Annotated in this window: 52 protein-coding genes and 1 pseudogene (1 of these 53 only partly in view); 38 read left to right on the top strand and 15 right to left on the bottom strand. The window is 72.9% G+C overall.

Annotated features, from left to right (window positions below; genetic code table 11):
* The 3 genes from AC07GB_RS30650 to AC07GB_RS30640 all read right to left on the bottom strand — a co-directional run.
* On the bottom strand, window positions 1-52 hold the start of the coding sequence (locus AC07GB_RS30650; RefSeq protein WP_478851095.1) for a gamma-glutamyl-gamma-aminobutyrate hydrolase family protein. The gene continues 749 nt to the left of window position 1, outside the view; the window shows 52 of its 801 coding nt (coding positions 1-52); its start codon is at window positions 50-52; the stop codon falls past the left edge of the window.
* A 33-nt stretch (window positions 53-85) separates the two neighbouring features.
* Window positions 86-1,537, bottom strand: coding sequence for an ethanolamine permease (eat, locus tag AC07GB_RS30645; RefSeq protein ID WP_478851093.1), 1,452 nt, complete (start codon window positions 1,535-1,537; stop codon window positions 86-88).
* 271 nt (window positions 1,538-1,808) lie between these two features.
* Window positions 1,809-2,534 carry a FadR/GntR family transcriptional regulator gene (locus AC07GB_RS30640; protein ID WP_478851091.1) on the bottom strand — a complete coding sequence of 242 codons (726 nt, stop codon included), beginning with the start codon at window positions 2,532-2,534 and terminating at the stop codon, window positions 1,809-1,811.
* Window positions 2,535-2,612: 78 nt separating this feature from the next.
* Between AC07GB_RS30640 and AC07GB_RS30635 the strand changes: the two genes are divergently transcribed.
* From AC07GB_RS30635 to AC07GB_RS30610, 6 genes are all read left to right on the top strand, one after another.
* On the top strand, window positions 2,613-3,977 hold the full coding sequence (locus AC07GB_RS30635) for a glutamine synthetase family protein (RefSeq protein ID WP_478851089.1): 1,365 nt from the start codon (window positions 2,613-2,615) through the stop codon (window positions 3,975-3,977).
* Between the two features lie 8 nt (window positions 3,978-3,985).
* Window positions 3,986-5,356, top strand: a complete 1,371-nt coding sequence (locus AC07GB_RS30630) for an aldehyde dehydrogenase family protein (RefSeq protein ID WP_478851087.1) — start codon at window positions 3,986-3,988, stop codon at window positions 5,354-5,356.
* Window positions 5,353-6,135: a 3-oxoacyl-ACP reductase gene (locus AC07GB_RS30625; RefSeq protein WP_478851085.1), complete on the top strand. Its 783-nt coding sequence runs from the start codon at window positions 5,353-5,355 to the stop codon at window positions 6,133-6,135. The genes AC07GB_RS30630 and AC07GB_RS30625 overlap by 4 nt, the downstream gene beginning before the upstream one ends.
* A 77-nt stretch (window positions 6,136-6,212) precedes the next feature.
* Complete coding sequence (locus AC07GB_RS30620; RefSeq protein ID WP_478851083.1) at window positions 6,213-7,526, top strand: HAD family hydrolase; 1,314 nt, start codon at window positions 6,213-6,215, stop codon at window positions 7,524-7,526.
* 22 nt (window positions 7,527-7,548) lie between these two features.
* A complete protein-coding gene (locus AC07GB_RS30615; protein ID WP_478851081.1) occupies window positions 7,549-8,847 on the top strand; it encodes an HAD family hydrolase in 1,299 nt (432 codons plus the stop codon).
* Between the two features lie 54 nt (window positions 8,848-8,901).
* Window positions 8,902-9,852, top strand: coding sequence for a DUF2510 domain-containing protein (locus tag AC07GB_RS30610; protein WP_478851079.1), 951 nt, complete (start codon window positions 8,902-8,904; stop codon window positions 9,850-9,852).
* Window positions 9,853-9,866: 14 nt separating this feature from the next.
* Here AC07GB_RS30610 and AC07GB_RS30605 read toward each other — a convergent pair whose 3' ends face one another.
* A complete protein-coding gene (locus tag AC07GB_RS30605) occupies window positions 9,867-11,093 on the bottom strand; it encodes an amino acid deaminase/aldolase (RefSeq protein WP_478851077.1) in 1,227 nt (408 codons plus the stop codon).
* A gap of 151 nt (window positions 11,094-11,244) precedes the next feature.
* On the opposite strand from AC07GB_RS30605, the gene AC07GB_RS30600 reads away from it, so the two are divergent.
* From AC07GB_RS30600 to AC07GB_RS30590, 3 genes are all read left to right on the top strand, one after another.
* Window positions 11,245-12,783, top strand: a complete 1,539-nt coding sequence (locus tag AC07GB_RS30600) for a hypothetical protein (RefSeq protein ID WP_478851075.1) — start codon at window positions 11,245-11,247, stop codon at window positions 12,781-12,783.
* Window positions 12,783-13,997, top strand: a complete 1,215-nt coding sequence (mycP, locus tag AC07GB_RS30595) for a type VII secretion-associated serine protease mycosin (RefSeq protein ID WP_478851073.1) — start codon at window positions 12,783-12,785, stop codon at window positions 13,995-13,997. The genes AC07GB_RS30600 and mycP overlap by 1 nt, the downstream gene beginning before the upstream one ends.
* An 88-nt stretch (window positions 13,998-14,085) precedes the next feature.
* On the top strand, window positions 14,086-14,814 hold the full coding sequence (locus tag AC07GB_RS30590; protein WP_478851071.1) for an SseB family protein: 729 nt from the start codon (window positions 14,086-14,088) through the stop codon (window positions 14,812-14,814).
* 3 nt (window positions 14,815-14,817) lie between these two features.
* Here the strand turns inward: AC07GB_RS30590 and AC07GB_RS30585 are convergent, their stop codons facing one another.
* Window positions 14,818-15,207 (bottom strand): DUF1844 domain-containing protein, encoded by a 390-nt coding sequence (locus AC07GB_RS30585; RefSeq protein ID WP_478851069.1) that lies wholly within the window; start codon window positions 15,205-15,207, stop codon window positions 14,818-14,820.
* A gap of 357 nt (window positions 15,208-15,564) precedes the next feature.
* On the opposite strand from AC07GB_RS30585, the gene infC reads away from it, so the two are divergent.
* The 10 genes from infC to AC07GB_RS30535 all read left to right on the top strand — a co-directional run bounded on the left by infC (window position 15,565) and on the right by AC07GB_RS30535 (window position 26,831).
* Complete coding sequence (gene infC, locus AC07GB_RS30580; protein ID WP_478851198.1) at window positions 15,565-16,224, top strand: translation initiation factor IF-3; 660 nt, start codon at window positions 15,565-15,567, stop codon at window positions 16,222-16,224.
* Window positions 16,225-16,329: 105 nt separating this feature from the next.
* The gene (gene rpmI, locus AC07GB_RS30575; protein WP_030560333.1) at window positions 16,330-16,524 is read left to right on the top strand and encodes a 50S ribosomal protein L35; all 195 of its coding nucleotides are present in this window, start codon (window positions 16,330-16,332) and stop codon (window positions 16,522-16,524) included.
* Window positions 16,525-16,628: 104 nt separating this feature from the next.
* The gene (gene rplT, locus AC07GB_RS30570; protein WP_478602164.1) at window positions 16,629-17,012 is read left to right on the top strand and encodes a 50S ribosomal protein L20; all 384 of its coding nucleotides are present in this window, start codon (window positions 16,629-16,631) and stop codon (window positions 17,010-17,012) included.
* Window positions 17,013-17,227: 215 nt separating this feature from the next.
* Window positions 17,228-18,085, top strand: coding sequence for a TrmH family RNA methyltransferase (locus AC07GB_RS30565; RefSeq protein WP_478851067.1), 858 nt, complete (start codon window positions 17,228-17,230; stop codon window positions 18,083-18,085).
* 58 nt (window positions 18,086-18,143) lie between these two features.
* The gene (locus AC07GB_RS30560) at window positions 18,144-19,292 is read left to right on the top strand and encodes a sensor histidine kinase (RefSeq protein WP_478851065.1); all 1,149 of its coding nucleotides are present in this window, start codon (window positions 18,144-18,146) and stop codon (window positions 19,290-19,292) included.
* A 150-nt stretch (window positions 19,293-19,442) separates the two neighbouring features.
* Window positions 19,443-20,567, top strand: a complete 1,125-nt coding sequence (gene pheS, locus AC07GB_RS30555) for a phenylalanine--tRNA ligase subunit alpha (protein WP_478851063.1) — start codon at window positions 19,443-19,445, stop codon at window positions 20,565-20,567.
* Window positions 20,567-23,104 (top strand): phenylalanine--tRNA ligase subunit beta, encoded by a 2,538-nt coding sequence (gene pheT / locus AC07GB_RS30550; protein ID WP_478851061.1) that lies wholly within the window; start codon window positions 20,567-20,569, stop codon window positions 23,102-23,104. Before pheS ends, pheT begins: the two co-directional genes overlap by 1 nt.
* A 227-nt stretch (window positions 23,105-23,331) precedes the next feature.
* Window positions 23,332-24,495, top strand: a complete 1,164-nt coding sequence (locus AC07GB_RS30545) for a PP2C family protein-serine/threonine phosphatase (protein ID WP_478851059.1) — start codon at window positions 23,332-23,334, stop codon at window positions 24,493-24,495.
* A 271-nt stretch (window positions 24,496-24,766) separates the two neighbouring features.
* The gene (locus AC07GB_RS30540; RefSeq protein ID WP_478851057.1) at window positions 24,767-26,116 is read left to right on the top strand and encodes a transcriptional regulator; all 1,350 of its coding nucleotides are present in this window, start codon (window positions 24,767-24,769) and stop codon (window positions 26,114-26,116) included.
* Window positions 26,117-26,288: 172 nt separating this feature from the next.
* The gene (locus AC07GB_RS30535; protein ID WP_478851055.1) at window positions 26,289-26,831 is read left to right on the top strand and encodes an NUDIX hydrolase; all 543 of its coding nucleotides are present in this window, start codon (window positions 26,289-26,291) and stop codon (window positions 26,829-26,831) included.
* 22 nt (window positions 26,832-26,853) lie between these two features.
* Here AC07GB_RS30535 and AC07GB_RS30530 read toward each other — a convergent pair whose 3' ends face one another.
* Window positions 26,854-27,111, bottom strand: coding sequence for a hypothetical protein (locus tag AC07GB_RS30530; protein ID WP_478851053.1), 258 nt, complete (start codon window positions 27,109-27,111; stop codon window positions 26,854-26,856).
* Between the two features lie 284 nt (window positions 27,112-27,395).
* Window positions 27,396-28,256 carry a 3-hydroxybutyryl-CoA dehydrogenase gene (locus AC07GB_RS30525; RefSeq protein WP_478851051.1) on the bottom strand — a complete coding sequence of 287 codons (861 nt, stop codon included), beginning with the start codon at window positions 28,254-28,256 and terminating at the stop codon, window positions 27,396-27,398.
* 184 nt (window positions 28,257-28,440) lie between these two features.
* On the opposite strand from AC07GB_RS30525, the gene AC07GB_RS30520 reads away from it, so the two are divergent.
* The gene (locus AC07GB_RS30520) at window positions 28,441-29,664 is read left to right on the top strand and encodes a glycoside hydrolase family 10-like protein (RefSeq protein ID WP_478851049.1); all 1,224 of its coding nucleotides are present in this window, start codon (window positions 28,441-28,443) and stop codon (window positions 29,662-29,664) included.
* Window positions 29,665-29,690: 26 nt separating this feature from the next.
* On the opposite strand, the gene AC07GB_RS30515 is transcribed toward AC07GB_RS30520, so the two are convergent.
* Together AC07GB_RS30515 and AC07GB_RS30510 are read right to left on the bottom strand one after the other, a co-directional pair.
* The gene (locus AC07GB_RS30515; RefSeq protein ID WP_478851047.1) at window positions 29,691-29,885 is read right to left on the bottom strand and encodes a DUF1918 domain-containing protein; all 195 of its coding nucleotides are present in this window, start codon (window positions 29,883-29,885) and stop codon (window positions 29,691-29,693) included.
* Between the two features lie 80 nt (window positions 29,886-29,965).
* Window positions 29,966-30,916, bottom strand: coding sequence for a DMT family transporter (locus tag AC07GB_RS30510; protein ID WP_478851045.1), 951 nt, complete (start codon window positions 30,914-30,916; stop codon window positions 29,966-29,968).
* Between AC07GB_RS30510 and AC07GB_RS30505 the strand changes: the two genes are divergently transcribed.
* Together AC07GB_RS30505 and AC07GB_RS30500 are read left to right on the top strand one after the other, a co-directional pair.
* Complete coding sequence (locus tag AC07GB_RS30505) at window positions 30,915-32,354, top strand: aminotransferase-like domain-containing protein (protein ID WP_478851043.1); 1,440 nt, start codon at window positions 30,915-30,917, stop codon at window positions 32,352-32,354. The genes AC07GB_RS30510 and AC07GB_RS30505 overlap by 2 nt on opposite strands.
* On the top strand, window positions 32,351-32,797 hold the full coding sequence (locus tag AC07GB_RS30500) for a GNAT family N-acetyltransferase (RefSeq protein ID WP_478851041.1): 447 nt from the start codon (window positions 32,351-32,353) through the stop codon (window positions 32,795-32,797). The genes AC07GB_RS30505 and AC07GB_RS30500 overlap by 4 nt, the downstream gene beginning before the upstream one ends.
* On the opposite strand, the gene AC07GB_RS30495 is transcribed toward AC07GB_RS30500, so the two are convergent.
* Together AC07GB_RS30495 and AC07GB_RS30490 are read right to left on the bottom strand one after the other, a co-directional pair.
* Window positions 32,748-33,242 (bottom strand): DUF6314 family protein, encoded by a 495-nt coding sequence (locus AC07GB_RS30495; RefSeq protein ID WP_478851039.1) that lies wholly within the window; start codon window positions 33,240-33,242, stop codon window positions 32,748-32,750. The genes AC07GB_RS30500 and AC07GB_RS30495 overlap by 50 nt on opposite strands.
* A gap of 129 nt (window positions 33,243-33,371) precedes the next feature.
* Window positions 33,372-34,361, bottom strand: coding sequence for an aldo/keto reductase (locus AC07GB_RS30490; protein ID WP_478851037.1), 990 nt, complete (start codon window positions 34,359-34,361; stop codon window positions 33,372-33,374).
* Window positions 34,362-34,614: 253 nt separating this feature from the next.
* Between AC07GB_RS30490 and AC07GB_RS30485 the strand changes: the two genes are divergently transcribed.
* Entirely contained in the window at window positions 34,615-36,195 is a 1,581-nt protein-coding gene (locus tag AC07GB_RS30485) for an alpha/beta hydrolase (RefSeq protein ID WP_478851035.1), read from the top strand.
* On the opposite strand, the gene AC07GB_RS30480 is transcribed toward AC07GB_RS30485, so the two are convergent.
* Window positions 36,170-37,135: an oxidoreductase gene (locus AC07GB_RS30480; RefSeq protein WP_478851033.1), complete on the bottom strand. Its 966-nt coding sequence runs from the start codon at window positions 37,133-37,135 to the stop codon at window positions 36,170-36,172. The genes AC07GB_RS30485 and AC07GB_RS30480 overlap by 26 nt on opposite strands.
* A 60-nt stretch (window positions 37,136-37,195) precedes the next feature.
* Between AC07GB_RS30480 and AC07GB_RS30475 the strand changes: the two genes are divergently transcribed.
* From AC07GB_RS30475 to AC07GB_RS30445, 7 genes are all read left to right on the top strand, one after another.
* Entirely contained in the window at window positions 37,196-37,615 is a 420-nt protein-coding gene (locus AC07GB_RS30475; RefSeq protein WP_478851031.1) for a MerR family transcriptional regulator, read from the top strand.
* 144 nt (window positions 37,616-37,759) lie between these two features.
* Entirely contained in the window at window positions 37,760-39,979 is a 2,220-nt protein-coding gene (locus tag AC07GB_RS30470) for an NADP-dependent isocitrate dehydrogenase (RefSeq protein ID WP_478851029.1), read from the top strand.
* Window positions 39,980-40,165: 186 nt separating this feature from the next.
* Window positions 40,166-41,194, top strand: a complete 1,029-nt coding sequence (gene argC, locus AC07GB_RS30465; protein WP_478851027.1) for an N-acetyl-gamma-glutamyl-phosphate reductase — start codon at window positions 40,166-40,168, stop codon at window positions 41,192-41,194.
* Window positions 41,195-41,282: 88 nt separating this feature from the next.
* A complete protein-coding gene (gene argJ, locus AC07GB_RS30460) occupies window positions 41,283-42,434 on the top strand; it encodes a bifunctional glutamate N-acetyltransferase/amino-acid acetyltransferase ArgJ (protein WP_478851025.1) in 1,152 nt (383 codons plus the stop codon).
* Between the two features lie 66 nt (window positions 42,435-42,500).
* Window positions 42,501-43,418, top strand: coding sequence for an acetylglutamate kinase (gene argB / locus AC07GB_RS30455; protein WP_478851023.1), 918 nt, complete (start codon window positions 42,501-42,503; stop codon window positions 43,416-43,418).
* Entirely contained in the window at window positions 43,415-44,647 is a 1,233-nt protein-coding gene (locus AC07GB_RS30450) for an acetylornithine transaminase (protein ID WP_478851021.1), read from the top strand. Before argB ends, AC07GB_RS30450 begins: the two co-directional genes overlap by 4 nt.
* Window positions 44,648-44,654: 7 nt before the next feature.
* Entirely contained in the window at window positions 44,655-45,200 is a 546-nt protein-coding gene (locus AC07GB_RS30445) for an arginine repressor (RefSeq protein ID WP_030680925.1), read from the top strand.
* A gap of 66 nt (window positions 45,201-45,266) precedes the next feature.
* Here the strand turns inward: AC07GB_RS30445 and AC07GB_RS30440 are convergent, their stop codons facing one another.
* Entirely contained in the window at window positions 45,267-46,256 is a 990-nt protein-coding gene (locus AC07GB_RS30440; RefSeq protein WP_478851019.1) for a bile acid:sodium symporter family protein, read from the bottom strand.
* Between the two features lie 226 nt (window positions 46,257-46,482).
* Between AC07GB_RS30440 and AC07GB_RS30435 the strand changes: the two genes are divergently transcribed.
* The 5 genes from AC07GB_RS30435 (at window position 46,483) to AC07GB_RS30415 (ending at window position 52,465) form a co-directional block, all read left to right on the top strand.
* A complete protein-coding gene (locus AC07GB_RS30435) occupies window positions 46,483-47,676 on the top strand; it encodes an argininosuccinate synthase (protein ID WP_172385328.1) in 1,194 nt (397 codons plus the stop codon).
* Between the two features lie 93 nt (window positions 47,677-47,769).
* Window positions 47,770-49,200: an argininosuccinate lyase gene (gene argH, locus AC07GB_RS30430; RefSeq protein WP_478851017.1), complete on the top strand. Its 1,431-nt coding sequence runs from the start codon at window positions 47,770-47,772 to the stop codon at window positions 49,198-49,200.
* A gap of 119 nt (window positions 49,201-49,319) precedes the next feature.
* Window positions 49,320-50,291, top strand: a complete 972-nt coding sequence (locus AC07GB_RS30425; protein WP_478851196.1) for an aldo/keto reductase — start codon at window positions 49,320-49,322, stop codon at window positions 50,289-50,291.
* An 81-nt stretch (window positions 50,292-50,372) separates the two neighbouring features.
* Window positions 50,373-50,924 (top strand): TetR/AcrR family transcriptional regulator, encoded by a 552-nt coding sequence (locus AC07GB_RS30420; RefSeq protein WP_478851015.1) that lies wholly within the window; start codon window positions 50,373-50,375, stop codon window positions 50,922-50,924.
* Window positions 50,921-52,465, top strand: coding sequence for an MFS transporter (locus AC07GB_RS30415; protein ID WP_478851013.1), 1,545 nt, complete (start codon window positions 50,921-50,923; stop codon window positions 52,463-52,465). Before AC07GB_RS30420 ends, AC07GB_RS30415 begins: the two co-directional genes overlap by 4 nt.
* Window positions 52,466-52,537: 72 nt before the next feature.
* Here the strand turns inward: AC07GB_RS30415 and AC07GB_RS30410 are convergent, their stop codons facing one another.
* The gene (locus tag AC07GB_RS30410) at window positions 52,538-53,227 is read right to left on the bottom strand and encodes a lysophospholipid acyltransferase family protein (RefSeq protein WP_399622764.1); all 690 of its coding nucleotides are present in this window, start codon (window positions 53,225-53,227) and stop codon (window positions 52,538-52,540) included.
* Window positions 53,228-53,632: 405 nt separating this feature from the next.
* On the opposite strand from AC07GB_RS30410, the gene AC07GB_RS30405 reads away from it, so the two are divergent.
* The 3 genes from AC07GB_RS30405 (at window position 53,633) to AC07GB_RS30395 (ending at window position 55,981) form a co-directional block, all read left to right on the top strand.
* Window positions 53,633-54,829: a glycerophosphodiester phosphodiesterase gene (locus AC07GB_RS30405; RefSeq protein WP_478851011.1), complete on the top strand. Its 1,197-nt coding sequence runs from the start codon at window positions 53,633-53,635 to the stop codon at window positions 54,827-54,829.
* Window positions 54,830-54,903: 74 nt separating this feature from the next.
* Window positions 54,904-55,428 (top strand): RNA polymerase sigma factor, encoded by a 525-nt coding sequence (locus tag AC07GB_RS30400; protein WP_478851009.1) that lies wholly within the window; start codon window positions 54,904-54,906, stop codon window positions 55,426-55,428.
* Between the two features lie 40 nt (window positions 55,429-55,468).
* The gene (locus AC07GB_RS30395) at window positions 55,469-55,981 is read left to right on the top strand and encodes a GNAT family N-acetyltransferase (protein WP_478851007.1); all 513 of its coding nucleotides are present in this window, start codon (window positions 55,469-55,471) and stop codon (window positions 55,979-55,981) included.
* Here AC07GB_RS30395 and AC07GB_RS30390 read toward each other — a convergent pair.
* A pseudogene (locus AC07GB_RS30390) lies at window positions 55,978-56,103 on the bottom strand (IS481 family transposase); the annotation flags it as partial. The gene AC07GB_RS30395 and the pseudogene AC07GB_RS30390 sit on opposite strands and share 4 nt — an antisense overlap.

Below are 56,103 nucleotides of genomic sequence, written 5' to 3'. Positions count from 1 at the left end.
CCTCCAGATAGGTGCTGACGCCGATCAGCGGCCGCTTGACGTTCCCGTTCACTTCGAACTCCCTCTGCTGTCGTACTAGTTCCGTCTAGTTCCGTTCCAGTTCGGCCTCCGCGGCGGCCAGTGCCGCGAACTCCTCCTCCGGTGCCCGCGCCACCAGATGCTTGCGGCTGTACAGGCCGAAGTACGCGATCGCCACCCCGTACACGCCGAGGGCGATGAACGCCGCCGTGACGTCCACCAGGAACGTGGCCACCAGCGCGGCGCAGGCGAGGACGAGCGCCACCGACGAGGTCAGGACGCCGCCGGGCGTGCGGTAGGGCCGCTCGAGGCCCGGCTCGCGGCGGCGCAGCACGATGTGGGAGAGCGACATCAGGGCGTAGGAGATGGTCGCGCCGAAGACCGCCACGTTCAGCATGCGCGCCCCGTCGCCGCTGGCTGCCGCGAGTGAGAAGCCGATCGCGCCCGGCACGAGCAGGCCCAGGTAGGGCGCCTTGCGGCTGCTCGTCAGGGACAGGAAGCGCGGCAGGTAGCCCGCTCGGGACAGGGCGAAGAGCTGGCGCGAACCGGCGTAGATCAGGGAGAAGAAGGAGGCGACCAGGCCCGCGAGGCCCGCGTAGTTGATGACGCGGCTCAGGCCCGTGCGCTCGCCGTCCGGCTGGAGGGCGTCCACCAGGGGGTTGCCGGTCGACTGGATGGCGGCGGAGCCGCGCGCGCCCGCCGAGGCGAGGAACGTCAGGACCGCGAGGGCGACCAGGATGAGCATCGACCAGCGGATCGCCCGCGGCAGCGTGCGTGCCGGGTCCTTCGTCTCCTCGGCCGCGAGCGGCACGCCCTCCACGCCCAGGAAGAACCACATGCCGAACGGGAACGCCGCCCAGATGCCCAGAATCCCCAGCGGCAGCCACGAGTTGGCACCGAACGCGTCGTGATCCACGGGGATGTCGTTGAGCTTCGAGCCGTCGAAGTCCGTGAACGCGCCGACGGCGAACACGAGCAGCGCCACCACCGCGACGCCGGTCACGACGAAGCTGAACCGCAGGGCCTCGCCGACGCCCCACAGATGGATGCCGATGAAGATCACGAAGCAGGCGAGGTAGACCGGCCAGCCCGACTCCAGGCCGAAGAGGCCGAGCGACTCCACGTAGTCGCCGATGAAGATGGAGATCGCGGCGGGCGCGAGGATGTACTCGATGAGGATCGCCGTGCCGGTCAGGAAGCCGCCCCAGGGGCCGAGGGCGCGGCGCGCGAAGCCGTAGCCGCCGCCCGCCGTCGGCAGGACGGACGACAGCTCCGCGAGCGAGAGGACCATGCAGGTGTACATCACGCCCATGAGGGCCATCGCGATGGCCAGGCCGCCGAAGCCGCCCTCCTTCAGCCCGGAGTTCCAGCCCGAGTAGTCGCCGGAGACGACGTACGCGACGCCGAGGCCGGTCAGCAGCACCCATCCGGCGTTGCCGCGGCGCAGGGCGCGCCGCTCCAGATAGTCGTCGCCTTCGGCGGCGCGCGCCTTCGTCGGCTCCGTGGACTCCAGGCTCATGCGGGGCTCCCCCTGCGGCGCTCAATGGATTGAGGACATACCTTTGCGGTGTGGAGGCATACCCTCGCGGTGCGGGCGGACAGAAATCAAGACCTGTGCGTAACGTGCTGGTTAACCGTGCGGCCCGCGAGGGGGCGCTCGCCCGGTCCGCGGAGGGGGTGCTCGCCCGGTCCGCGGAGGGGGCGCTCGTCCGGCCCGCGGAGGGGGAGCCCGCGCGCCTGCGAAGGGAGCGCCCGCGCGCCCGCGGAGGGGGTGTCCGCGCGCCCGCGGCTCAGGTCAGGAAGCCCCGCAGCAGCGCCGCCGTACCCGCGCAGTGCTCGCGCATCATCTCCCGCGCCCCGTCCGCGTCCCCGTCGAGCACGGCCTCCACGAGGGCGGTGTGCTGGCGCTGCGAGTGCTCCAGGTTGCGGACCAGCAGGGGGATGCAGTCCAGCAGGTCGTTGACGGTCGCGCGGACCGCCGCGTACTGCGCGGTGAGCGTGGGGGAGCCGGACAGCTCGGCGAGCGTGAGGTGCAGCAGGGTGTCCAGGCGGCGGTAGTCGGCGAGGGGCGCGTCATGGGTGCGCGCGAGGGCCTCGCGCAGCCGGTCGGCCTGCTCGGCGGTGAGGCCGTGCGCCGCGCACAGGCCCGCCGCGCCCACTTCGAGGACCTCGCGGAAGCGCAGCGCGTCCTCCACGTCCGCGCCGGCGACCCGGCGGCGCAGCTCGGCCTCGCCCGGCGCCTCCGCGCGCGGGCGCACGAAGGTGCCGCCGTAGCGCCCGCGCCGGGACTCCACCAGGCCCTGGTCCTGGAGCACCTTCAGGACCTCGCGCAGCGTGACCCGGCTGATGCCGAGCAGATCGGCCAACTCTCGCTCCGCCGGAAGCCGTTCGCCGCCGGGCACCAGGCCGAGGCGGACGACCTGGAGGATCTGCTCCAGAGCCTCCTCGAAGCCGTTGCCCGCACGGACCGGTCGCAGCACCTGATTGAGGCGATCCTCGCCCCGCGCGTGGGACATCTGCCCGTACCCCCTTCCCAAGCAATGGTTCTTGCCCATACCTTATGGCCACTCGGCTGACCCAAGGAGGCTTTTCCCGTGGCAGACCGCACACCCCCGCTCGGCGTCGAGGAGCTGCGTGCCCTCGTGGCGAGCGGTGAGATCGACACTGTCGTCCTGGCCTTCCCCGACATGCAAGGGCGGCTCCAGGGCAAGCGGTTCGCCGCCCCGTTCTTCCTCGACGAGGTCCTGGAGCACGGCACGGAGGGCTGCAACTACCTCCTGGCCGTGGACCCCGAGATGAACACCGTCGACGGCTACGCGATGTCCTCCTGGGAGCGCGGGTACGGCGACTTCGCCATGCGCCCCGACCTCTCCACCCTGCGCCGCGTCCCCTGGCACGAGGGCACCGCGCTGCTCATCGCCGACCTGGCCTGGGACGACGGCTCGCCGGTCGTCGCGGCCCCGCGCCAGATCCTGCGCCGCCAGCTGGAGCGGCTCGCCGAGCACGGCTACACCGCGCACGTCGGCACCGAGTTGGAGTTCATCGTCTTCAAGGACACCTACGAGCAGGCCTGGGACGCGGGCTACCAGGGCCTCACCCCCGCCAATCAGTACAACATCGACTACTCCGTCCTCGGCACCGGCCGCATCGAGCCGCTCCTGCGCCGCATCCGCAACGAGATGGCGGGCGCGGGCCTGACGGTGGAGTCCGCCAAGGGCGAGTGCAACCCGGGTCAGCACGAGATCGTGTTCCGCTACGACGAGGCCCTCGTCACCTGCGACCAGCACGCGCTGTACAAGACAGGCGCCAAGGAGATCGCCGCCCAGGAAGGCGTGTCGATCACCTTCATGGCGAAGTACAACGAGCGCGAGGGCAACTCCTGTCACATCCACCTCTCGCTCCAGGACGCCGACGGCGCCAACGCCATGGCGGGGGACGGCCCCGGAGGCATGTCGCCCGTCATGCGCCACTTCCTCGCGGGCCAGCTCGCGGCGCTGCGCGACTTCAGCCTCCTGTACGCGCCCCACATCAACTCGTACAAGCGCTTCCAGCCGGGCTCCTTCGCGCCGACCGCGGCCGCCTGGGGCTACGACAACCGCACCTGCTCCCTGCGGGTGGTCGGCCACGGCCGTTCGCTGCGCTTCGAGAACCGCCTTCCCGGCGGCGACGTCAACCCGCACCTGGCCGTCGCCGGTCTGGTCGCGGCCGGCCTGTACGGCATCGAACAGCAGCTGGAACTGCCCGAAGCGTGCACGGGCAACGCCTACACCGCCGACTACGCACACGTCCCGACGACCCTGCGCGAGGCCGCCGAGCTGTGGGAGAACAGCCCCGTCGCCAAGGCCGCGTTCGGCGACGAGGTCGTCGCGCACTACCGCAACATGGCGCGGGTCGAGCTGGACGCCTTCGACTCCGCGGTGACCGACTGGGAGCTGCGCCGCTCCTTCGAACGCATGTGAGGCACGTCTTGCTCGAAACACTCCAGGTACTGAACCCGGCGACGGAGGACGTCGTCGCGACCGTCCCCGCAGCCACCCCGGCGGACGTCGACGCCGCCGTCGCGCGCGCCGCCCGGGCGCAGGAGAAGTGGGCCGCCGTGGCCCCCGCCGACCGGGCCCGGCTCCTGCGCCGCTTCGCCACCGTCATCGACGGCCACATCGAGGAGCTGGCGCGGCTCGAGGTGCGCGAGGCCGGGCACGTCATCGGCAACGCCCGCTGGGAGGCGGGCAACGCCCGGGACCTGTTCGACTACGCGGCGGGCGGCGCCGAGCGCCTCAACGGCCGGCAGATCCCCGTCCCCGGCGGCCTCGACGTCACGATCCTCGAACCCCTCGGCGTCATCGGCGTCATCGCGCCCTGGAACTTCCCGATGCCCATCGCCGCCTGGGGCACCGCCCCGGCCCTCGCGGCGGGCAACGCGGTCGTCCTCAAGCCCGCCGAGACCACCCCGCTCACCGCCCTGCGCCTGGCCGAGCTTGCCCTGGCGGCGGGCCTGCCGGAGGGCCTGTTCCAGGTCCTGCCCGGCGAGGGCGCCGTCGCCGGGAACGCCCTCGTGGAGCACCCCGGCGTCGCCAAGATCGTGTTCACCGGGTCGACCGGCGTGGGCAAGCGGATCATGGCCAAGTGCGCGGACCGCGTGAAGCGCGTGACCCTCGAACTCGGCGGCAAGAGCCCGAACATCGTCTTCGCCGACGCCGACGTGGAGGCCGCCGCCCTCGCCGCGCCCGGCTCGTTCCTCGACAACTCCGGCCAGGACTGCTGCGCCCGCACCCGCGTCCTCGTGCAGCGCTCCGTCTACGACCGCTTCGTCGAGGTCCTGACACCCCTGATCGAGTCGTACGTCGTCGGCGACCCGGCCGACGAGAAGACCCAGATGGGCCCCCTCATCTCCCGCGCCCAGCTGGACCGGGTGCGCTCCTACGTGCCCGCGGGCACGGGCATCCGCGGCAGCGCCCCCGAAGGGCCCGGCTTCTGGTTCCCGCCCACCGTCCTCACCGACGCGGAGCCGACCTCGCCGGTCGCCGTCGAGGAGGTCTTCGGCCCGGTGGCCGTGGTGCTGCCCTTCGAGGACGAGGCCGAGGCGGTCCGCCTCGCCAACGCCACCGACTACGGCCTCTCGGGCTCGGTCTGGACCCGGGACGTGGGCCGGGCGCTGCGCGTCTCCCAGGCCGTGCGGGCAGGCAACCTGTCCGTCAACTCGCACTCCAGCGTGCGCTACTGGACCCCCTTCGGGGGTTACGGCCAGTCCGGACTCGGGCGGGAGCTGGGTCCGGACGCCCTGACCGCCTTCACGGAAACCAAGAACGTCTTCATCAGCACGGAGGGCCCGTCACTGTGACCGAAGAGAACATCTGCCGCCGCCTCGTCGGCCGCACCGCCGTCATCACCGGCGCGGGCAGCGGCATCGGCCTCGCCACCGCACGCCGCCTCGCCTCCGAGGGCGCGCACGTGGTGTGCGGCGACATCGACGACACCGCGGGCAAGAAGGCCGCCGAGGAGGTCGGCGGGACATACGTGAAGGTCGACGTCACCGACGCCGAGCAGGTCGAGACGCTGTTCAAGACGGCGTACGACACCTACGGCTCGGTCGACATCGCCTTCAACAACGCGGGCATCTCGCCGCCCGACGACGACTCCATCCTGGACACCGGCCTGGAGGCCTGGAAGCGCGTCCAAGAGGTCAACCTCACCTCCGTGTACCTGTGCTGCAAGGCCGCCATCCCCTACATGCGGCGCCAGGGCAAGGGCTCCATCATCAACACAGCCTCGTTCGTGGCCCGGATGGGCGCCGCGACCTCGCAGATCTCGTACACCGCGTCCAAGGGCGGCGTACTCGCGATGTCCCGCGAGCTGGGCGTGCAGTTCGCCCGCGAGGGCATCCGCGTGAACGCGCTGTGCCCGGGCCCGGTGAACACCCCGCTGCTCCAGGAGCTGTTCGCCAAGGACCCCGAGCGCGCCGCACGCCGCCTCGTGCACATCCCGGTGGGCCGCTTCGCCGAGGCCGAGGAGATCGCCGCCGCGGTCGCCTTCCTCGCCAGCGACGACTCCGCGTTCGTGAACGCCACGGACTTCCTCGTCGACGGCGGCATCTCCGGGGCGTACGTCACGCCCCAGTAGTTCACCCAGAGGCCACCCACCGATCAGCCGGGCGTCGTGAGGCGCCCGGCTGACCTGCGTAGACAGGCACCGTGTTCATGAAGACCAAGCATCGCTGGTACGCGGCCGCCGCCGCCCTCGCCGTCGCCGGGACCGGCCTCGCCACCACCGCCCAGGCCGCCCCGGCCCCCCGCGCCGCGCACGGCACCGCCGCCGCGACGTGCCCCGCCCTCACCGTCTCGAAGGGCTGGTACGGGGACAACAAGGACCGCCTCCAGCGCCTCCTCGACACCTACGGCCGCTGCGGCGACAGGTACGGCAAGTCCGACAAGCACGACAAGCCCCTCGCCGTCTTCGACTGGGACAACACGGTCATCAAGAACGACGTGGGCGACGCCACCATGTTCTGGATGCTGCGCCACGGCAAGATACGCACCCCCGAGCGCGGCGACTGGCGCACCACGAGCCGCTACCTCACCGCACCCGCCGCCAAGGCCCTCACCAAGGCCTGCCCGGCCACCGGCCGCACCCTTCCCACCGGGACGAACACCGCCTGCGCCGACGAGATCGCCTCCGTGTACGGCGAGGGCACCACGACCACCGGCAAGGAAGCCTTCGCCGGGTTCGACCACCGCCGCATGGAGCCGCAGTACGCCTGGCTCGCCCAGCTCCTGCGGGGCCTGAGCGCCGCCCGCGTCAAGGACTTCGCGGCCGCCGCCCGCGCCGAGAACCTCGCCGCGCCCGTCGGCGCCGCACAGCGCGTCGGCACCGGCCGGGTCACCGGCTGGGCCCGCTACTACGACCAGCAGCGCGATCTGATCCGCACCCTGAAGAAGGCCGGTTTCGACGTGTACGTCGTCTCCGCGTCGCCCGAGCCCGTCGCCGAGGTCTGGGCGAAGGGCGTCGGTCTCGACGCCCGGCACACCCTCGGCATCCGCAACGTCACCCGCGAAGGCCGCCTCACCGCCCGCCTCAAGGGCTGCGGCTCCGTCGCGGACGGCGCCGACTCGATGATCACGTACATCGACGGCAAGCGCTGCGCCATCAACGAGCGGATCCTCGGCGTGCGCGGCAAGGCCGCCGAGAAGGTACAGCCTGCGGCGAAGCGCCAGGTGTTCGCCGCGGGCGACTCCGACACCGACGTGTCCTTCCTGCGCGACGCCACCGGCCTCCGGCTCGTCCTGAACCGCAACAAGACCGAGCTGATGTGCCGCGCCTACGACAACGGCGACCGGCGCTGGCTGATCAACCCCATGTTCATCGAGCCCAAGGGTGAGCAGTCCGCGCCCTACCCGTGCGCCACCACCGGCTACACCGGCCGCGACGGCACGAAGGCCCCGGTGCGCCGCGCGGACGGATCGGTCATCGCGGACCAACGGGACAGTGTGTACGGGGGTTCAGCGCCCTCGTAGGACTGCTGTAGCGTCCACGCACATGCGTAACAGAAACGTTCTGGCGCTGACGCTGGCCTCGGCCGCCACCCTGGTGGCCGGGCCCGTCGCGCTTCCCGCTGCCGCCGCCACGGCCGCGCCCGCGTCGCACACCGGCGCCCACTGTCCCCAGCTGTCGAAGAAGCTCACCTGGTACGGCGACAACCGCGCCCGCCTCCAAAGGGTCATCGACGAGCGGGGCACCTGCTCCAACCCGCACCTCGGCCACGGCCAGAAGCGTCCCGTCGCCGCCTTCGACTGGGACAACACCGTCGTCAAGAACGACGTCACCGACGCCACCATCAGCTGGGCGCTGCGGCACGACAAGATCCTGCGCCCCAAGAGCTGGAAGTCCTCCAGCAAGTGGATGACGGCCGCGGGCCACCGCGCCCTCACCAAGGCCTGCGGCACCAAGGTGCCCGTCGGCAAGCCGCTGCCCACGTCCACCGACACCGACTGCGCCGACGAGATCCTCCAGATCCGCGAGGACGGCACCACGATGGGCGGCGCCGCCGCCTTCGCCGGGACCTGGCACCACCGCCGCACCGTCCCGCAGTACGCCTGGGTGCCGCAGCTCTTCGCCGGACACACCGTCAAGGAGGTGGAGACGTACGCGAAGAAGGCCCGCACGGAGGCCCTCGCCGCGCCCGTCGGCACCACCCGCACCATCGGCAGCCACACCGTGCCCGGCTACGCGCGCTACTACGACCAGCAGCGCGATCTGATCCGCACCCTGAAGAAGGCCGGTTTCGACGTCTACATCGTCTCCGCGGGCTCCGAGCCCGTGGCCGAGGTGTGGTCACGCGGGGTGGGCATCGACCGCAAGCACACCGTCGCGATCCGCTCCGTCCTGGACGGCAAGGGCCGCATCACCACCTGGAACCAGGGCTGCGGCGGCGTCGGCGTCAACAAGGGCGACGTCATCCCGTACATCGACGGCAAGCGCTGCTTCATCAACCAGGAGATCTACAAGATCAAGGGCAAGAAGGCCTGGGACAAGCAGCGCTGGAGCCGGCGCATCGCGGTGGGCGGCGGCGACGCCGACACCGACGTGACGTTCGTCGGTGACGCCACCGGCGCGCACCTCGTGCTGAACCGCAACAAGGGCGAGTTCATGTGCCGCGCGTACGACAACGCCGACGGCCGCTGGGTCGTGAACCCCATGTTCATCGAGCCGCTGCCGCAGAAGCCGGGCACCTACCCGTGCTCGACCGCCGCGTACAACGAGCCCGACGGACGCAAGGGCCCCGTCCTGCGCGAGGACGGCTCCGTGGTCCCCGACCAGCGGGACAGCGTCCACTGACGGCCTGACCCGGCTGGTTGTGCCGGCCGGCGCGGCACGTCCTAGAGTGCCGGGATGAGCATGTCGCCGCCGCCCGGCTGGTACCCGGACCCGTCCCACCCCGCCGTCGAGCGCTGGTGGGACGGGTCCGCGTGGACCGAGCACCGGCGCACGCCCGAGGCCACGGTCCCTCTTGCGCAGGCGGGGCCGGGGCTCGGCGCCACCGCCGTGCGGCCGCTGCCCGCGCGCACGGGCGGCCGTCGCGCCAAGGCCGTCGCGCTCGGCGCGGCCGGGGCGGTCCTCGTCGCGTCGATCGTCACCGGCTTCCTGGTCCTCCAGGACGACGACGGCGACCCCGCGGCCGGGCCCGCGCCCACCGCCCCGGCGCCGCACGAGCCGACCCCCACGACCGCGTCGCCCACCGCGTCCGCGTCGCCCACCGAGGCCCCCGAGGATGCCGACACCCTCACCGACGAACTCAACGGCATCACCCTGCCCGTGCCCGACGGCTGGGAGAAGGCCGAGCACACCGTCGGCGACGAGCTGACCCTCCAGACGCCGGACACCTACGAGTGCCCCGGAGACGCAGGCTTCTGCCGCCACGGCACGATCACCACGCGCACGGCGACCGGCACCGACGAGCGCTCGCCGGAGAAGCTCGCCCGGCGCGACATCGCGGACGCCGCCGAGGCCGCGTACGACCACGACGCGCTCGACCGCGAGCCGTTCGGCGGCATCACGCGCCACACCCAGGTCAAGAGCGGCGCCGTCGCGGTCGCGGGCCGCAGCGGGTACTTCGTGCGGTGGCGCGTCCACACCAAGAAGGGGCCCGGTGGCTACGTGCAGTCCCTGTCGTTCCCCTCCAGCACCGGCTCCGAGGCCATGGTCATCGTCCGCATCACCATCGACGCGGCGGACGGCGCGCCCCCGCTGTCCGACATCGACGAGGTCGTGGACGGCATCAGGCCCGTCGGGGACAGCGCCACCGGCGGGGGAGCGGGCAGCAGCGTGGGCCCCACGCCTTAGCGGCTAACGCGCCCTCACAAGAAGGTGTGGCCCTCGCCCCGGTACGTCGGCACCGTCTCCGTGACCCGGTCGCCCTCGACCAGGCGCAGCTCCGCGAACCGCTCGCACAGCTCACCGGCCTTGGCGTGCCGGAACCACACCTTGTCCCCGATCCGCAGGTCGTCCGCTGCGGGCCCGAGCAGCGGTGTCTGGACCTCGCCCGCGCCCTCCTGGGCGTCGTACCGCAGCCCCTGGGGCAGATACGGCGCAGGCGAACGGTCCGCGCCCGCGACCCCCGACGCCGGATAGCCGCCGCCGAGCACCGTCACCACGCCCGGCCCCGGCCTGCGGACGACCGGCTGCGCGAAGAGCGCCGCCGGACGTCCGCTGAACGACGTGTAGTTGTCGAACAGGCGCGGCACGTACAGGCCCGATCCCGCCGCCACCTCCGTGACCGCGTCCTCGGCCGCCGTGTGCTGCACGCTGCCGGTGCCGCCGCCGTTCACGAACTCCAGGTCCGGCACGGCGTCGCGCACCGCCCGGATCGTCTCCGCGCGCCGGGCGGCCAGTTCCTTGCGGGCGGCGGCCTGCATGAGCCGCACCGCCCGGGACTTGGCGGGGTGCCCCGCGACGGCGTCCCCGACCCCCGCGACGTGCCCCTCGTACGCCATGACGCCCACGAGCCGGAAGCCCGGCCGCCGCGCGATCGCCCGCGCGAGCGCGGCGACCTGGGCCGGCTCGTGCAGCGGGGAGCGCCGCGCGCCGATCCGCACCCGCCCGCCGAGCAGCCTCAGGGAGGTGTCCAACTCCAGGCACACGCGCACCTCTTCGCGCCCGTCGCCGCGCGCTTCCTCGATCAGCCGCAGCTGCGCCGGATCGTCGACCATCACCGTCACGGCCGCCGCCGGCTTCGGGTCGGCCGCCAGCTCGGCGAACGCGGCGCGGTCCGCCGAGGGGTACGCGAGCAGGACGTCGTCGAAGCCGGAGCGCGCCAGCCACAGGGACTCCGCGAGGGTGTACGACATGACCCCGGCGAAGCCGTCCCGCGCGAGCACCCGTTCAAGGAGTGCCCGGCACCGCACGGACTTGCTCGCCACCCGGAGGGGCTTCCCGCCCGCCCGGCGCGTCAAGTCGGCGGCGTTGGCGTCGAACGCCGTCAGGTCGACGATCGCGAGGGGCGCGTCGAGGTGCGCGGTGGCCCGGTCGTAACGGGCCCGGTCCGCGGCCCGGTCCCGGGTGAAGTCAGCGGCTCCGCCTGTCATGGGCGCAGCCTGCCAGACACCGCTACCCGAGGGTAGGGGGACGTTCCGGGCAGATCACCCGGTGGCCTGGACTGGGTTCCCGTGGGGCTCATGTCAACCCGTAAAGTGACGCGCACGCAGGGAGCGCGCGACGCGACGGAACGGGGGGTGCATGAGCACGGAGGCGCGACGGCCCCCCGTCCCCCCAGGTCCCGGCACCCCGCCCCGGGTGCCCGCCCAGCCCGACGGCACCCCGGCCGCTCCCGGTGAGCCCGTCACCCCGGACCCGGCGTCCGGCCCGCCTTCGCCCAGGACCACGGGGGAGCCGCCCCCGCCGCCCGCGAGCGCGCGCTTTCCCGACGTACGACCGCCCGTGGACCACGCCCGTCCCCGCGGCGGCCCCGACGCCCCCCTCCCGCCCGAACACGAGGCCGCGGTCGCGGACCTCCTGGCACCCTTCGACCGGCTCGCCCCGGGCCGCACCAGGCCGCCTGCCCGGGCTGCGCGATCAGGGGCTGCGGAGGCTTATACGGCCAGGGCGGGCGCTGATAAGGGCGCCAGCACGGATGCCGGCACCGACTCCAGGGCGGACGACGCGCGCGGCGGAAGCCCCGCCGAGCCGGGCCCGGCCGCTCCCGAGTCCGCGGAGCCCCCCGAGCGGGACGCCTCCCGGCCGGGCCCTGGCGAGCCCGCCCCCTCCGAGCCCGACGCCCAGGACGCCCCGCCGCCCGCGTCCGCCCGCCTCCCGGACGCGCCCCCCGTCCCGGTGAACCCGCCGCGCCCCGGCGTACCCCCGCGCCCGGCGGGCAGCCCGTCGCGGAGCCGGACCCGGGCCGCCCGCAAGGTCGTCGGTACCGTCGACCTGTCGCCGCGCCCCGACGCGCACCGGCCCTTCGTGTTCCTCGCCCGGCCCGCGCTGTACGACGACACCACCACCCGGCTCCGCCCCGTCGCGGACTGGCTCGGGCCCCGCGCGGCCGCCGCCGCGGCCTGCGCCGTCCTCGGCCTCGGGCTCATCGGCGGCGCCGCGACCGGGAGTTGGCTGACCGGCGAGTCCGACGCGGCGGGCGGCTCCCGCTCCACCTACGCCACCGCCGGGGCGCTCTGGCACAGCCTGCCCGTCGACGACCTGTTCCCGCCCGCCATCAAGGGCGAGGGCGCGGGCCCCGGCGGCGCCGACCGGGTCTGGAACCGCGTCGCCGTCGCCCCCGACAGCGGCTGCGCCAAGGCCTTCGACCCGCTGCTGCGCAAGGCGCTCGCCCCGGTCGGCTGCCGACGCCTGCTGCGCGCCACCTACACCGACGCCACGAAGAGCCATCTGACCACCGTGGGCCTGCTGTTCACCAAGGCCGACGCCCCCGCGATGCGCGCGCTGCGCACCCGCTTCGGCCAGGAGGGCCTGGACCGGCGCACCGACCTGATGCCCCGCGCGTACGCCGCCCCCGGCACCCCGGCGGCGGGCTTCGGCGACGTGCAGCGGGCCACCTGGACCCTGTCGGTCGTGCCCGACGCGCCCGTCGTCGCCTACGCCGTCTCCGGCTTCGCCGACCACCGTGCCGTCACCGAGCCCGAACCCGCCGCCGACGCCATGGCGGCGGGTGCCACCTCCGCCCCCGCCCAGGCGGGCCTCGGCCACGACGCCAAGGGCATCGCCGACCGCGTCGAGCGCAGCCTGCGCAAGACCGCCACCACGGCCCCGGAGAAGTCCTGATGAGCACGCCGAGCCCGCGCGGCCTTCCGGGCCGGGACCGGCCGACGCGGTGGCACGCGCCGGTCGCCGCGGCCCTAGCCGGAGCACTCGCGCTGCTCCCCGCCGCCCCCGCCCACGCCGACGACGGCATCCGTGCCCAGCAGTGGGCCCTCGACGCCATGGGCACCGGCCAGGCCTGGCGCACCACCAAGGGTGAGGGCGTCACCGTGGCCGTCCTCGACACCGGGGTCGACGGCTCCCACCCCGACCTCAAGGGCAGCGTCCTGCCCGGCAAGGACATGGTCGGCTTCGGCGCCCGGCGCGGCGACCGGACCTGGGCCCGGCACGGCACCGCCATGGCCGGGATCGTCGCCGGGCACGGCCACGGCGAGGGCCGCGGCGACGGCGTGCTCGGCATCGCCCCCGGGGCCAGGATCCTGCCGGTGCGCGTGATCCTGGAGGACGGCGACCCGGCCCGCGGGAAGGCACGCCAGACCCGCGGCAACGCCCTCGCCGAAGGCATCCGCTGGGCGGCCGACCACGGCGCCGACGTCATCAACCTCTCCCTCGGCGACGACTCCAAGTCGGCGCACCCCGAACCCGCCGAGGACGCCGCCGTCCAGTACGCCCTCAAAAAGGGCGCCGTCGTCGTCGCGTCGGCGGGCAACGGCGGCGAGCGCGGCGACCACGTCTCCTACCCCGCCGCCTACCCGGGCGTGATCGTCGCGACGGCCGTCGACGAGAACGGGGCGCGGGCCTCCTTCTCCACCCGCCGCTGGTACGCCACCGTCAGCGCCCCGGGCGACGACATCGTCATCGCCGACCCCGACCGCAAGTACTACGAGGGCTGGGGCACCAGTGCCGCGTCCGCCTTCGTCTCCGGCGCCGTCGCCCTGATCAGGTCCGCCCGCCCCGGCCTCTCCCCGGCGCAGGTCAAGCGGCTCCTCCAGGACACCGCCCAGGACGCCCCCGCGGGCGGGCGCGACGACTCCCGGGGCTTCGGTCTCATCGACCCCGTGGCCGCGCTCGGCCGCGCCCCCGGGCTGAAGCCGGACTCCCTGCGGGCCAGGGCCCACGGGGGGACGTACGCCAAGAAGTACTTCGGCCCGGGCCCCGACGAGGCACCGGACGACGCCACGTCATCGGGCTGGCTGGGCCCCGTGGCCGGGACCCTGGGCGCGGCCCTGCTCGCGGCGGGCGCGTACCTCTGGCGGGGCCGCCCGCGCCGCCGCTGAGCGGCACTTCCCGAGCCGCGCCCCGCGGTGCCGAGAAATGGGCGGGTGGGCGACTGCCGCCGCGAAGCGGCGGGCTAGTGTCGACGACGTGCAGACAAAGAACATCCCCGACCCCGGCTTCTCCGACGACGACGGCTCCGCGGCTCCCGAACTGCGCGCGGCCCTGGAGGCCTGGTCCCAGGACAGGACCGCCCACGGCCCGGTCCTGAAGGCCCTGGCCGGTGCCCGGCTCCTCGTGCCGGTCGTCGCCGTGCTCGGCGAGGTCGAGGAGGACGAGAACGGCCTGCGCCGGGAGAAGACGAGCGACATGGCCGTGCCCACGCTCAAGGCGGGCTCGCGCACCGCGCTGCCCGCCTTCACCTCCACCGAGGCACTCGCCCTGTGGGACCCGGCCGCCCGCCCCGTCGCCGTACCCCTGCACCAGGCGCTCCAGGCGGCCGCCCACGAGAAGGCCGACACGATCGTCCTCGACCTCGCGGGCCCCGTCCCCTACGAGCTGAACCGCGCCGCGCTCATCGCCCTCGCCGAGGGCCGCGACAGCGCCGACGCACTGACCGACCCGGCCGTGCGCGAGGCCGTCCGCGCCGCGGTCGCCGCCGAGCCCGCCGTGGTCCGCGCCCACCTCGGCCCCGGCACCGCCGACGGCACCCTCGCCCTGGTCCTCGCCCCGGGCGCCGCCCCCGCCGAGACCGCCCGGCGCGTGGCCGAGGCCCTCGCCGCCGACGAAACACTGAGGGCCCGCCTGGTGCGCGGACTCGACCTGGCACTGCTGCCGGCCGAGGCCACGCCACCGGGCGAGCCCCTCTACGTACGCTGACCGCTAGCCGAACACCGGCCCCGTGTACTTCTCGCCGGGGCCCTGCCCCGGCGCGTCCGGCACCACGGAGGCCTCGCGGAACGCCAGCTGGAGCGACTTCAGGCCGTCCCGCAGCGGGGCCGCGTGGAAGGAGCTGACCTCCGTCGCGCTCGCGTCGAGCAGCCCGGCCAGGGCCTGGATGAGCTTGCGGGCCTCGTCCAGGTCCTTGTGGGTCTCGCCCTCCTCGGCCAGGCCGAGGTTCACCGCCGCCGCGCTCATCAGGTGCACCGCGACCGTCGTGATCACCTCGACCGCGGGCACGTCCGCGATGTCGCGGGTCATGGCGTCGAAGTCGGGGCTCTCGGGGGAGGCGGCCGCAGGGGTCGGGGAGGGCGTGGGGCTCGTGTCACTCATGTCCCACACCCTAGAGCCGCCCGCGCGTCGTTAGCCCCACCCCCCAGGACCTGGTAACCTGGGGTGACGACCGGCCGGACGCCCGCGCTTCGACGCAGGAACCGGCCCACAAGTGGAGGCTCCGATCTCCCACCTTGCCGCTCCCCGAGCGGCGGGTCACCGGTCAGGCGGTCCGCTCCCCAGTGTGAGGCCCGCCCGATGCGCCCCGTGGTCACCGCGGAGGTGCTCCGGTATGTGTTTCGGAGCCCCTGCTGTGATCAGCCGGGGCATTTTTTGTGCCCCCGGCGGGTTGGTCGAGAAAACAGACGTTACGCGGCTGTCCGCCAGACCGTCGCGTGGTGCTACCGAGGAGGATCCATCAGCGCCGAGCCCCGCATCAACGACCGGATTCGCGTTCCCGAGGTGCGACTTGTCGGTCCCAGCGGCGAGCAGGTCGGGATTGTTCCGCTTGCCAAGGCCCTGGAGCTTGCGCAGGAGTACGACCTGGACCTGGTCGAGGTCGCGGCGAACGCCCGTCCGCCCGTGTGCAAGCTCATGGACTACGGGAAGTTCAAGTACGAGTCGGCCATGAAGGCCCGTGAAGCGCGCAAGAACCAGGCGCACACGGTCATCAAGGAGATGAAGCTCCGGCCGAAGATCGACCCGCACGACTACGACACCAAGAAGGGTCACGTCGTCCGGTTCCTCAAGCAGGGCGACAAGGTCAAGATCACGATCATGTTCCGTGGTCGCGAGCAGTCCCGGCCGGAGCTCGGCTACCGACTGCTGCAGCGCCTCGCCGAGGACGTCCAGGACCTCGGGTTCATCGAGTCGAACCCGAAGCAGGACGGCCGCAACATGATCATGGTCCTCGGTCCGCACAAGAAGAAGACCGAGGCGATGGCCGAGGCCCGTGAGGCCCAGGCGGCTCGCAAGGCGGACGCGAAGGCCAACCCCGGCAAGTCGCAGAACGCCGCCGAGGGTGAGCTTTCCGAGGCTCCCGCCGAGGCCCCGGCCGAGGCTTCCGCCGAGGCCTGATCCCCGGACGCGAGTCCGGGGATGCCAACCGAACACATGACGCTCCCGGATGCCCGGTTTCGCGACCGGGCATCGGAGCGCCACTGACGAGGAGAGAACGGCGCTATGCCGAAGAACAAGACGCACAGCGGTGCCAGCAAGCGCTTCAAGATCACCGGCTCCGGCAAGGTGCTCCGCGAGCGCGCCGGCAAGCGCCACCTGCTCGAGCACAAGTCGTCCCGTCTGACGCGTCGCCTCACCGGCAACGCCGAGATGGCCCCGGGCGACGCCAAGAAGATCAAGAAGCTTCTCGGCAAGTGACGTCGCGGCCCCCGGTGACGGGGGCCACGCGACGCCAGGACCGGGACCTCAGTCGAATCGGGCCGTGTGACGACCACCACGGCCCCGCTACAAGGAGTTAACAAGTGGCACGCGTCAAGCGGGCAGTCAACGCCCACAAGAAGCGTCGGGCGATCCTCGAGCAGGCCAGCGGCTACCGCGGCCAGCGGTCGCGCCTGTACCGCAAGGCGAAGGAGCAGGTCACCCACTCCCTCGTCTACAACTACAACGACCGCAAGAAGCGCAAGGGCGACTTCCGTCAGCTGTGGATCCAGCGCATCAACGCCGCTGCCCGCCTGAACGGCATCACCTACAACCGCTTCATCCAGGGTCTGAAGGCCGCCAACATCGAGGTGGACCGCAAGATCCTGGCCGAGCTGGCCGTCAACGACGCCAACGCCTTCGCGGCGCTCGTCGAGGTCGCTCAGAAGGCCCTGCCTTCCGACGTCAACGCCCCCAAGGCCGCGTGACGTTGCACTGAGCTGAGCGAGTGTGACTGGACCCGCAGGCCACCCGGCCTGCGGGTCCAGTCACGTTTGGCCGTACCCCGCCGCACGATGCCGCGGCTGGTTCGGCACCGCCGGTCCCCGTCGTCCCGGCCGCGCGCCGTCGCGGCGGTGAGCGAACCCGGCCCGGGGCGGCAGAACGCCCCCTGTCCCCACCCCGTACACCGGAAAGCGACTCGATGGCACACGGTCCCGAACTGATCTCCCCGCGGTCGCCGCGCGTCACCGGCGCCCGGCGCCTCGGCAAGCGGAACTTCCGGGGGAAGGAACGCCTCTTCCTCGCGGAGGGGCCGCAGGCGGTGCGGGAGGCGGCCGGACACCGCGGCGGCGGACAGGCCACGCTCGTCGAGCTGTTCACGACCGTCGAGGCCGCCGAGCGCTACGCGGACATCGTCGCGGACGCGCGCGCCGCCGGAGCACGCGTGCACCTCGCCGACGAGAGCGTGATCGCCGACATCTCGACCACCGTCACCCCGCAGGGGCTCGTCGGCGTGTGCCGCTTCCTCGACGTGCCGTTCGAGGAGATCCTCGCCGGCCGCCCCAAGCTCGTGGCCGTGCTCGCGCACGTCCGCGACCCCGGGAACGCGGGCACCGTGCTGCGCTGCGCCGACGCCGCCGGGGCCGACGCCGTCGTGCTCACCGACGCCTCCGTGGACCTCTACAACCCCAAGGCGGTACGCGCCTCCGTCGGCTCCCACTTCCATCTGCCGGTGGCCGTCGGCGTACCCGTCGAGCAGGCCGTACGCGGTCTGAAGGCGGCCGGCGTCCGGGTGCTCGCCGCGGACGGCGCGGGCGAGGACGACCTGGACGCCGAGCTGGACAAGGGCACCATGGGCACCGAGACCGCCTGGATCTTCGGCAACGAGGCCTGGGGGCTGCCGGAGGAGACCCGCGCACTCGCCGACGCCGTGGTGCGCGTTCCGATCCACGGCAGCGCCGAGAGCCTGAACCTCGCGACCGCAGCAGCCGTATGCCTCTATGCGTCCGCCCGTGCACAGCGTGCCGCCGGAGGGTGCCGCTCCGTCACTCCCGGCTAGTAGTGTGTCGGGCCCGGGGGCCCACTGCGCCACCTCCGAAAGGCGGGGATCAGGGAGAATGAGCGTCGGCACGAGCAGAGCACCGGGAGTGCGGGGCATCCTGTGCCCTCCCGCGGGCCACGCGGGCCCGGCGGGCCCCGGACTCGGCGAGCTGGGCATCGACCCGGACGGCCTGCCCGACGGCCTCGTCGTCGCCGACGAGGCCGGGCGCGTCATCTGCTTCAACGCCGCCGCGGCACGCATCACCGCGGTGCGCGCCGCCGACGCGCTCGGCATCCGCATCGAGAGCGCCCTGCCCCTGGAGGACCTCGAAGGGCGCAGGTGGTGGCAGCTGACCGACCCCTACGGCGGCCTCGCGACGCGCGTCGCCCAGCCCGAGCGCAACCTGCTGCTCCCCGGCGGCCGCGAGGTGCTCGTCTCCGCCCGTTACGTACGGTCGCGGCCCATGGGCCCGCTCAGCCGCCTCGTCGTCTCGCTGCGCGACACCGAGGCCCGGCGGCGCACCGAGCGCAGCCACGCCGAGCTGATCGCCACGGTCGCCCACGAACTGCGCTCCCCGCTGACGTCCGTGAAGGGCTTCACCGCCACCCTGCTCGCCAAGTGGGAGCGGTTCACCGACGACCAGAAGCGGCTGATGCTGGAGACCGTCGACGCCGACGCGAACAGGGTGACCAGGCTGATCGCCGAGCTTCTGGACATCTCCCGCATCGACTCAGGCCGGCTCGAACTGCGCCGCCAGCCCGTCGACATCGGCGCCGCCGTCGGGCGCCACATCCAGGCCCACGTCGCCGCGGGACAGGACGCCGACCGCTTCCTCGTCCGCCTCCAGCAGCCGCTGCCCGACCTCTGGGCCGACCCCGACAAGATCGACCAGGTACTCAGCAACCTGCTGGAAAACGCGGTGCGCCACGGCGAGGGAACTGTCACGATCGACGTGGCGCCCTCGCCGTCCCTGCGCGTGCGGGGAGCGACCGACACCGCGGTCACCGTCAGCGACGAGGGATCCGGCATTCCGGAGGAGTCGATGGGCCGCGTCTTCACCCGCTTCTGGCGGGGCAGCAAGCGCGGCGGGACGGGACTGGGGTTGTACATCGTGAAGGGCATCGTCGAGGCACACGGCGGCGCGATCACCGTCGGCCGCGCGGCGAGCGGGGGCGCCCAGTTCCGATTTACGTTGCCCGTGGGGGCTCCGGCGTATCTCCAGTGATCACGCCCTGAGCGGCCCGCGGGCGCATCCGTCCACCACCACCCCGTTAGACTCGGTCGTTGGCACCTTTGTGTCCCCTTTGGTCGGGACCACTCGTCTCCGACTCGTTGACGGGGACCATCCGCCAGCCAACCGGAAGCACGGGAAGAGATGTCGGCACCGAACAAGTCGTACGACCCTGTCGAGGTCGAGGCACTGAAACCTGAAGAGATCGAGCGCGTGCGGGACGAGGCGCTCGCCGCCTTCGCGGCCGCCGCCGACCTCGACCAGCTCCAGGAGGCGAAGACCGCGCACTGCGGCGGCACCTCGCCGCTCTCGCTCGCCAACCGCGAGATCGGCGCCCTGCCCCCGCAGGCCAAGGCCGACGCGGGCAAGCGCGTGGGCATGGCCCGCGGCGCCGTGAACAAGGCGCTCGCCGCCCGCCAGGCCGAGCTGGAGGCCGAGCGTGACGCCCGCGTCCTGGTCGAGGAGGCGGTGGACGTCACGCTGCCCCACGACCGTGTCGCGGCCGGCGCCCGGCACCCGCTGACCACGCTGTCCGAGCGCATCGAGGACATCTTCGTCGCCATGGGCTACGCGGTCGCGGAGGGCCCCGAGGCCGAGGCCGAGTGGTTCAACTTCGACGCCCTGAACATCGGCCCGGACCACCCCGCGCGCGGTGAGCAGGACACGTTCTTCATCGAAGGCGCCGACGGCTCCGCCGACTCCGGCGTCGTGCTGCGCACGCACACCTCGCCCGTGCAGATCCGCTCGCTCATCGACCGCGAGCCGCCGGTCTACGTGATCTGCCCCGGCCGCGTCTACCGCACCGACGAGCTGGACGCCACCCACACCCCGGTCTTCCACCAGGTCGAGCTGCTCGCCGTGGACGAGGGCCTGACCATGGCGGACCTCAAGGGCACCCTGGACCACATGGTGCAGGAGCTGTTCGGTGGCGAGGGCATGAAGACCCGCCTGCGGCCGAACTTCTTCCCGTTCACCGAGCCGTCCGCCGAGATGGACATGGTCTGCTACGTGTGCCGTGGCGAGTCCGTGGGCAACCCCGACCGCCCCTGCCGCACCTGCTCCTCCGAGGGCTGGATCGAGCTGGGCGGCTGCGGCATGGTCAACCCCAAGGTGCTCACCGCCTGCGGCGTGGACCCCGAGAAGTACAGCGGATTCGCCTTCGGGTTCGGCATCGAACGGATGCTGATGTTCCGCCACAACGTCGAAGACATGCGAGACATGGTCGAAGGTGACGTCCGCTTCACCCGGCCGTTCGGGACGGAGATCTGATGCGCATCCCGCTTTCCTGGCTGCGGGAGTACGTCGACCTCCCCGCCACCGAGACCGGCCGCGACGTGCAGGCCAAGCTGATCGCGGCGGGCCTCGAAGTCGAGTCCGTCGAACAGCTCGGCGCGGGCCTCAAGGGCCCCCTCGTCGTCGGCAAGGTCCTCACCATCGAGGAGCTGGAGGGCTTCAAGAAGCCCATCCGCTTCTGCACCGTGGACGTGGGTCAGGCCAATGGCACCGGTGAGCCGCAGGAGATCGTCTGCGGCGCCCGGAACTTCGCCGTCGGCGACAAGGTCGTCGTGGTCCTGCCGGGCGCCGAGCTGCCCGGCGGCTTCGCGATCTCCGCGCGCAAGACGTACGGCAAGACGTCGCACGGCATGATCTGCTCCGGCGACGAGCTGGGCATGGGCGACGACGGCAGCGGCGGCATCATCGTGCTCCCGCCCGAGCACGAGGCCGGCACCGACGCCATCGAGCTGCTCGAACTCGTCGACGAGGTCCTGGACATCGCCGTCACCGCCAACCGCGGCGACTGCCTGTCGCTGCGCGGCGTCGCCCGCGAGACGGCCACCGCGTACGGCCTGCCGCTGCGCGACCCGGCGCTGCTCGACGTCCCGGCCCCGAACGCGTTCGGCTACCCGGTGAAGGTCAGCGACCCCGCCGGCTGCGACCGCTTCACCGCGCGCACCGTCACCGGTCTCAGCCCCGACGCCCGCTCGCCGATCTGGCTCCAGCGCCGCCTCCAGAAGGCGGGCATGCGCCCGATCTCGCTGGCCGTCGACGTCACCAACTACGTGATGCTGGAGCTGGGCCAGCCGCTGCACGCCTACGACCGCTCCCGCGTCCAGGGCACCATCGGCGTCCGCCGCGCCGAGCAGGGCGAGAAGTTCACCACCCTCGACGGCGCCCAGCGGGTGCTCGACGCCGAGGACCTGGTGATCATCGACGAGCGCGGCCCCATCGGCCTCGCGGGTGTCATGGGCGGCGCCAACACGGAGATCGCCGACCACGACGAGGACCAGGGCACCACCGACGTCGTCATCGAGGCCGCGCACTTCGACGCCGTCTCGGTGGCCCGCACCGCGCGCCGCCACAAGCTGTCGTCCGAGGCGGCCCGGCGCTTCGAGCGGGGCGTCGACCCGCAGGCCGCGTCGGCCGCCGCGCAGCGCACCGTCGACCTGCTCGTGCTGCTCGCGGGCGGCACGGCGGACGCGGGCGTCACGGAGGTCATCGCGCCGTCCGCGCCGCACACCATCACGATGCCCGCCGACCACCCGGACCGCGTCGCCGGAGTCACGTACGGCCGTGAGACGGTCGTACGCCGCCTCCAGCAGGTCGGCTGCGACGTGTACGGCCAGGACGTCCTGACGGTCACCGTGCCGTCGTGGCGCCCCGACCTCGCCGAGGTCAACGACCTCGCCGAGGAGGTCATCCGCCTCGAGGGCTACGAGAACCTGCCCTCGACGCTGCCGAGGCCCCCGGCCGGGCGCGGCCTGACCGAGCGGCAGCGGCTGCACCGCCGCGCCGGGCGCGCGCTCGCGGGCGCAGGGTACGTCGAGGCGCTGAACTACCCCTTCGTGAGCGAGCAGGTCTTCGACCAGCTCGGCCTGGACGCCGACGACCCGAACCGCCGCGTCGTCAAGCTCGTCAACCCGCTCTCGGACGAGGAGCCCGCGCTCCGTACGACGCTGCTGCCCGGCCTGCTCGCCGCGCTGCGCCGCAACGACGGGCGCGGCAGCCACGACCTGGCGCTCTTCGAGACCGGCCTGGTCTTCCACCCCGCCGAGGGCGCGCACGTCGCCGGGCGCCTGCCCGTCGACCGCCGTCCCACGGACGAGGAGATCGCCGGCCTTGACAGCGCCCTGCCCGAGCAGCCGCGGCACGCCGCAGTCGTGCTCACCGGCGCCCGCGAGCGGTCCGGCTGGTGGGGCAAGGGCCGCCCGGCGGACTGGGCGGACGCCGTCGAGGCCGCGCGCACCCTGGCCCACGAGGCCGGAGCCGAACTCGTCGTCCAGCAGGGCCAGTACGGCCCCTGGCACCCGGGCCGCTGCGCCGAGCTGATGGTGTACCTGGACAGCGCGCAGGGGCCGAACGGCGAGCAGGGCAACCTGGTCTCCATCGGCCACGCCGGCGAGCTGCACCCGCGCGTCACCAAGGCGCTCGGCCTGCCCGCGCGCACCTGCGCGATGGAACTGAACCTGGACCTGCTCCAGGAGGCGGGCGAGGGCGCGCTGCGCGCGCCGCGCATCTCGTCCTTCCCGGTGGCCACGCAGGACGTCGCCCTGGTCGTCGACCAGGACGTCCCCGCGGCCGTCGTCGAGGCGTACCTGCGCGACGGCGCGGGTGACCTCCTGGAGGACATCCGCCTGTTCGACGTCTTCACCGGCGAGCAGCTCGGCGAGGGCAAGAAGTCGCTCGCGTACGCGCTGCGCTTCCGTGCCCCCGACCGCACGCTGACGGTCGACGAGGCATCGGCCGCCCGCGACGCCGCGGTGGCGCGTGCCGCCGAGACGACCGGCGCGGTGCTGCGCGGGGCCTAGCACCGGCCCGGCGCACGAACGCGCTGATGAGGGGGCGTGTCCGCGAGAGCGGATGCGCCCCCTCCGGCGTATCCGGGTACGGCGTGCGCCCTGCTCACTCGTTTGAGTGACAACTGCCGTTGATCTGACCCGATCCGGCCACTCGGTCGACAGAATCAATCCGGCCGTAGGGGCCGGTCCCGTACACGGCCCACACGCTGAACCGGGGCCTTAGGGGGGCCGTCGGCATGATCCGTATCAAGCCTCGTACGCCCCGCCGCGGCGCGGGGAACCGGCGCGGGCCCCGGCTGCGAGCCCGCGGCCGGGGCGGTCCGTGCGACGAGCATCCGTCAGCGGCGTTCGAGCGGCCGTGCCGCCGCCGGCTGCGGCGGGCGCTCACGCTCGGCCTGCCGGCGGTGTGGGGCGCCGTCGCCATCACGTACAAACTGGCCTGTCCGCTCGCGCAGCAGAGCGGCATGGGGGCGCGGATCGTCACCAGCGCCGTCTTCTTCGCCGTCGGCACCGGGCTCATATTCCAGGTGTGGCACGCGCTGATCCGCGAGCTGCGGCAGATCCGCGAGGTCGCGGGCGCCGCGCAGAACGTCCTGCTGAGGCCGCTGCCGCCGCGCGTCGACGGGCTCGCCCTCGCCGCGGGCCGGCTCTCCGCGTCGCGCGGCGCCTCCGTCGGCGGCGACCTGTACGAGGTCGCGGCCACCGACCACGGCGTCCGCCTCGTCATGGGCGACGTGCGCGGCCACGGCCTCGCCGCGATCGGCACCGTCGCCGCCGTGCTCGGCAGCTTCCGCGAGGCCGCCCACGACGAGCCCGAACTGCCGCAGGTGCTGCGGCGCCTGGAGCGGGCCCTGGCCCGGCACTTGCGGGAGCGCTCCCGCGCCGAGCACCCGGCGAGCGGCACGACGGCCCCGGAGAGCCCGGTCGCCGAGGAGTTCGTGACCGTCCTCCTGGTGGAAATCAGCCAGGACGGGGAGGTGCGGGCGCTCAACTGCGGCCACCCGTGGCCGTACCGGCTGCGCGGCCGCGCCCAGCTCCTGCCCGGCGGCGAGCCGCTGCCGCCGCTCGGCCCCTTCCCGCTGCCCGCCGAACTGCCCGTGCAGAACTGCGGCCGACTGCTGCCGGGCGACGCCCTGGTGCTGCACACGGACGGTGTGGAGGACGCGCGCGACGGCTCCGGGCGGTTCTTCCCGCTGGCCGCCGTGCTCGGCGAGGCGGCCAGGACCCAGCCGGTGTCGCCGCAGCACGTGATCCAGGCCGTGTACGCCAGGCTCCTGCGGCACATCGGCCGCCTGCCCTCCGACGACGCCGCGCTGCTCGTGCTGCGCAACGACCGCAAGAGGGTCCCACGACAGCAGACGGAGACGGAGACCGGGCGGTGCGCCCGCACCATGAGCTGAACACCGCCCGGTGTGGTGCGGCCCGCGCCGTCCGCGCCGTCGTGGAACTGCCGGGCAGACGACGGACGTACGGACGGCGCCGAAGAGGGGCCGCCGCACTGAGTTGAGGGGGGAGCCGGCGGCCCGGCCGCCTCCTGGTGAGGACCCTCAGTCAACCGACCGCGCACCCCGTGCGGCAGAGCGCGTACCCCCCGGATGCGGGCACTCCGTTCACACCCCGTGTGAAGGGCGCTCCACTAGGCTGGGCGCACCGAGCCACCGGAGGGCATCCATGCAGCCCAACACCCTGCTCGACGCGATCCTCGACGAAGCCGGCATCTCGCACGCGGGCCTGGCCGCCCATGTGAACCAGGCGGGCAAGGCCCGCGGCCTCGCTCTGAGATACGAACACACCGCCGTGGCCCGCTGGCTGAAGGGCCAGCGCCCGCGCGGCCAGGTGCCCGACCTGATCTGCGAGGTGCTCGCCGCGCGGCTGCAACGCACCGTCACGCTCGACGACATCGGCCTCGGCGTGCCCGGCGGCCCGGCCGTCCGCGGCGGCTCGATGGCCTCCACGCTCTCCGGCTTCGTCGAGCGGGCCACGGCGCTGTGGCGGTCCGACGAGCAGCAGCGCCCGCATCTGCTCGGCGCCCCCGCGGTGACCGGGACGCCCGCCGTGATGCCGGTGTGGGAGTGGGAGAACCCGCCCGAGGACACGGACGTCTCGCGCGGCGGCCGCCACCCGGTGAGCATGGCGGACCTGGAGATGCTGCGCGCGGCCCGTACGCACTACGAGCAGATGTACCGCAAGACCGGTGGCGTCGCGACCCGCACCCGCATCGTCGGCTTCCTCAACGCGGAGGCCGCGCCGCTGCTCCGCGGCAGCTACACCGACGCGATGGGGCGCCAGTTGCACCGCTCGACCGGCGGCCTTGTGGCGATAGCGGGCATCTGCGCCTACGACTCGGACGCGCACGGCCTCGCCCAGCGCTACTTCCACCAGGCGCTGCGCCTGGCGAAGGCCAGCGGGGACCGGGGGCTCGGCGCGTACGTGATCGCGCTGCTCGTCAACCAGTCCCTGTTCATGCGCGAGTTCCGCCAGGCGGTGGCCTTCGCGGAGGCCGCGCTGCGGGCCGCGGGCCGGGACATCACGCCCGCGCTCGCCTCGGACCTGTACGCGATGCAGGCCAAGGCGTACGCGCATCTGGGCGACGGCAGCAGCGCGCTGTCGTGCATCCGGCGTGCCGAGGCCGCCGCCGACCGCATCCGGCGTGGCCGGGAGCCGGACGAGACCGGCTATGTCCAGCCGGGCCTGGTCAACGTACAGGTGGCGGAGGCACTGCTCAGCCTCGGGGATCTCGCGGCGGCCCGCGAACACGCCGCCGCCGCGGTGGACACCCCGGCGCACGACCGGGGCCGGGTGCACCGGCTCGCCATGCTCAGCCAGATCGAGCTGCGCCAGGGCAACACCGACGAGGCGGTGGCCACGGCGGTGCAGATGGCCGAGCAGGCGCGCGGGATGGAGTCCCAGCGCCTGCGCGACCGGCTGCGGGCGGTGCGCGAGTACCTGGTCCGCAGCGACTGCGCGGGCACGGCGGAGGCCGCCGAGCTGATCGACGGCGCGCTGCGGGTACCGCTGTGAGGAGCGGGAGCGCGGTGAGGCGCGGTTCGCTGTGACGCTGTGACGTCGTGACATCGGGGGCGCGGGGGCGGAAAGAGGCCTGACACGTGCTACGCCGCTCCGCCGTGCGCCGAGTGCTCTCGTACCCTCCTGCTGCGATATTGCCATCTACTCGGCGGAAGGTGGCAGAACCGTGCAGTGGACGAAACAGAGCGAACAGACTGTGTATGGAAACCGATGGTTCACCGTCAATCTCGCGGACGTCGAGCTGCCGGACGGCCGGCATCTCGACCACTTCCTGATACGGCTCCGTCCGGTGGCGATCGCCACGGTGGTCAACGAGGCCAACGAGGTGCTGCTCCTGTGGCGGCACCGCTTCATCACCGACAGCTGGGGCTGGGAGCTCGCGGCGGGGGTGGTGGAGGACGGAGAGGACATCGCCTGCGCCGCGGCGCGTGAGATGGAGGAGGAGACCGGCTGGCGGCCGGGGCCCCTGCGACACCTGATGAGCGTCGAGCCGTCCAACGGGCTCACGGACGCCCGGCACCACATCTACTGGTCGGACGAGGGGACCTACATCGGCCACCCCGAGGACGACTTCGAGTCGGACCGACGCGAGTGGGTCCCGCTCAAGCTCGTTCCCGACATGGTGGCGCGTGGCGAGGTCCCGGCCGCCAACATGGCGGCGGCGCTCCTCCTGCTGCACCATCTGCGCCTCGGCGAGGACGCGCGCTGACCGCTCGGACGCGGCCCCTGGGCTAGTGTCCGAGGGCCTGCCAGACCGCCACGGCGAGCGCACCGACCGCGGTGAGCGCGGCGAGGGCGGGCAGTGGCCAGCGGGTGTGTTCCAGGGCCGCGATCCGCACGGACAGGTCGTCCTGGTCCTTCGTGTGCTGTACGTCGCGCTGGGTGAGTAACGCGAGCTGTCCGTCGACGCGGGCGAGACCCACGTCCAGGCTCCGACGTAACTCTGCGAGTTCTTCCGGGACCACGGGACGCTCGGGGTCGGTGGTCACGAGACCGCTCCTCTCAGTAGTGGTCACATCCCCCCTGTGCGCAGCCGAAAGTCAACTCGCCTGGTGGTCGCGGCGGGAGAGTGTGCGAAGGGCATATGCGAGCCCGCCGCGCACACGCCGTGTGAACGCCGCGGACCCGGCACTCACCGAGTGCCGGGTCCGTGAACTGGCCGGAAATTGACTTGAATTCAGCAACACAGCGTAGCGACTACCGGAGCTGGTCCGTCCAGATGCTGTGAACGTGCCCGGCCGCGCGCCGCTCGGACCGGCCGGCCGGGCAACCGTCAGCCGTACGTGTAGAAGCCCGAGCCCGACTTGCGGCCCAGGCGGCCCGCGTCGACCATGCGCTGGAGGAGCGGGGGAGCGGCGTACAGGGGCTCCTTGTACTCGGTGTACATGGAGTCGGCGACCGAGGCGACCGTGTCGAGGCCGATGAGGTCGGACAGCTTGAGCGGGCCCATCGGGTGGGCGCAGCCCATCTCCATGCCGTTGTCGATGTCCTCGCGGCTGGCGATGCCCGACTCGAACATCCGGATCGCGGACAGCAGGTACGGGATGAGGAGGGCGTTCACCACGAACCCGGAGCGGTCCTGGGCGCGGATGGCGTGCTTGCCGAGCACCTTCTCCGTGAACAGCTGGGCCCGGCCGAGCGTGCCCTCCGACGTGGTCAGGGCCGGAATCAGCTCGACGAGCTGCTGCACGGGGGCCGGGTTGAAGAAGTGGATGCCGATGACCTGGTCGGGCCGCGACGTGGCCACGGCCAGCTTCACCAGCGGGATGGAGGAGGTGTTGGAGGCGAGGATCGCGTCCTGGCGCGTCACGACCTGGTCGAGCACCTGGAAGATCTCGGTCTTGACCTGCTCGTTCTCCACGACGGCCTCGATGACGAGGTCGCGGTCGGCGAATTCGCCGAGGTCGGTGGTGAAGCTGAGCCGCGCGATCGTCTCGTCCCGCTCCTCCTCCGAGATCTTGCCGCGCTCGGCGGCCTTGGACAGGGAGTTGTACAGCCGCGTGCGGCCGATCTCCAGGGCCTCTCCGGTGGTCTCCGCGACCTTCACGTCCAGGCCGGAGCGGGCGCAGACCTCCGCGATCCCGGCGCCCATCTGGCCACAGCCCACCACTCCGACGCGCGCAATGTCGGCCATAGAGTCGGTCACCTCGTGCCTTTCGCTCATCTACAGGGGCGGCAGGTCCCCCGTGTGACGCCGGTCCCTGCCTCGCCGGTGAACGTTACTCCGCGCGTCGCGGTGCGCGGTGGCCCGGGTCGGGCATGCTGTCCCCGAACGGCCAGGGCTTGTCCGGGGATTTCGAGAATCAGAGGACGGGAACATGAGGCGTATGTCACGTCGGGCCTTCACCGCGGCGGCGGCATCGGTGGCCGCGGGCCTCGCGACAGCCGGGGACGCGGCCGCGGTGGCGGGCTCCAGACACAGAGGGCGCGAGATGCGGGGCATGTGGGTGGCGACGGTGGTGAACATCGACTGGCCCGCCAAGCCGGGCCTGCCCCCCGACCAGCAGCGCGCGGAGCTGATCGCGTACCTCGACGAGGCGGTGCGCCGCAAGCTGAACGCGGTGGTCCTCCAGGTGCGCCCCACGGCCGACGCGTTCTGGCCCTCGGCGTACGAGCCGTGGTCGGAGTACCTCACGGGCACCCAGGGCAAGCACCCGGGCTGGGACCCGCTCGGCACCGCCGTGCGCGAGGCGCACCACCGGGGCCTGGAGCTGCACGCCTGGTTCAACCCGTTCCGGATCGCCATGCACGCCGACCCCGCCCGGCTCGTGCCGACCCACCCCGCGCGCGTGCACCCCGAGTGGGTCGTGCCGTACGGCGGGAAGCTGTTCTACAACCCGGGCCTGCCCGAGGTGCGGCGGTTCGTGCAGCAGGCCATGCTCGACGCCGTGCGCCGCTACCGCCTCGACGCCGTGCACTGGGACGACTACTTCTACCCGTACCCCGTGGCGGGCCAGGTCTTCGACGACGACGACGCCTTCGCGCGCTACGGCGGCGCCTTCCCCGACCGGGCCTCGTGGCGGCGGGACAACATCGACCGGCTCGTGCGCGAGATGGGCACCCGGATCAAGAAGGTCCGCCCGGGCACGCAGTTCGGGATCAGCCCCTTCGGCGTCTGGCGCAACGCGGCCACCGACCCGACGGGATCGGACACGCGGGCGGGCGTGCAGACCTACGACGACCTGTACGCGGACACCCGCGGCTGGGTGCGCAAGCGCTGGCTGGACTACATCTGCCCACAGCTCTACTGGCACATCGGCCTGCCCGCCGCCGACTACGCGAAGCTGGTCCCCTGGTGGGACGAGGTGGCCCGGGGCACAGGCGTACGCCTCTACGTGGGGGAGGCGCTGTACAAGGCGGGCGACCCGGCGCAGCCCGCGCCGTGGCAGGACCCGACCGAGCTGTCCCGCCACCTCACGTACGCGAAGGGCTTCCCGCGGGTGCGCGGGCACGTGTTCTACTCGGCGAAGCACGTGGTCGCCGACAGGATCGGCGCCATGCGGCGCGTCGTCGACGACCACTACACGTACCCGGCACCGTGACGGGCGCGGCCCAAGGGGCGCGCGGGCTAGTCGTTGGAGGCGAAGGGGCGTACGACCGTGTCGGGGCCCGGGGACATCACCGTCTCGTGTCCGTCCTCGAACCGAATGCGGTACGGCGGGCCGCCGTCCGCTCCGAGGACCTCGATGACTTCCGCAGTCCGGTCGTGCTGTCCGACGATCCTGCCGTGGATCAGCAGCCGGTCGCCCACGGATGCTTGCATGGGGAGTGACCTCCTCGTCCGCGTCGCTGTTGGTGGCGGTGCGTGGCCGACAGTGTACGACCGGTGGCCTCGGTTGGCGCCTACCCGCGCGCTCGTTGGGTGGCGGCGATGCACATCAGGACGGCGACGGCCGTGAGCGGCGCCGCGGGGGTCAGCGTCTCGCCGAGCAGGAACACCGACCAGACGAGGGTGAGCAGGGGCTGGGCGAGCTGGAGCTGGCTGGCCTTGGGGACGCCGATCGCGGCCATGCCCCGGTACCAGACGAGCAGGCCGAGGAACTGCGAGCCGACCGCCGAGTACAGCAGGCCCGCCGTGCTGTGCCCGGTGAGCTGGAACGTCTCGTGCGGCAGGGCGAGCGCCGCCCAGACGACGCCGAGGGGCAGGCACAGGACCAGCGCCCAGCCGATGACCTGCCAGCCGGGCATGTGCCGGGCGAGGCGGCCGCCCTCGGTGTAGCCCGCGGCGCACACCACGAGCGCGCCGAACAGGTACAGGTCGGCGATCGTCAGGGCGCCGCCGCTCTGCTGGAGGGTGAACGCGACCACGGCGGCGGCGCCCGCGAGCGCCGCGGCCCAGAAGGCGCGCGAGGGCCGGGCGCCGGTGCGCAGCACGGAGAACACGGCCGTGGTCAGCGGCAGCAGGCCGACGACGACGGCCGCGTGCGCGGTGCTGGACGTCTGGAGGGCGAGCGTCGTGAGCAGGGGGAAGCCGATGACCGTGCCGGCCGCGACGACGGCGAGGCCGGGCCAGTCGGCGCGCCGGGGCGGCCGCACGCGCAGCGCGAGCAGACAGCCGCCCGCGACGAGGGCGCTCAGCACGCAGCGCAGCGCGACGAAGCTCCAGGGGCCGATGCCTCCCAGGCCCCAGGCGGTCGCGGGGAAGGTGAGCGAGAACGCGGTGACGCCGAGGGCGGCCTGGAGGGTGCCGACGCGGCGGGGGGAGGGGGCCGCGGCCATGGGCCGGCCCGCCGAGGTGGTGCCGGGCGGGACCGCTATCCGCCGTCGTTCAGTAGCGCTATCCTGTGCTGTCATGCAACAGCGTAGCAGTGTGGGTGAGTTGGCGTATCAGCTGCGAAATGAGCTGGACCGCTACTCTCCAGGTGGAAAGCTGCCCTCCAGCCGGGCCCTGGTCGAGCGGTTCCGGGTGAGCCCGGTGACCGTGTCGCGTGCCCTCGCGCAGCTCGCCGCGGAGGGCCTGGTCGTCACGCGGCCCGGTGCCGGTGCCTTCCGCGCGCAGGCGCCGGGCGCCCCCGCCGTGCCGGTGGGCGACACCTCGTGGCAGGAGGTGTCCCTGAGCGCCGACGCCACCGCCGACGTCGTGCCGCGCTCGGTGGACGCCTCCGGGGTGCTCGCCACGCTGGCCGCGCCCGGCCCGGGCGTCATCGAGTTCAACGGCGGCTATCTGCACCCCTCGCTCCAGCCCGAGCGCGCGATGGCCGCCGCCCTCGCCCGGGCCGGGCGCCGCCCCGGCGCCTGGGAACGGCCCCCGGTCGACGGCCTGCCCGAGCTGCGCGAGTGGTTCGCGCGCGGCATCGGCGGCGCGATCACCGCGGCCGAGGTCCTGATCACCGCGGGCGGGCAGAGCGCCCTGACCACCACGCTGCGGGCGCTGGCCCCGCCCGGCGCGCCGGTGCTCATCGAATCGCCCACGTACCCCGGCCTTCTCGCCATCGCGCGGGCCGCCGGGCTCCGGCCGGTGCCGGTGCCGGTGGACACCGACGGGGTGCGGCCCGAGCTGCTCGCCGCCGCGTTCGAGGCGACCGGCGCGCGCGTGTTCGTCTGCCAGCCGCTGTTCCAGAACCCCACCGGCGCCGTGCTGTCCGCCGCGCGCCGCCCCGAGGTGCTGCGCATCGCCCGGGCCGCGGGGGCGTTCGTCGTCGAGGACGACTTCGTGCGCCGCCTCGTGCACGAGGACGCGGGGCCGCTGCCCAGGCCTTTGGCGTCCGACGACCAGGACGGCGTGGTCGTGCACGTGTGCTCGCTGACCAAGGCCACGTCGCCGAGCTTCCGGGTCAGCGCCCTCGCCGCGCGCGGCCCCGTCCTGGAGCGGCTGCGCACCATCCAGGTCGTCGACCACTTCTTCGTGCCCAGGCCGCTCCAGGAGGCCGCACTCGAACTCGTCGGCTCCCCGGCCTGGACCCGCCATCTGCGCGCCGTGGCCAGGGAGTTGAAGGAGCGCAGGGACGCCCTGGTGGCCGCGCTGCGGCTGCGGCTTCCCACGCTCGCCCTGCCGCACGTCCCGGCGGGCGGCTACCACCTGTGGCTCCGGCTCCCCGACGGCACCGACGAACTCGCCCTGGCGGCCGCCGCGTTGCGCGCCGGGGTCGCCGTCGCCCCCGGCCGCCCGTACTTCGCTGCGGAGCCCCCGGCCGGGCACATCCGCCTCAGCTTCGCCGCGCTCGCGGGCACGGCGGAGATCGCCGAAGGAGTCCGCCGGCTGTCCGAGGCGTGTGATGAGGTGACGGCATGACTGACACGCCCCGCACCCACGCCCTGCCCGACGGGTACGAGATGTCCACCGACCCCGCCCGCATCGACGCGGCCCGCGTCCACCACTGGCTGTCCACCGACGCCTACTGGGCCCTCGGCCGCCCCCGCGCCAAGCAGGACGACGCGATCGCGGGCTCCCTCAACTTCGGCGTGTACGACACCGCGTCGGGCGAGCAGGTGGCGTACGGGCGCGTGGTGACCGACCACGCCACCTTCGCCTGGCTCTGCGACGTCTACGTGGACCGCTCCGTGCGCGGCACCGGCCTGGGCACCGCCCTCGCCGCGGGCATACGCGACCATCTGACGGCTCTCGGGCTGCGCAGGATCATGCTCGCGACCGGGGACGCCCACGGTGTCTACGAGAAGATCGGCTTCAAGGGCCTGGAGAACCCGGACCTGTGGATGGTGCTCGGCGAGCAGTGAGCACGCGGGCATAGTCCGTCGTCAGGAGCAGGTCCTTGGCGGGGCCCCGGACGCGCCAGCGCGTCCGCCAGGAGTGGGCGTCGTCCACGGCGAAGTCGCCCCGGTAGAGGTCCGCGGCGCACGGGTGGTCGGCGGTGTGACGGCCGGTGCGCAGATCGAGGCCGTGGAAGAAGCGCCCGTCGGCGAAGTGCACGAGCACGGTGCCCGCGCCCTCGCCCGGCAGGAAGCGCAGGGTGCGCTCGGCGGGGCGCGGGGTGCCCCGCCAGGTGAACGTGCCGGACTCGTGGTGCAGCAGCCCGCCGCCCGGCAGCGGCGTGAACCGGGTCGTGCCGCTGAAGCGGCCCTCCACCGGTCCGTCCGGGCCCGCGGCGAAGTCCCGTACGGTCCGCTCGACGCGCCACGCGCCGGCGAGGAAGGCGAGCGCGTCGGGCACGGGGAAGGGCATGCCCGCAGCGTACGCGGCCCGCGCAGGGGCCCGGCCGGCCGGGCCCCGCGCTCCCACCGGCCTCCCACCGGCCTCCCACCGGCCTCCCACCGGCCTCCCACCGGCCTCCCACCGGCCTCCCACCGGCCTCTACCGGTCGACGACGGCGAGGCTCACCTCGTCGTACCGCGTCCCCGCGACGCCGCCCGCGGGAGCCGCCGCGTCGATCGCGGCGAGGTCGTCGGCGGTCAGTTCGAGCGTGGCGGCGGCGAGGTTCTCCCGCAGATACGTCTCGCGGCGCGTGCCCGGGATCGGCACCACGTCGGCGCCGCGGTGCTGCACCCAGGCCAGGGCGAGCTGGCCCGCCGTGACGCCCTTCTCGGCGGCGAGCGCGTCCAGGGCGGCGACGATGGCGAGGTTGCTCTCCAGATTGCCGTCGGCGAAGCGCGGCTGCGAGCGCCGTACGTCGTTCGCCTCAAGGCCCTCGACCGAGGTGACGCGGCCGGTCAGGAAGCCGCGGCCGAGCGGCGAGAACGGTACGAGCCCGATGCCGAGCTCCCGGCAGACCGGCGCCGTCTCCGCCTCCAGGTCGCGGGTCCACAGCGACCACTCGCTCTGGAGGGCCGCGATCGGGTGCACGGCGTGCGCGCGCCGGATCGTCCGCGCGCTCGCCTCGGACAGACCGAGGTGGCGCACCTTGCCGGCCGCGACCAGGTCGGCCATCGCGCCCACGGTCTCCTCGATCGGCACGTTCGGGTCGACGCGGTGCTGGTAGTACAGGTCGATGTGGTCGACGCCGAGCCGGGCGAGGGAGGCGTCGCAGGCCTGGCGCACGTACGCGGCGTCGCCGCGGATCAGCGGCGGCTCGCCGAGCCGGTTGGCGAAGCCGAACTTCGTGGCGATCACGGCCCGCTCCCGGCGCGCGCCGGACAGGGCGCGGCCGAGCAGCTCCTCGTTGTGCCCGGAGCCGTAGAAGTCGGCGGTGTCGAAGAGGGTGACGCCGAGGTCGAGGGCGCGGTGGATCGTGGCGGTCGACTGGGCGTCGTCCGACGCGCCGTAGCCGTGGCTCATCCCCATGCAGCCGAGTCCCTGTGCCGAGACCGTGAGCGCGCCGAGCTTGCGGGTGGGCAGGCCGGTCATGTCGTACCTCCAGGTGGTGCGGTGGTCTGCGCGGATCGCCGCGGTGCGGTGATCACGGCCGTGACAGTAGGAGTTGGAGCGCGCTCCAACGCAAGCGCCGGCCCGGGGGGCGGGGGCCCGCACCAGTACGGCGGCTGGGGGTGGCCGCAGGCCGGAACTGCGGCCGACCGGATGGCCGTCCGGTGCGCGCGTTCGTAGCGTGAGCGGGGTTCACGGACCCGTCCTGCCCCTTTTCCGTCCACCCCGGAGCGTCATGCGTGCCGTCACCTTCACCGCGGCGGGCCTCGGGCTCGCCGTCCTGCTCGCGGGCGGGGTACCCGCAGCCGCCCGGCCGCCGCACCCCACGGGCGGAGCCGCCCTCGCCACCTACGAGAACCAGCGCCTGACCTGGGGCGCCTGCTCTCCCGCGCAGAAGGAGCTGCGGGCGGCGGGCGCCCGGTGCGCACACGTCACCGTGCCGCTGGACTACGCGGAGCCCGAAGGCCGCACCCTCCGGATCGCGATCTCCCGCATCGAGGCCGAGGTCCCGGCGGACCGGCGGCGCGGCGTCCTGCTGACCAACCCTGGCGGGCCCGGCGGCCCCGGCCTCGCCTATACCCTCGCCCTGCGCCCGGCCCTGAAGGACGTGGCGGGCGCCTACGACCTCATCGGCTTCGACCCGCGCTTCCTCGGCGAGAGCAGCCCGCTGACCTGCGACCCGGCCCGCGACTCCGCCGAGCCCGGGCCGACCACCACCCCGCGCAGGGACTTCGGCGAGGCGCTGGCCGCGGCCCGTGAGGACGCCCGCCGCTGCCACGCGCGCGGCGACAACGCCCGCCTTCTGCCGCACGCCTCCTCACGCAACGTCGCCCGCGACATGGACGTGATCCGCGCGGCCCTGGGCGAGCGCCGCCTGTCGTACTACGGGGTGTCGTACGGCGCCGACCTGGGCGCCACCTACACGCAGCTGTTCCCGCGCCGCGTGGACCGCTTCGTTATCGACTCCGTCACGGACCCGGCCGCCACGCAGTACGAGCAGTTCCAGCGCTCCGGACGGCCCGCGGAGGCGGCCCTGGACGAGTGGGCGGCGTGGACGGCCCGCCGCGACGGCACCTACCACCTGGGCCGCACGGCCGCCGCCGTCCGGCGCCAGGTGGAGACGCTGCTCGCCCGCGCGGAGCGGCGGCCACCGCGCGTGGACGGGCTGCGCCTGAACGCGCCGCTCCTGCGGATGATCCTCAAGCAGCCCCTCGTCCAGGGCGAGAACGACCCGACGGTGGCCGCCGTCGTCCGCGACCTGGTCGCCGTCTCGCACGGCCGGCCCACCGAGCCGGGGTCCGAACTCGCCCGCATGATCGCGCTGTTGAAGTCGCCCGAGGTCGCGGACAGCATGCTCGGCGGCACGCTCTTCATGTGCGGCGACGGCGGCTGGCCCGCCGGTGGCTGGCCCGCATCGCCACACACGTACTGGAGGAACAGCCTGCGCAGCCGCGCCACCGAGCCCGTCTTCGGGCCGTTCGTGAACGGCGTGACCGCGCCCTGCCTGTACTTCCCGGCGCCCCCGCGCGAGCCCGCCGTCACCATCGGCAACGAGGTGCCCGTCCTGCTGCTCCAGGCGAAGCGCGACCACACCCCCTACCGCGACGCGCTCGCCATGCACCGGGCGCTGCGCGGCTCCCGCATGGTCACGGCGGACCTCCGCGGGCACGGCGTCTACGGCCGCGCGGTGGACGGTCTCGACCCGGTGCCGTGCGCCGACCGGGCCGTGAACGCCTACCTGGGCGGGGGCGGCCTGCCGCGTGAGGACGTCACCTGCCCGGTGGCGAGTGCTACGCGAAGTGGTCCAGGCCGGTGAGTTCGGCGGACAGGTCCCACAGCCGCGCCGCCGCCTCGGGGTCCCTGACCCACGGCTTGACGCCGCCGATCAGCATGTCGTCGGTGGTGGCGGGCCCGGCGACGTCGCAGTCCTGGCAGTAGGCGCCGCCGTGGCCCGCGAGCAGCGGCGACGTGGCCGCCCACACGGCCGTCGCCGCGCCCTGCGCCGGGGACTTGAAGCCCTCGGCCGGAGTGCCGTCAGGGCCGAGCCAGCCCTGGGCGAGCTGCTCCTCGCGCGGCACGTGCCGTTGCAGCGGGGTGAGGACGCTGCCCGGGTGCACGGCGAAGGCACGCGGCCCCCCGGGCCCGGCGAGCCGGTCCAGGTGCAGGGCGAACAGCGCGTTGGCGGTCTTCGACTGCGCGTACGCGAGCCAGCGGTCGTAGCCCGTGCGGAAGTGCGGGTCCTGCCAGCGGATGCCGGACAGGAAGTGCCCCGACGAGGCCACCGCCACGACCCGGGCCCGCCCCGGGGTCAGTGCCGGGGCGAGCCGGTTGACCAGGGCGAAGTGTCCCAGGTGGTTGACCGCGAAGTGCGCCTCCCAGCCGGGCCCGACGCGGGTCTCGGGGCAGGCCATGACACCCGCGCCCGCGATGAGCAGGTCGACGGCGCGGCCCGCGTCCAGGACGCGGTCGGCGAAGGCGCGGACGCTCTCCAGGTCGGCGAGGTCCAGGGCGGCCACCTCCACGCCGGGCACGCCGTCGAGGGCCGCCGCGGCCGCCTCCGGCCCGCGCGCCGGGACGAGCACGCGGGCCCCGGCGCGGGCGAGCGCCCGGGTCGTCTCCAGGCCGAGCCCGGAGGCACCGCCGGTCACGAGCGCGGTCCTGCCCTCCAGACAGATGCCCTTCAGTACGTCGTCGGCGGTGCTCCACGCGCCGTGTCCGGAACCGATCGCGCGCTGCTCAGCTGTCTTGGTCGTCATGGCGGCGACGCTAGAACCTAGACTGCGATCTAGATCAAGCCGAGCACGCGGAGGTCGGGGATGGCGCGGCACACCGAGGGGAAGTCCATCGGGCAGGTCGCCGAGGAGACCGGCCTGAGCGTGCACGCGCTGCGGTTCTTCGAGCGCGAGGAGCTGTTCCTGCGGCCGGTCCCGCGCACCGGCGGCGGGCGGCGCGTGTACGAGAGCGCCGACGTGGAGTGGCTCCTGCTGTGCAACCGGCTGCGCGCCTCCGGGATGCCGATCGCCACGCTCAAGCACTTCGCCCGCCTCGTCCGCTCGGGCCCGGGGAACGAGCCGGAGCGGCTCGCGCTGCTCCAGGAGCACGAACGCGCCGTCCGCGCGCGCAGGGCGGAACTCGACGCCGCCCTGGAGATCATCCACGGCAAGGTCGTGGCGTACGAGAAGCACGTGCGCGAGGGCACCGCGGCGGGCGTCTGGGCCCCGGCCCCGCGCCACTGACCGGGCTCGCACCGCCGCCCGGGCCCCTCGCCCGGCCGCGTACGTGTCCGGTATCCGTCTCTCGGCCAGGGCCCTGTCAGGACCACCCCGTCCACGAGATATCTTGATGTCGAGCAATGTTGCAGACGTGGAGCGGAGCACCCGGTGACTGACTCGACCATCATCTACACACACACTGACGAGGCCCCCGCCCTCGCGACGCATTCGTTCCTGCCCGTGATCCAGGCGTACGCCTCGACGGCCGGTGTCCGCGTCGAGACCCGTGACATCTCCCTGGCGGGCCGGATCATCGCGAGCTTCCCGGAGCGCCTGGAGCCGAGCCAGCGCATCGACGACGCGCTGGCCGAACTGGGTGAGCTGGCCAAGACCCCGCAGGCCAACATCATCAAGCTGCCGAACATCTCGGCGTCGATCCCGCAGCTGAAGGCCGCCGTGGCCGAGCTGCAGGAGCAGGGCTACGCGCTGCCGGACTACCCGGACGACCCCAAGACCGACGAGGAGCGCGACATCCGCGCCCGCTACGACAAGGTCAAGGGCTCCGCCGTCAACCCGGTCCTGCGCGAGGGCAACTCCGACCGCCGCGCCCCCGCGTCGGTCAAGAACTACGCCAAGACGCACCCGCACCGCATGGGCGCCTGGAGCGGCGACTCCAAGACGAACGTCGCCACCATGGGGGAGAACGACTTCCGCTCGACGGAGAAGTCCGTCGTGATCGAGAAGGCCGGCGCGCTCAAGATCGAGCTGGTCGCCGCCGACGGCTCCACCACCGTCCTGCGCGAGTCCGTCCCGGTCCTCGCGGGCGAGGTCGTCGACGCCTCCGTGATGCGCGTCGCCGCGCTGCGCGAGTTCCTGACCGCCCAGGTCGCCCGCGCCAAGGCCGACGGCGTGCTGTTCTCCGTGCACCTCAAGGCGACGATGATGAAGGTCTCCGACCCCATCGTCTTCGGCCATGTCGTACGCGCCTTCTTCCCGAAGACCTTCGCGGCCTTCGGCGCCGACCTCGCGGCCGCGGGCCTGTCCCCGAACGACGGCCTCGGCGGCATCTACAAGGGCCTGGAGGCGCTGGCCAACGGCGCCGAGATCAAGGCGTCCTTCGAGGCCGAGCTGGCCGAGGGCCCGGACCTGGCGATGGTCGACTCCGACCGCGGCATCACCAACCTGCACGTGCCGTCCGACGTCATCGTCGACGCCTCCATGCCGGCCATGATCCGCACCTCGGGTCACATGTGGGACAAGAACGGCGCCGAGGCCGACACCCTCGCCGTCATCCCGGACTCCTCCTACGCGGGCGTCTACCAGGTCGTCATCGACGACTGCCGCGCCAAGGGCGCCTACGACCCGGCCACCATGGGCTCGGTCCCGAACGTCGGCCTGATGGCGCAGAAGGCCGAGGAGTACGGCTCCCACGACAAGACCTTCGAGATCCCGGTCTCCGGCACGGTCCGCCTGGTCGACGCCGAGGGCACCGCGCTCATCGAGCAGCCGGTCTCCGAGGGCGACATCTTCCGCGCCTGCCAGACCAAGGACGCGCCGATCAAGGACTGGGTGAAGCTGGCCGTCAGCCGCGCCCGCGCCACCGGCAACCCGGCCGTGTTCTGGCTGGACGAGACCCGCGCGCACGACGCCAACCTGATCGCCAAGGTGAAGGCGTACCTGCCGGAGTTCGACACCGAGGGCCTGGACCTGCGGATCATGTCCCCGGTCGAGGCCACCCAGCTGTCCGTGGAGCGCATCCGCGAGGGCCTCGACACCATCTCCGTCACGGGCAACGTGCTGCGTGACTACCTGACCGACCTGTTCCCGATCCTGGAGCTGGGCACCAGCGCCAAGATGCTCTCGGTCGTCCCGCTGATGAACGGCGGCGGCCTGTTCGAGACCGGCGCCGGCGGCTCCGCCCCGAAGCACGTCCAGCAGCTGGTCAAGGAGAACTACCTGCGCTGGGACAGCCTCGGCGAGTTCCTCGCGCTCGCGGTCTCCTTCGAGCACCTGGCGCAGACCACGGGCAACGCCCGCGCCCAGGTCCTCGCGGACACCCTGGACCGCGCCACGGCCTCGTTCCTGAACGAGAACAAGTCGCCGAGCCGCAAGCTGGGTGGCATCGACAACCGCGGCAGCCACTTCTACCTGTCCCTGTACTGGGCCCAGGAGCTGGCCAAGCAGACCGCCGACGCCCAGCTCGCCGAGGCCTTCGGTCCGCTCGCCAAGACGCTGACCGAGCAGGAGCAGACGATCGTGGACGAGCTGATCGCCGTCCAGGGTTCCCCGGCCGACATCGGCGGGTACTACAAGGCCGACGTCACCAAGGCCGCGGCCGTCATGCGCCCCTCGGCCACGTTCAACGAGGCCATCGCCTCGCTCGCGTAACGGCGCCCGCCCTCCAGGTGTCCTGAGGCAAGCGCACCGCTCGCCCCGGTCGGCAACCGCTGACCGGGGCGGTGGTGTCTTGGCCACCGGACACCGGTGCCGCACCGGAGGCCGGGGCGGCACAAGATCTCCATTGCATAGATCTGCAATAGCTTGTATATTCATGCCATTCACGAGGAGGAGTCCATGACGGTACGCGCAGCGGTGGCGGGGGCGAGCGGATACGCGGGCGGGGAACTGCTGCGCACGCTGCTCACGCACCCCGAGGTCGAGATCGGCACCCTCACCGCCAACTCCAACGCGGGCCAGCCGCTCGGCGCCCTCCAGCCGCACCTGACGCCGCTCGCCGAGCGCGTCCTCGCGCCCACCACCGCCGAGTCGCTCGCGGGGCACGACGTCGTCTTCCTCGCCCTGCCGCACGGCCAGTCCGCCGCGGTCGCCGAGCAGCTCGGCCCGGACGTGCTCGTGGTGGACATGGGCGCGGACTTCCGCCTGAAGGACGCCGCGGACTGGGAGCGGTTCTACGGCAGCGAGCACGCCGGCACCTGGCCGTACGGCCTGCCGGAGCTGCCGGGCGGCCGCGCCGCCCTCGCCGGGACCAAGCGCATCGCCGTGCCCGGCTGCTACCCCACGGCGGTCTCGCTCGCCCTGTTCCCGGCGTACGCGGCGGGCCTCGTCGAGGACGAGGCGGTGATCGTCGCGGCCTCCGGCACCTCGGGCGCGGGCAAGGCGGCCAAGCCCCACCTCCTCGGCTCCGAGGTCATGGGCTCCATGTCGCCGTACGGCGTGGGCGGTGTGCACCGGCACACCCCCGAGATGATCCAGAACCTCAGCGCGGCGGCCGGCACCCGCGTGTCCGTCTCCTTCACGCCCACCCTCGCCCCCATGCCGCGCGGCATCCTCGCCACGTGCAGCGCCAAGGCCACGCCGGGCGTCACCGCGGAGAGCGTGCGCGCGGCGTACGAGAAGGCGTTCGCCGACGAGCCGTTCGTACGGCTGCTCCCGGAGGGCCAGTGGCCCGCCACGGCCTCCGTCTACGGCTCGAACGCCGTGCACGTCCAGGTCGCCCACGACCCGGGCTCCGGCCGCGTGATCGTGATCAGCGCCATCGACAACCTCAGCAAGGGCACCGCGGGCGGCGCCGTGCAGAGCATGAACATCGCCCTGGGGCTCCCGGAGGAGCTGGGGCTTTCCACGATCGGAGTCGCACCGTGAGCGACGCGCGCGCAGCCATTCAGCCGCACCTGACCATGAAACCCGCACCGCTGCGCTGCGCGGGCGGAGAAGCGAACAAGGAGATGCAGTGAGCGTCACGGCAGCCAAGGGATTCCAGGCGGCGGGCATCGCCGCCGGGATCAAGGAGAACGGCAACCCGGACCTGGCCCTCGTGGTCAACAGCGGGCCCCGCCTGGCCGCCGCGGGCGTCTTCACCTCCAACCGCGTGAAGGCCGCCCCCGTGCTGTGGTCCGAGCAGGTCCTCAAGGGCGGTCAGGTGGCGGCCGTCGTCCTCAATTCCGGTGGTGCCAACGCCTGCACCGGCCCCCAGGGCTTCCAGGACACGCACGCCACCGCCGAGAAGGCGGCCGAGGCCCTCGGGGTGAACGCGGCCGAGGTCGCCGTCGCCTCCACCGGCCTCATCGGCGTCACGCTCCCCATGGACAAGCTCCTGCCGGGCGTCGACGCGGCCGCGGCCGCCCTGTCCCCGCACGGCGGCGAGAAGGCCGCCATCGCCATCAAGACCACGGACAGCGTGCACAAGACGGCCGTGTTCGAGGGCGAGGGCTGGACCGTCGGCGGCATGGCCAAGGGCGCGGGCATGCTCGCCCCCGGCCTCGCCACCATGCTGGTCGTCCTCACCACGGACGCCGACCTGCCTGCCGCGGACCTGGACAAGGCGCTGCGCGAGGCGACCCGGCTCACCTTCGACCGGGTCGACTCCGACGGCTGTATGTCGACCAACGACACCGTGCTGCTCCTGGCCTCCGGTGCCGCGGAGGTCACGCCGGGGCAGGCGGAGTTCGCCGATGCCGTCCGCACGGTCTGCGACGACCTCGCCCGCCAGCTCATCGGCGACGCCGAGGGCGCGACCAAGGACATCCGTATCGAGGTCGTGAACGCCGCGAGCGAGGACGACGCCGTCGAGGTGGGCCGCTCCATCGCCCGCAACAACCTCCTGAAGTGCGCGCTCCACGGCGAGGACCCCAACTGGGGCCGCGTCCTGTCCGCCATCGGCACCACCGGTGCCGCCTTCGAGCCCGACCGGCTGAACGTCGCCATCAACGACGTGTGGGTCTGCAAGAACGGCTCGGTGGGCGAGGACCGCGACCTCGTCGACATGCGCTACCGCGAGGTGAAGATCACCGCCGACCTGGCCGCGGGCACCGAGTCCGCCGTCATCTGGGCCAACGACCTCACCGCCGACTACGTCCACGAGAACAGCGCCTACTCGTCCTGAGCCCGGCGGGACCACCCGGTCCCGCCCCGGGCGGCCCGTCCTGAACCCAAGGACCCTGAACACCCCATGAGCACCCGCAAGCACACCGCTCTGCCCAAGGCGCAGATCCTCATCGAGGCACTGCCCTGGCTGACCCGGCACCGCGGCAAGACCGTCGTCATCAAGTTCGGCGGCAACGCCATGGTGGACGCCGAACTGAAGGCGGCCTTCGCCCAGGACGTCGTCTTCCTGCACCACGCGGGCCTGCGCCCCGTCGTGGTGCACGGCGGCGGCCCGCAGATCAGCGCCCAGCTCGACAAACAGGGCCTGGTCAGCGAGTTCAAGGCGGGTCTGCGCGTCACGACGCCCGAGGCCATGGACGTCGTCCGCATGGTCCTCGCCGGGCAGGTGCAGCGGGAGCTGGTGGGCCTCCTCAACGAGCACGGCCCGCTGGCCGTGGGCCTGACCGGCGAGGACGCGCACACCATCACCGCGACCCGGCACCGCCCGCTGATCGGCGGCGAGCCGGTCGACATCGGACGGGTCGGCGAGGTCACCGACATCGACACCGGGGCCATCGAGGCGCTGCTCGCCGACGGCCGCATCCCGGTGGTCTCCTCCATCGCCCGCTCCCAGGACGAAGGTGACACGGGGCATGTCTACAACGTCAATGCTGATACGGCGGCTGCGGCACTCGCTGCGGCGCTTGGTGCCGAGACGCTGATGGTCCTCACCGACGTGGAGGGCCTCTACGAGGACTGGCCCCGCAGCGACGAGGTCATCAGCCGCCTCACCGCCGCCGAGCTGGAGAAGCTGCTTCCCGACCTGTCCAGCGGCATGGTGCCCAAGATGGAGGGCTGTCTGCACGCGGTACGCAACGGTGTGCAGACGGCCCGCGTCATCGACGGGCGCGTCCAGCACTCGATCCTGCTCGAGATTTTCACGGATGAAGGAATCGGCACGATGGTCGTGCCCGACGAGCTGACCAAGGGAGCCACGGCATGACCGCCGCCACCCCGTCCACCGACTCCAACCAGGCCCTGACCGCCCGCTGGCAGGGCGCGCTCATGGACAACTACGGCACCCCCCGCCTGCCCCTGGTGCGCGGCGCGGGCAGCAGGCTCTGGGACGCGGACGGCAAGGAGTACGTCGACTTCGTCGGCGGCATCGCGGTGAACGCGCTCGGCCACGGGCACCCGGCCGTGGTGGAGGCCGTGTCCCGGCAGATCGCCGCGCTCGGCCACGTCTCGAACCTCTTCGTCGCCGAGCCGCCCGTCGCGCTCGCCGAGCGGCTGCTCCAGCTCTTCGGCCGCGACGGCCGCGTGTTCTTCTGCAACTCCGGCGCGGAGGCCAACGAGGGCGCCTTCAAGATCGGCCGGCTCACGGGCCGCCCGCACATGGTCGCCACCGACGGCGGCTTCCACGGCCGCACGATGGGCGCGCTCGCCCTCACCGGCCAGCCAGGCAAGCAGCAGCCGTTCCTGCCGCTGCCCGGGGACGTGACGCACGTACCGTACGGAGACGTCGACGCGCTGCGCGCCGCGGTCACCGAGGACACCGCCTTCGTGATCGTCGAGCCGGTCCAGGGCGAGAACGGCGTCGTCGTGCCGCCCACCGGATATCTGCGCGCGGCCCGCGAGATCACCCGCGCCACCGGCACCCTCCTCGTCCTGGACGAGGTGCAGACCGGAATCGGCCGCATGGGCCACTGGTTCGCGCACTTCGCGGAGGAGGACGTGCTCCCCGACGTCGTCACTCTCGCCAAGGGTCTCGGCGGCGGCCTGCCGCTCGGTGCCACCGTCGCCTTCGGCGAGGCCGCGGCCCTGCTGCGGCCGGGCCACCACGGCACGACCTTCGGCGGCAACCCCGTCGCCTGCGCCGCCGGGCTCGCCGTGCTCGACACCATCTCCGCCGAGGGGCTGCTCGACCACACCAAGCGCGCGGGCGAACGGCTCCGGGACGGAATCGAGTCAGCGGGGCACGGCATGGTCGCCCATGTCAGGGGCACGGGCCTGCTGCTGGGTATGGTGCTCACCGAGCCGCTGGCCGCGCAGGTGCAGCGGGCGGCTCAGGACGCCGGCTTCCTGGTCAACGCGCCCGCCCCCGATGTCGTACGGCTCATGCCCGCCCTGAACGTGGGCGACGTCGAGGTGGACGCCTTCCTCCGGGCCCTGCCCGGTGTCCTCGACCAGGCCGCGGCCGCGGCGAACGGGGACGGACGATCCGGAGAATGAGACGACGATGAGCCATGCGCAGCGCAACGAGCGAGGGGAGTCCGCCGGGCCCGCGGTGCCGCAGACCCGTACCGCACGGCACCGCAGGATCGTCGACATCCTCAACCGGCAGCCGGTGCGCTCGCAGAGCCAGCTGGCGAAGCTCCTCGCCGACGACGGCCTGAGCGTCACCCAGGCGACCCTCTCCCGCGACCTCGACGAGCTGAACGCCGTCAAGATCCGCAACGCCGAGGGCGACCTCATCTACGCCGTGCCGAGCGAGGGCGGCTTCCGCACTCCGCGGGCCCCGCTCGGCGAGTCGGCGAAGGAGGAGCGGATGCGGCGCCTCTCCGGCGAGCTGCTCATCTCCGCCGAGGCCTCCGCCAACCTCGTGGTGCTGCGCACCCCGCCCGGGGCCGCCCAGTTCCTCGCCTCGGCGATCGACCAGGCCGAGCTGCACGACATCCTGGGCACGATCGCGGGCGACGACACGGTGATGCTTATCAGCAGGGATGCGACGGGGGGCCAGGCCCTGGCTGATCACCTGCTGCGGCTGGCCTCGAACGAACACTGAGGCTGGCCCCTGGCCTTGGACCGGCTCGATCGGCCTGCGGCCTCGTCCTCAATCGCCGGACGGGCTTTAATCCCTTCGCTGCGTTCTTCCTCTGCGGGCCATCCACGCCGCCACCAGTGAGCCCGACACGTTGTGCCAGACCGAGAAGATCGCGGCGGGGAGCGCCGCGAGCGGGCTGAAGTGGGCGGTGGCCAGGGACGCGGCCAGGCCCGAGTTCTGCATGCCCACCTCGAAGGCCATCGCGCGTGACGCGGGCGCCCCGAGCCGGGCCAGGCGGCCCGCGCCGTAGCCGAGGGCGAGGCCGAGCCCGTTGTGCAGCACCACCGCGAGCAGGACGAGCGCGGCGGCCGACTTGATGGCCGCCGCGCTGCCCGCGACCACCACCGCCACGATGACGGCGATGGTGGCGGCGGACAGCCACGGCAGCGCGCCCAGCGCCCGGTCCACGTACCGGCCGATGAACAGCCGCACCAGCAGGCCCGCGACGACGGGCAGCAGCACCGTCTTGAGGATGTCCGTCACCATCGAGCCCGCGTCCACCGGCAGGTACTCGCCCGCGAGCAGCAGCGTCAGCGGCGGGGTGACGAGCGGCGCGACCATCGTGGAGACGGTGGCGACGGACACCGAGAGGGCGACGTCGCCGCGCGCCAGATACGTCACGACGTTCGACGCGGTGCCGCTGGGCGCGCAGCCGACGAGGATCACCCCGGCCGCCAGCTGCGGTGACAGGTCGAGCGCGTGGGCGACGAGCCAGCCAAGGCCCGGCATGATCACGTAGTGCGCTACGAGGCCGAGCGCCACGGCCCAGGGGCGGCGCGCGACCCCCTGGAAGTCCGCCGGGGTCATCGTCAGACCCATGCAGAACATCACCACGCCGAGCAGATACGGCACGCTCGGCTTCCAGTCCGCGAAGGCGTCAGGCGCCGCGAGTCCGACGGCGCCCGCGGCGAGCACCAGGACGGGGAAGACGGTGACGGCCCGGCGCGCGGCCCGGTCGGCGCCGCCCGGGGGCTCGACGTCCGTCGCCGAGCCGGGGGTTGTCTGTTCGTTCCGCACCCGGTGATGCAACGTCCAGAGCCCGCGGGGCGCAACCCCGTCTCGATATGTGGTCACTACACGCGTCCCGGCGGGGGGCGAGGCGTGACCTGCCCGTCCGGCGGGAGTTGTGCGGAGTGGCGTGCCACTCTCCAGGTAGCGGATTGACGAAACATGCGGAGCAATGCATACTCATGCATATCAGTGAATGCACTGAGCGAGCGGAATGCACTGTGAGGAGAAACCCGTGACCGAGCGCGTCGTACTCGCCTACTCGGGCGGCCTGGACACCTCCGTCGCCATCGGCTGGATCGCCGAGGAGACGGGCGCCGAGGTCATCGCCGTCGCCGTGGACGTCGGCCAGGGCGGCGAGGACCTGGACGTCATCCGCAAGCGCGCGCTCGCCTGCGGTGCCGTCGAGGCCGAGGTCGCGGACGCCAAGGACGAGTTCGCCGACGAGTACTGCCTCCCGGCGATCAAGGCCAACGCCCTCTACATGGACCGGTATCCGCTGGTCTCCGCCCTGTCCCGGCCGACCATCGTCAAGCACCTCGTGGCGGCGGCGAACAAGCACGGCGCCGGCATCGTCGCCCACGGCTGCACCGGCAAGGGCAACGACCAGGTGCGGTTCGAGGCCGGCATCCAGGCGCTCGGCCCGGACCTGAAGTGCATCGCCCCCGTGCGGGACTACGCGATGACGCGGGACAAGGCCATCGCCTTCTGCGAGGACAAGGGCCTGCCGATCGCGACCAGCAAGAAGTCCCCGTACTCCATCGACCAGAACGTCTTCGGGCGGGCCGTCGAGACGGGCTTCCTGGAGGACATCTGGAACGCCCCGATCGAGGACGTCTACGAGTACACCTCCAACCCCGCGACGCCGCGCGAGGCCGACGAGGTCGTCCTCACCTTCAAGGAGGGCGTCCCGGTCGCCATCGACGGCAGGCCCGTCACGGTCCTCCAGGCGATCCAGCAGCTCAACGAGCGGGCGGGCGCCCAGGGAATCGGCCGGATCGACATGGTCGAGGACCGGCTCGTCGGCATCAAGTCCCGTGAGGTGTACGAGGCCCCGGGCGCGATCGCGCTGATCACCGCCCACCAGGAGCTGGAGAACGTCACGGTCGAGCGGGAGCTGGCCCGCTACAAGCGGCAGGTCGAGCAGCGCTGGGGCGAGCTGGTCTACGACGGCCTGTGGTTCTCCCCGCTCAAGCGGGCCCTGGACGGCTTCATCAACGAGGCCAACCAGCACGTCAGCGGCGACATCCGGATGACCCTGCACGGCGGCCGGGCCGTCGTCACCGGCCGGAGGTCCGAGCAGTCGCTCTACGACTTCAACCTCGCGACGTACGACACGGGTGACACCTTCGACCAGTCGAAGGCCCAGGGCTTCATCGACATCTTCGCCCTGTCGTCGAAGATCGCCGCGAAGCGCGACCTGGCCTGAGGCCCCGAGCAGCAGCCGCGAGGTCCGCCTCCCCGAAGCGCACGGCGCGGGGGAGGCGGACGCGCATCACCCCCTCATCAAGGAGCATGTGCAGTGAGCAGCAAAAGCGGTGACGTCCGGCTCTGGGGCGGACGGTTCGCCGACGGTCCGGCAGAGGCCCTGGCCAAGCTTTCGGCCTCGGTGCACTTCGACTGGCGCCTGGCGCCGTACGACATCGCCGGTTCCCGCGCCCACGCGCGCGTGCTGCACACCGCGGGGCTGCTCACCGCGGACGAGCTGACCCGTATGCTCGCGGGCCTCGACCAGCTCGAAGCCGACGTCGCCGACGGCTCGTTCACCGGCACCATCGCCGACGAGGACGTGCACACCGCCCTGGAGCGCGGCCTCCTCGAGCGGCTCGGCCCCGACCTCGGCGGCAAGCTGCGCGCGGGCCGGTCCCGCAACGACCAGGTGGTCACGCTCTTCCGGATGTACCTGCGCGACCACGCCCGGATCATCGGCGGACTGATCACCGACCTCCAGGAGGCGCTGATCGGCCTCGCCGAGGCCCACCCGGACGTCGCCATGCCGGGCCGCACCCACCTCCAGCACGCCCAGCCGGTGCTCTTCGCCCACCACGTCCTCGCGCACGCGCAGTCCCTGGCGCGCGACGCCGAGCGGCTGCGGCAGTGGGACGAGCGTGCCGCGGTGTCGGCGTACGGGTCCGGGGCCCTGGCCGGGCAGTCCCTCGGCCTCGACCCGCAGGCGGTCGCCCAGGACCTCGGCTTCGAGGGCGGCTCCGCCGCCAACTCCATCGACGGCACGGCCTCGCGTGACTTCGTCGCCGAGTTCGCCTTCATCACCGCAATGATTGGCGTGAACCTCTCCCGGATCGCCGAGGAGGTCATCATCTGGAACACGAAGGAATTCTCCTTCGTCACGCTCCACGACGCCTTCTCCACCGGCTCCTCGATCATGCCGCAGAAGAAGAACCCGGACATCGCCGAGCTGGCCCGGGGCAAGTCCGGCCGCCTCATCGGCAACCTCACGGGCCTGCTTGCCACCCTCAAGGCACTCCCGCTCGCGTACAACCGCGACCTCCAGGAGGACAAGGAGCCCGTCTTCGACTCCTGCGACCAGCTGGAGGTCCTGCTGCCCGCCTTCACCGGCATGATGACGACCCTTACGGTCCACCGCGAGCGCATGGAGGAGCTGGCCCCCGCGGGCTTCTCGCTCGCCACGGACATCGCCGAGTGGCTGGTCAAGCAGGGCGTGCCGTTCCGCGTCGCGCACGAGGTCGCGGGCGAGTGCGTCAAGGAGTGCGAGGCGCACGGCATCGAACTCGACCAGCTCACCGACGAGCAGTTCGCGAAGATCTCCCCGCACCTGACCCCGGAGGTCCGCACCGTCCTGAACGTGCCGGGCGCCCTCGCCTCCCGCGACGGCCGCGGCGGCACCGCCCCCTCGGCGGTGGCCGCCCAGCTCGCCGAGCTGAAGACGGACGTGGCCGCCCAGCGCCGGTGGGCCACGGCCCGCACCGCGTAGCGCCGCCGGGCGCCCCGCGAGGCCCCGCGCCCCCGCCGAGGGTTACGTTGAACGGCAGGGGAGTACGCGACCCGCGTACTCCCCTGGACGCGTCACACCCTCGAAGCGTGGAGCCCGACATGCCCTTCGCCCGCCTGGCCGAAGTCACCACCCCGACCGCCCACATCGGCCTCGGCCTGGCCGCCGTCGGCAGGCCCGGCTACATCACCCTGGGCCGCGAGGCCGACCTGCCGCCGTCCCGCACCGTCGAGGCCCTGCGCGAGCGCGCGTTCGAACTCCTCGACGCCGCCTACGCGCTCGGCGTGCGGTACGTCGACGCCGCCCGCTCCTACGGCCGCTCCGAGGAGTTCCTCGCCGGCTGGCTCGCGGCCCGTCCCGGCATCGACGACGTCGTCGTCGGCAGCAAGTGGGGCTACACCTACACGGCCGACTGGCGCACCGACGCCGCCGCGCACGAGATCAAGGACCACAGCGTCACCGCGTACGACCGCCAGCGCGCCGAGACCGCCGCGCTGCTCGGCGAGCGGCTCGACCTCTACCAGATCCACTCGGTCACGCCCGAGAGCCCCGCGCTCACCGACAAGGAGCTGCACGCCCGGCTCGCCGACCTCGCCGCCGGCGGCGTCACCGTCGGCCTGTCCGTGAGCGGCCCCGAGCAGGCCGCCGCGATCCGCGCCGCCCTGGACGTGACCGTCGGCGGCGAGCGGCTCTTCCGCACCGTCCAGGCGACCTACAACGCCTTGGAGACCTCGGCCGCCCCCGCGCTCGCCGAAGCCCACGACGCGGGCCTGACCGTCCTGGTCAAGGAGGGCATGGCCAACGGCCGCCTGGCGGGGGAGCACGCCCCCGCCGCCCTGCGCGCCGTCGCCGAGCGGACCGGCCTCGGCTGCGACGCGGTCGCCCTCGCCCTGGTGCTGCGCCAGCCCTGGGCAGGTGTCGTGCTCTCCGGCGCCGCCACCTCCGTGCAGCTCGTGTCGAACCTGCACGCCACGGCCGTCGACCTGGACGCGGCGGACCTGGAGCGCGTCGCTGCCCTCGCCGAGGAGCCCGCCGCGTACTGGAGCACGCGGGCCGCGCTGCCCTGGCACTGAGAGACCACCGCTCAGGCCCCTCCGTAAGACCCGTACGCCTCTCGTGAGACAAGAATGTCTCATGCGGGCTATGCTTGTCTCATGTCTGTCGACCGAGATCAGGTGCTGCGCGGTGCCGCCGCCCTGCTCACCCGCAAGGGCTCCGCGACCATGGACGAGGTCGCGAAGGCCGCCGGGGTCAGCCGGGCCACCCTGCACCGCCACTTCGCAGGCCGGGACGCGCTCGTCCGCGCGCTCGAAGACCTCGGCCTGAGGGAGTGCGAGCTGGCCCTGGACGCCGCCCGGCTGGAGGAGGGCGGCGCCGCGGACGCGCTGCGGCGCCTGGTCAAGGAGCTACAGCCCGCCGCGGGCCTGCTCGCCTTCCTCGTCACGGAGAACGCGCTGTTCGAGGGCGAGACCCAGCACGAGGGCTGGTCCCGGATCGACACCCGCGTGGCCGAGCTGTTCCGGCGCGGTCAGGAGAGCGGCGAGTTCCGCATCGACCTGACCCCGGTCTGGCTCACCGAGGCCCTGTACGGCCTCGTCAGCTCCGGCGCCTGGGCCGTCCTCGACGGCCGCGTCGCCGCCAAGGACTTCAGCTACATGATCGCCGAGCTGCTCATCGGCGGAGCACGACGGAGAGTGGAACCATGACCAGGACCGTACAGCGCACCCCGGCGGCCGAGGTGGCCCGCCCGCCCGGCCGGTGGCTCGCCCTGGCCGTGCTCGCCCTCGCCGTCCTCCTCGTCGCCGTGGACGCGACCGTCCTCGGCCTCGCGACGCCGTACATCAGCGAGGACCTCAAGCCGTCCGGCACCCAGCTCCTGTGGATCGGTGACGTCTACTCGTTCGTCATCGCCGGACTGCTGGTGTCCATGGGCAGCCTCGGCGATCGCATCGGCCGCAAGAAGCTGCTGCTCGTCGGAGCCGTCGCCTTCGGCGCGGTGTCCGTGCTCAACTCCTACGCCACCACGCCGGAGCTGATGATCCTGGCCCGGGCCCTGCTCGGTGTCGCGGGTGCCACGCTGATGCCGTCGACGCTCGCGCTGATCCGGAACATCTTCCACGACCCGCGCGAGCGCAGCATCGCCGTCGGTGTGTGGGGCGCGATGGCCTCGGCGGGCGCGGCGATCGGCCCGGTCGTCGGCGGCTTCCTGCTCGAACACTTCTGGTGGGGCTCGGTCTTCCTCATCAACCTGCCCGTGATGGCCGTGCTGGTCCTCGTCGGCATCAAGATGCTCCCCGAGTCGAAGAACCCCTCGCCGGGCCCCTGGGACCTGATCAGCGTCGCCCTGTCGCTCATCGGCATGATCGCCGTGGTGTACGCGGTCAAGGAGGCGGCGGCGGGCGGCGCGGGCTGGGAGGTGCTCGCCGCGGGCGTCATCGGTGTCGCGGCACTCACCTGGTTCGTCCGGCGGCAGCTCACCCTTCAGGCGCCGCTGCTCGACATGCGCCTTTTCCGCAACCGTGGCTTCTCCGCCGCCGTCCTCGCCGACCTGCTGACCATCCTCGGCCTGTCCGGCCTGGTCTTCTTCCTGTCGCAGTTCCTGCAACTCGTGCAGGGCAGGCGGCCGTTCGAAGCGGGCCTCGCCGAGCTGCCCGCCGCGCTCGGCGCGGTGACGGCGGGTCTGATCGCGGGCCTGGTGGCGCGCCGCTTCTCGGTGCGCTCGGTGGTCGCGGGCGGGCTCGCCGCGGTGGGCCTCGCCCTCGCCTCGCTCACCACCCTGAGCCAGCACACGGGCTATCCGCTCCTGGGCGCCGCGCTCCTGGTGGTAGGCGTCGGCGCGGGCTTCGCCTTCACGGTGACCGCCGACGTGATCCTGTCCAGCGTGCCCAAGGAGCAGGCGGGCGCGGCCTCCGCGGTCTCGGAGACGGCGTACGAACTGGGCGCGGCCCTCGGCATCGCCCTGCTCGGCTCCATCGTCACGGGTGTCTACCGCGACTTCACGGCCCCGGCTGGCACCCCGGCCGACGCCGCGTCGGCCGCCCACGAATCCCTGGGCGGGGCCGTCGAGGCGAGCGCCGGCCTCCCGGAGCACACGGCGGGCCCCCTGGTGTCGGCTGCCCAGGAGGCCTTCGTCGACGGGCTGCGGGTCGCCGCCGGAGTCGGCGCCGCGGTGCTGCTCGCCACGGCGGTCGCGGCCTGGTTCCTGCTCAAGGGCCAGAAGCTGGAGGACGGCGTCGAGCATCCCTGACGCCGCCGATCGAGTGACGGCGAAGGGCCGCACCCCGCGCGGGGTGCGGCCCTTCGCCGTGTGCGGCCCTTCTCAGGCCGCCTTGGCCTTCGTGGCGTACATGTCCACGTACTCCTGCCCGGACAGGCGCATGACCTCCGTCATCACCGAGTCCGTCACCGCGCGCAGCACATAGCGGTCGCGGTCCATGCCGTCGTAGCGCGAGAACTCCATGGCCTCGCCGAAGCGGACCGTCACCCGGCCCGGACGCGGCAGGCCCTTGCCGCCCGGCTGCAGCTTGTCCGTGCCGATCATGGCGAACGGCACCACCGGCGCGCCCGTCATCAGCGTGAGCCGGGCGATGCCCGTGCGGCCGCGGTAGAGCCGGCCGTCGGGGGAGCGGGTGCCTTCCGGGTAGATGCCGAACATCTGGCCGTCGTCCAGGACCCGCTTGCCGGTCATCAGCGCGGCCACGCCGCCCCGGCCGCCGTCGCGGTCCACCGGGATCATGCCGACGCCGGTGAAGAACCAGGCCATCGCGCGGCCCTTGAGGCCCTTGCCCGTCACGTACTCGTCCTTGCCGATGAAGTAGACCGGCCGGTCGCAGACGACGGGCAGGATCATCGAGTCGATGAACGTGAGGTGGTTTCCGGCCAGGATGACCGGACCGGTCCCGGGGATGTTCTCGGCACCTTCTACCCGCGTGCGGAACGTCAGGCGCAAGATCGGTCCGAGCACTGCCTTCAGGAGCGCTAGACGGGACAACGGTTCCTCCGGTGTCAACGGGTCGACGGCAAGTCGCTGCAGGTGAGGACCATACTCGCGGGTCCCCGTTGAACGCACATCGGGTTCATGCGACCGATACGCAGAGTTGACCTGAGTTTGCGTGCCCCTTGCCCCACGAGGGTCCTACCACCACGACCGTATCGCCGTACGAACTGCGCCGCTTGTCCGAGTGGCCCTTCTCACGCTCCGCGCGGGCCCTTCCGGGGCCCGGACGGCTTGGAGCCCGCTGTTCGCCCGCGCCGGGCACGCGCGCCCCCGCGCCCCGCGCGACCGTCGGCCATCGCGCGTCACCCGTACGTTCGACCCCGGGTCTCCCGTACGTCACCTGCCGCCACCTACGATCGGTGCCGCTTTGTCAGGTGCAAGGCGGCACAAGGCAGTACAGGAATGAGGGAGCCCTCCATGGCGAACGAGGAATACGGCGCGACGGCCGAGCGGCGGACGGGGACGAGCCCGGGGCGGCGGGCGGTCCTGGGGGCCGCGGTCCTCGGGGCGGGCGCGGCCGTCGCGGGCGCGCCCGGGGTGGCGAGAGCCGAAGGTGGCCACGGCAAGGGGCACGGGCACGGCGGCGAGCTGCCGGTGCCCACGGTCATCGCGCACCGCGGCACGAGCGGCTACCGGCCCGAGCACACGCTCGGCTCGTACCAACTCGCCCTCGACATGGGCGCGGACGTCATCGAGCAGGACGTCGTGCCCACCAAGGACGGCCACCTCGTATGCCGTCACGAGAACGACATCACCGCGACCACGGACGTCGCCGCGCACCCGGAGTTCGCGGACCGCAAGACGACGAAGTCCGTGGACGGCGTCCAGCTCACCGGCTGGTTCACCGAGGACTTCACGCTCGCCGAGCTGAAGACGCTGCGCGCCAAGGAGCGCATCCCCGGCACCCGCCAGCGCAACACCCTTTACGACGGCCGCTGGGAGATCCCCACCCTGGAGGAGGTCCTGCGCTGGGCCGAGCGCGCGGGGCGCGAGCGCGGCCGGCGCGTCTGGCTGCACATCGAGACCAAGCACCCCACCTACTTCCGCAAGCTGGGCCTCGGTCTCGAAGAGCCCCTGGCCAAGCTCCTTCGCCGCTACCACCGGCACCGCAGGCACGCGCCGAACTTCCTGCAGTCCTTCGAGCCCAGCAGCATCCAGCGCCTTCGCAAGCTCGTCGACGCGCCCGGCGTGGTCCTGCTGTCGTCCGCGAACTCCCGCCCCTGGGACTTCGTCGAGGCGGGCGACCCGCGCACCGTCGCCGACCTCGTCAAGCCCGAGGGCCTGCGCTGGATGTCCTCGTTCGCCAAGGGCATCGGCCCGACCCTGGACCTGATCATCCCCAAGGGCCCCGACGGCAAGCTCCTGGAGCCGACCACGCTGGTGCGCGACGCGCACGCCGAGGACCTGATCCTGCACCCCTACACGATGCGCAACGAGAACACCTTCCTGCCCGCCGACTTCAAGAAAGGCACGGACCCCAGCGCGTACGGTGACGCGTTCGGCGCCTTCAAGAAGTACTTCGCCACGGGCATCGACGGGATCTTCTCCGACAACCCGGACACGGCGCTCCTCGCCGCCGCCGACTTCCGCGCCGGTGGTTCTGTCAACGAATGACGGGTGACTCCCGGTTGGGGTGAGCCGCGGCCGTTTCGGAAACCCGGAGCCGAAACGGCCGCGTCGTCGGGGGTATGACGCCCTCGCTCTCGCCCGACCTCGTCACCGCCCTGCGTCCGCTGCTCGCCGCGGAGGCCTCGGCGGAGGCGCACGGCTCCGGCGCCGAACCCGGCGACCTCGAGCAGGCCGTGTGGCTGCGCCTGCTCGAACACCTGGACGCCAAGGGGTCGCTCACCGACCCCGCCGGATGGCTGCGCACCGCCGTCCGCGACGAGGCCCACCGCAGCCGCCACGCCGCCCGCCGCGAGCGGCCCTACGTCACCGAACCGGCCGACGACCTCCAGGGCGGCCCCGAGCAGCGCGTGCTGCGGGCCGACCGGCACCGCATCCTGCGCGCGGCCGTGCGCAAGCTCCCCGGACGGTGTCCTCGGCTCCTGGCTGCACTTCTGTCGCCCAAGGACCTCACTTACCGTGAAATCGCAGGAGAGTTGGGAATGTCACAAGGATCTTTGGGGCCGGAACGTTCCCGATGCCTGGGATGCCTGCGCAGAATGCTGGCGCAAGAGGTTGCGACTCCTGGCCCGTGGGGAAAGGAGTGAGGGACAACCGGTGGAGCAGTTGAGCGGGAGGCATGCACACATGGGCATGAGCGTGACCATCTCGGAGGCGGCGGCCGACGACCAGGACGCCGCCGAGCAGATCCTCAAACTGCAGTACCTCTGCTACCAGAGCGAGGCCGAGCTGTACGGCGACTACTCGATCGAGCCCCTGACCCAGACCCTGGAGTCCCTCAAGGCGGAGCTGGCCGGGGGCACCGTCCTGGTCGCGCGGCTCGGCACCGAGGTCGTGGCCTCCGTGCGGGCCGGCGTCGACGAGGCGGGCACGGCCCGCGTCGGCAAGCTCGTCGTCCACCCGCGGATGCAGCGGCACGGCCTGGGCGGGCGGCTGCTCGACGCGATAGAGCGACGGCTCGGCGAGGGCGGCGCCGTCCGCCGCTTCGAGCTGTTCACCGGGCACCGCAGCGAGAGCAACCTCCAGCTCTACCGCAAGCACGGGTACGCGCCGGTGAGCACGCGGCGCGTGGACGAGCGGCTGACGGTGGTGACCCTGGCCAAGGAGGTGGCGGCGGAGGCCTACGCCGCCAGCGCCTAGGTGTATTGACCCGCAGGGTTGTTCACACGGCTGATGGGTGGGTGGCCGCCGAGTGCGGTGTGGCAGCGGTGGTGGTTGTAGGTGTGCAGGAAGTCTGTCAGAGCTGCTGTCCGCTCGGTGTT

Source organism: Streptomyces sp. NPDC045778, from assembly GCF_056431945.1.
Note: the sequence above shows the minus strand (reverse complement) of the source record. Positions and strands in the feature narration are given on the sequence as shown.

What these genes read in the sequence shown, in the direction of transcription:
- AC07GB_RS30450 (WP_478851021.1), top strand. Translation starts at nt 43,415, where the DNA reads ATGACCGCCGCCACCCCGTCCACCGACTCCAACCAGGCCCTGACCGCC.
- AC07GB_RS30605 (WP_478851077.1), bottom strand. Translation starts at nt 11,093, where the DNA reads ATGACAGGCGGAGCCGCTGACTTCACCCGGGACCGGGCCGCGGACCGG.
- AC07GB_RS30560 (WP_478851065.1), top strand. Translation starts at nt 18,144, where the DNA reads ATGAGCGTCGGCACGAGCAGAGCACCGGGAGTGCGGGGCATCCTGTGC.
- AC07GB_RS30505 (WP_478851043.1), top strand. Translation starts at nt 30,915, where the DNA reads ATGCAACAGCGTAGCAGTGTGGGTGAGTTGGCGTATCAGCTGCGAAAT.
- AC07GB_RS30525 (WP_478851051.1), bottom strand. Translation starts at nt 28,256, where the DNA reads ATGGCCGACATTGCGCGCGTCGGAGTGGTGGGCTGTGGCCAGATGGGC.
- AC07GB_RS30585 (WP_478851069.1), bottom strand. Translation starts at nt 15,207, where the DNA reads ATGAGTGACACGAGCCCCACGCCCTCCCCGACCCCTGCGGCCGCCTCC.
- AC07GB_RS30480 (WP_478851033.1), bottom strand. Translation starts at nt 37,135, where the DNA reads ATGACGACCAAGACAGCTGAGCAGCGCGCGATCGGTTCCGGACACGGC.
- mycP (WP_478851073.1), top strand. Translation starts at nt 12,783, where the DNA reads ATGAGCACGCCGAGCCCGCGCGGCCTTCCGGGCCGGGACCGGCCGACG.
- AC07GB_RS30520 (WP_478851049.1), top strand. Translation starts at nt 28,441, where the DNA reads ATGAGGCGTATGTCACGTCGGGCCTTCACCGCGGCGGCGGCATCGGTG.
- AC07GB_RS30485 (WP_478851035.1), top strand. Translation starts at nt 34,615, where the DNA reads ATGCGTGCCGTCACCTTCACCGCGGCGGGCCTCGGGCTCGCCGTCCTG.
- AC07GB_RS30400 (WP_478851009.1), top strand. Translation starts at nt 54,904, where the DNA reads ATGACGCCCTCGCTCTCGCCCGACCTCGTCACCGCCCTGCGTCCGCTG.
- AC07GB_RS30545 (WP_478851059.1), top strand. Translation starts at nt 23,332, where the DNA reads ATGATCCGTATCAAGCCTCGTACGCCCCGCCGCGGCGCGGGGAACCGG.
- AC07GB_RS30515 (WP_478851047.1), bottom strand. Translation starts at nt 29,885, where the DNA reads ATGCAAGCATCCGTGGGCGACCGGCTGCTGATCCACGGCAGGATCGTC.
- AC07GB_RS30510 (WP_478851045.1), bottom strand. Translation starts at nt 30,916, where the DNA reads ATGACAGCACAGGATAGCGCTACTGAACGACGGCGGATAGCGGTCCCG.
- eat (WP_478851093.1), bottom strand. Translation starts at nt 1,537, where the DNA reads ATGAGCCTGGAGTCCACGGAGCCGACGAAGGCGCGCGCCGCCGAAGGC.
- AC07GB_RS30600 (WP_478851075.1), top strand. Translation starts at nt 11,245, where the DNA reads ATGAGCACGGAGGCGCGACGGCCCCCCGTCCCCCCAGGTCCCGGCACC.
- AC07GB_RS30610 (WP_478851079.1), top strand. Translation starts at nt 8,902, where the DNA reads ATGAGCATGTCGCCGCCGCCCGGCTGGTACCCGGACCCGTCCCACCCC.
- AC07GB_RS30615 (WP_478851081.1), top strand. Translation starts at nt 7,549, where the DNA reads ATGCGTAACAGAAACGTTCTGGCGCTGACGCTGGCCTCGGCCGCCACC.
- AC07GB_RS30415 (WP_478851013.1), top strand. Translation starts at nt 50,921, where the DNA reads ATGACCAGGACCGTACAGCGCACCCCGGCGGCCGAGGTGGCCCGCCCG.
- AC07GB_RS30500 (WP_478851041.1), top strand. Translation starts at nt 32,351, where the DNA reads ATGACTGACACGCCCCGCACCCACGCCCTGCCCGACGGGTACGAGATG.
- AC07GB_RS30475 (WP_478851031.1), top strand. Translation starts at nt 37,196, where the DNA reads ATGGCGCGGCACACCGAGGGGAAGTCCATCGGGCAGGTCGCCGAGGAG.
- AC07GB_RS30540 (WP_478851057.1), top strand. Translation starts at nt 24,767, where the DNA reads ATGCAGCCCAACACCCTGCTCGACGCGATCCTCGACGAAGCCGGCATC.
- AC07GB_RS30395 (WP_478851007.1), top strand. Translation starts at nt 55,469, where the DNA reads ATGGGCATGAGCGTGACCATCTCGGAGGCGGCGGCCGACGACCAGGAC.
- AC07GB_RS30565 (WP_478851067.1), top strand. Translation starts at nt 17,228, where the DNA reads ATGGCACACGGTCCCGAACTGATCTCCCCGCGGTCGCCGCGCGTCACC.
- pheT (WP_478851061.1), top strand. Translation starts at nt 20,567, where the DNA reads ATGCGCATCCCGCTTTCCTGGCTGCGGGAGTACGTCGACCTCCCCGCC.
- pheS (WP_478851063.1), top strand. Translation starts at nt 19,443, where the DNA reads ATGTCGGCACCGAACAAGTCGTACGACCCTGTCGAGGTCGAGGCACTG.
- AC07GB_RS30405 (WP_478851011.1), top strand. Translation starts at nt 53,633, where the DNA reads ATGGCGAACGAGGAATACGGCGCGACGGCCGAGCGGCGGACGGGGACG.
- argC (WP_478851027.1), top strand. Translation starts at nt 40,166, where the DNA reads ATGACGGTACGCGCAGCGGTGGCGGGGGCGAGCGGATACGCGGGCGGG.
- AC07GB_RS30495 (WP_478851039.1), bottom strand. Translation starts at nt 33,242, where the DNA reads ATGCCCTTCCCCGTGCCCGACGCGCTCGCCTTCCTCGCCGGCGCGTGG.
- AC07GB_RS30420 (WP_478851015.1), top strand. Translation starts at nt 50,373, where the DNA reads ATGTCTGTCGACCGAGATCAGGTGCTGCGCGGTGCCGCCGCCCTGCTC.
- AC07GB_RS30445 (WP_030680925.1), top strand. Translation starts at nt 44,655, where the DNA reads ATGAGCCATGCGCAGCGCAACGAGCGAGGGGAGTCCGCCGGGCCCGCG.
- AC07GB_RS30620 (WP_478851083.1), top strand. Translation starts at nt 6,213, where the DNA reads ATGAAGACCAAGCATCGCTGGTACGCGGCCGCCGCCGCCCTCGCCGTC.
- AC07GB_RS30425 (WP_478851196.1), top strand. Translation starts at nt 49,320, where the DNA reads ATGCCCTTCGCCCGCCTGGCCGAAGTCACCACCCCGACCGCCCACATC.
- AC07GB_RS30640 (WP_478851091.1), bottom strand. Translation starts at nt 2,534, where the DNA reads ATGTCCCACGCGCGGGGCGAGGATCGCCTCAATCAGGTGCTGCGACCG.
- rpmI (WP_030560333.1), top strand. Translation starts at nt 16,330, where the DNA reads ATGCCGAAGAACAAGACGCACAGCGGTGCCAGCAAGCGCTTCAAGATC.
- argB (WP_478851023.1), top strand. Translation starts at nt 42,501, where the DNA reads ATGAGCACCCGCAAGCACACCGCTCTGCCCAAGGCGCAGATCCTCATC.
- AC07GB_RS30490 (WP_478851037.1), bottom strand. Translation starts at nt 34,361, where the DNA reads ATGACCGGCCTGCCCACCCGCAAGCTCGGCGCGCTCACGGTCTCGGCA.